Genomic DNA, 57,671 nt, shown 5'->3' with positions numbered 1-57,671 from the left:
ACATAGGCGGTTATCAGGATTATATTGACGCCCAAAAACGTGAACAAAGCTTACTAACACCAGCGCCCACAACAAGCAAAAATACCATTAATCCTGATAAAAACCGGCAAAAAAGCCGACGCAACGATAAACTTTCCTACAACGAACAACGTGAACTCGCCAGCTTACCCGATGAGCTTGCTGCTCTCGAAGCAGAACAACAAGAGCTGAATAATAAACTTTCCGATCCGGAAATATTCAAAAATGACTATAAACTGGCAACTGAATGGCAAACACGTATTGCTGAAATTGAAGAGCTGCTGCTGGAAAAACTTGAACGTTGGGAAATCCTTGAAGCAAAACAAAAAAATCAGGGCTAATCCAATAAAAAAGCCAGTATATTCATATACTGGCTTTTTTGTGTTTGAATTTATCTTTTACGATGGCGTCCGGTCCCGCCACCATGTCGCATACAAGTTTCATAACGACGTGTGACATTGGTAGCATACCAGTTGGTATTATAATCTTTGCTTAACTTTGGTCCGCTAATTACAACCTGCGGCATAATGGCATATGGCGGATTCTTACCGAACTGTTGCTTATATAAAGTAATTACATTCTGATAGGTGGATGTATTTTCAAATTCTGCCTGTTTTTCCTGTAATAAATCTGCACGTATCTGCTCCGGTTTCATTGGCATACCATGATCGGCAAATAACTGATTCAGTGCAGTTTCAGTCTGACTTGGCATTGATTGTGCCTTATCATCTTTATCATACAGTAATAAATCTCCATCCAGAGCCATATTTGTATTAAGCAGTTTATTTATATCTTGCTGAAAAGCCGCATTACGGCTGGAATACATGCCGGAATTATAATCAGCAAAACGATATTGAGCATTATCATAAGCTGCCGGATACTTCATTAGCCGGTGAATACCATAATATAAACCACCTTCACGTGTATACATATAATCACGTAATTCATTTACCGGAGCATTATCACGTTGATGTTCACGTGCGTATTTTACTGATACCTGCATTGAACCAATTGTTGTAATCGGATTATTATCTTCTCCGATATCTTTTCCCATAAATTTAGCTGCGGCATTGGTAATTGAATCTGCATAAAATTGCTTTGAAACATAAGCAAATATCTGCCGGTAAATTAAATCCAGCTGCTGTTCGGTTTTAACCGTCCGCATCTGTATCAGGAAACTGTTTTCTTTGCTGGGTTCATTAACCAGTACTGAAGTAAAATAGCGTGAAACTGCCGGTCCCAGAGCAGGTCCGAACTGTCTGACAAATTTTTGCGGCACTTCTGTCTGAAAAGCTTTAATTGCTTTATTACCAAGATCCGGAACAGTTGGATTAGCAACAAAATTAGACTCCTGATCTACAACGGCAATTACACTACATACATTTTCCTGTGTTTTACTGATTTTCAGCTCATCCATTATCCGGCTGATATCCACAGCCCACGCATCTCGTTCTTTTACACGAGCAGGTATTAGTCTGCTTATCTGAGAAGGCTGATTTAAAATTCTGCTGCTGTCATCCGGTGAATCATCATTACCGCCATACCATCCGCCACTGTCCTTACATGCAGACAGGCTGTATAGCAGAAACCCGGCCAGTGTTATATGACTAATAGTCTTCAGTAAAAATCTAGCATTCATACCATAGCATTCATTCGAACAAATCTGTTTTCAGCAAGAAACACAGCCCGGTTTTAGCCCTTACGGCTTCGCCAAAACCATACCCAGACCCAAATCAATACAGCTGTAAAAAATAAAGCACTCCATATTGGTAAAGGTATCAGTAAAATTTTCTGAACCTCACCACAATTACCTGTACCGCGAATAATTGGTTCATACCAATGAAACAATGGCGCATCACGCAGACGGAAAGTCCACGGTGCACCGCAAGATGGCTGATCCATCAATGGCAGATGCTGAATATATATCTGATATATAGCTACACCCAGTCCGCCTATGGGTGCCAGACTGACCACAATAGCATTTATCACCCGCTCAATACAGTTGCGATTAGGACAGCAGGCACACAAAAATGCCAGAAGCGCTGTGGCAATAACCGCAACACGCTGAACAATACACAGCACACACGGGTTCATACCCAGAACATACTGACCAACAAAAGAACCAGCTGCACAAAGTACAGCCAGAAAAAATACACACCACAATGCTTTACGGAAGCTCATTTTCAATCCTTTTAAGCAGACAGTTACCAAACATTTCTACTTTCTGCCCGTCTATTAATCAAACAAATTCCCATAATCATTTACGTTTCAGGCACCAGCAATAGTCATATTATCTATCAGAATAGATCCAACTTTATGCGTACTGCGCTTTAACGCATCATCTGCTGCACCAACCATCGCCATAAACATTTCCTGTAAACGTGAAGCGATTGTAATACCCTCTACCGGATAGGCAATCACTCCGTTTTCTACCCAGAAACCTGCCGCACCTCGCGAATAGTCACCAGTAATAGCATTTACACCCTGCCCCATCAACTCAGTAACCAATAAACCGGTTCCCATTGTTTTCAATAAATCGTCCTGACTGGCATGGGTATGATTAAGATATAAATTATGAACACCACCTGCATTTCCAGTAGTGCGCATACCTAACTTACGCGCACTGTAGCTACCAAGAAAATAACCCGCAACAGAGCCTTCATTGATAACAGTACGTTCATGTGTGGCTACACCCTCAGCATCAAAATATGTACTGGCAAGCGCTTTTTTCACATGTGGTTTCTCTGTAAGACATACCCAGGGCGCCATAATCTGTTTACCAAGGCTATCTACCAGAAAACTGGTTTGCCGGTATAACGCACTACCACTCAGTGCACCTACCAGATGACCAATTAGACTACCGGCTATAGTAGTATCAAAAATTACCGGATATTTTCCTGTAGCCACAGACCTGCTATCCAAACGCCGTACTGTACGTGTTGCCGCTGTCTGTCCGATAATTTCAGCATCGGCAAGATCTCGTGCATCACGCGCTAAATCGTACCAATAATCACGCTGCATTCCGGAAGCGTCCGCAGCCACCACACTACAGGAAATACTGTGTCTGCTGCCGCGCTGATAAGCACAAAAATCATTACTGTTGGCATATACAAACTGATAATGATCAGTCTGTACTTCTGCTCCTTCGGAGTTTTTGATACGCTCATCCGTATCAAGTGCTGCCTGTTCGGTTTTTTTACCAATCTCAATTGCTTCATCAGCAGACAGCCGCCAAGGGAAAAAAGATTCTGTATCACCGAATTCCATTGCCAGTAATGCCGCATCTGCCAAACCGGCGCAATCATCCTGAGCAGTAAAACGGGCAATATTCAAAGCTGCTCCGATGACTTCGTCAATTGCCTTATTACTAAAATCAGCAGTACTTGCACGCCCTTTAGCCTGTCCCACATAAACAGTTACATCCAGAGATTTATCCTGCTGATACTCAATATGTTCGACATTCTGCTGGCGTACCTGTACATTCTGACCCGCAGATTCACTGATATCAATTTCAACAGAACTGGCTCCCTGCTTTCTGGCTTTATTTATTGCCTGCTGGCACAGCTCCTGTAACTGATCGGCACTATGATGAAACATTAATCTACTCTCATGCGAAGAAGCCTGCATTCTAACATGCTGAATTCAGCACTGGCAGCAGTTAAACATACATGTCAACTGAAATGATATGGATTTTTTGCTAAAATAGATACTTGAAATTTCGATATACACGTAACACATACATATATGAACAGTAATACAGACAGTCAGTCCCGTGCAGACGAAGAATGGGTAAGTAAAACCCAATTGAAAAAGCAAATGAATGATTTGCAGCAATTAGGTATGGAGCTAACTAAACTGTCTGCTGATACACTGAAAAAAATAAATTTGTCAGAGGATTTATTACAGGCAGTATTAAGCTACCAGAAAATTACCTCCAACAGCGCACTGAAACGTCAAGCTCAGTTTATCGGTCGTCTCATGCGCGAAACCGATACCAAACCAATCAGTGATTATCTGGCTCGCCTCAAAGGTGAAAACAGCGCACATAATGCTTACTTACAACGGCTGGAAAATCTGCGTGATCGTTTAATTTCCGATGACAGCAGCCTCACTGAAATTATCAGCCGTTATCCGCATATTGATATCAACAATCTGCGTACATTAATCCGCAATGCCCGTAAGGAACAGGCTGCAGGAAAGCCACCAAAAGCTTTCCGGGCTATTTTTCAGGTATTGAAAACGGAAATTAGTGAAGATACAGTATCCTGAACATTACTTCTCTCTCTTTACACAATTCACCTTTCACTTTTTTCATTAATTCAGCTTCAGCATGTAACTCCGGACAAAAAAACCATGAGTGATATCTTAAATAAAATTATTGCCACAAAAAAAACCGAAATGGTTACAGCCAAAACGGCTGAATCACTGGCTGAAGTACTTGCAAAAGCCTATGACCAGGCCCCTGCGCGCCCTTTTCTTGAAGCAATACATACAAAACATCATCAGGGAAAAGCTGCCATTATTGCCGAAGTTAAAAAAGCCAGCCCGTCTAAAGGACTGATTCGTCCTGATTTTTCTCCAGAAAAAATTGCCAGAGATTATCAGCTTGGTGGCGCAGCCTGCATGTCTGTATTAACAGACAAAAACTATTTTCAGGGTAACCTTGGCTATCTGAATCTCGCACGCAATGCCTGCAATCTGCCGGTACTGCGCAAAGATTTCATCATAGATGTCTATCAGGTATACCAGTCCCGGGCATACAATGCAGATGCAATCTTACTTATTGCAGCGGCATTAAGCCGTACCCAGTTAACCGAATATGAAGCCATTGCTCACGAGCTGGGTATGACTGTATTACTCGAAATTCATAACGAAGACGAGCTTGAAAAATGCATTAATATGCGTACCCCGCTATGGGGAGTAAACAATCGTAATCTGCGTACTTTCGAAGTAGATTTACAACAAACTATCAAACTTCTGCCTGCATTAACCGGAAAAACTATTGTGACAGAAAGTGGTATTTTCACCACAAACGATATTCATATGATGCAACAGCATCAGGTTAACACTTTTCTTATCGGTGAAAGCCTTATGCGTAAACAAAACATTGCTGATGAACTAAGTTTACTGGTCAATGCTTAAATTATTGTACACATTAACTGAATTGTTTTAATTACCCTAAAAGGAAAAATCATGGCCGTGATTATTAAGAACGCAGAAGAAATTGCTGCAATGCGTGTTGCTGGCCGGCTAGCTGCCGAAGCTCTTGACTACATAGGCCAGTTTATCAAACCGGGAATCACCACCAATGAAATTGATCGTCTGATTCACGATTATCATATCAATGTTCAGGGCGGCTATCCTGCCCCGTTAGGCTATGGCAACCCGCCATTTCCCAAGTCATGCTGTACTTCTGTTAACCATGTAATCTGTCACGGCATACCTGATGATAAACCACTAAAAAACGGCGATATATTAAATATTGATGTCACCATTATCAAAGATGGTTTTCATGGCGACTCAAGCCGCATGTATGCAGTCGGAGAAATCAGTCCTCAGGCACGCCGTCTCATTAACATCACTCACCAGAGTATGATGGCTGGTATTTCTGTAGTTAAACCGGGCGCGACACTTGGGGATATAGGTTACGCCTGCCAGCAAGTGGCAGAAAATGCAGGTTACTCCATGGTGCAGGAATTTTGCGGACATGGAGTTGGACGCGGATTCCATGAAGAACCACAAGTGTTGCATTATGGTCGTCGTCATACAGGATTAAAATTGCAACCCGGTATGATATTTACAATTGAACCAATGGTTAATCAAGGTAAACGTCATTTGCGTATATTAGGTGACGGATGGACTGTTGTAACCAAAGACCACAAACTCTCTGCACAATGGGAACACGAGGTATTGGTTACTGATGATGGCTATGAAATACTCACAGTCAGCCCATTAACAGGCAAACCTTAATTCACTTTAAAATATCATAACTTTACATTTAAGCTGCACGAATATCTGATATAAGGCAATAAATCTTAATTTAGATTAATTAAAATAAATTTGTATTATCCTGTTATACCGCATTTTAATAAAACAATAGCAATATTGTATTGAATGTAAAAACAATTGTGATAATATTGATGTCCATAGATAATTATGCATAATGGTAAAACATTTTTCATAACATTTATTGATAAATTTTTATCAAAATAAATAATTATCTGTGAATGACCATATTAATTAATTCAACTAAACATAGACAACTCGCTTTTTAAGGTATAAAAATCATGAAAGCATTCAAGCCTATTAACAATGTGCGCGAAATCCGTAAAAAACTTGGTCTGAATCAGATTGAGTTCTGGAGTCAGGTTGGCGTTACTCAGTCTGGCGGTTCCCGTTATGAAGCAGGTCGTAATATCCCGAAGCCAGTTCGTGAACTGGTTCGTCTGGTACATGTTGAACAATTGGAATTAAGCAAACTTAATCGCGTAAACATGGAAGTGGCTGAACTGCTTAAAACTGAGCACCCTGATATGTATCAGCAGCTTAAAGCCAAAGTAGAAGGAAAATGATCCTCTCTGCTCATTAGCCCCTTATCAAAGCTCCGTACCTTCTCTGGACGGAGCTTTTATTTTGTATATTAAAAATTCCAACCTTATAATAAGCAAAACGATTAATTAGGATTTATACATGACACACACAGCATCTACCCTGATGCCCTTTTTCGGCCTTATTCGGGTTAGCGGTGAAGATCGCACTACATTTTTGCATAATCAACTTTCAAATGACATTAATCATCTTGCAGAAAGACAGGCATGTCTGGCAACTTACAACACAGCTAAAGGCCGTGTCATCACCAATATGCTTCTACTTAACAGAGGAGACGATATTATTCTGATTGCTGCAGCCGATCTGTGTGAAACACTACAGAAAAAATTGCAAATGTACATTTTGCGCAGCAAAGTAAAATTAGAAACCTTACCTGAATGGGGTGTAGCAGTTTGTTTACCAAATGATATTCCTGTATCAAATACACCAGAACAACCTCAATACGTTTTATCAGCAACAATGACAAATCAGATCTGGCATATACAACTGCCAGATCACTCTTTGGTCAGTATCGACAAAATCGATCAACTACCACCACTGAATACAGAAAATGCCCTAGCATGGAAAACTCATGAAATTACCTGCGGCAATCCATGGATTAGTGCAGCCACCACAGAAACATGTGTAGCACAAATGCTCAATCAGCAGCTTATCGGTGCCGTGCATTTTAAAAAAGGATGTTATCCAGGACAGGAAATTATCGCTCGCGCCCAGTACCGCGGTCAGGTAAAACGCGGCTTGGTACTTATTGAAAGTACTACCCCGCTTTCCGACGGAGACAGCATATATGATAGCAACAATGAAGAAGCAGGGCTGATTATCAATCAGGTACAAAAAGACTCAGTTTCACTGGCACTGGCTGTTATTAAACACAATGCTGCCCAGGCGCAGCTAAAATGTAACAACCAAGTTTTAATAATAAAAAAATGCTTTTTTTCTACAGCTAATGACTAACCGGTTTAAATCACAGGTAAACAGCCGATAAACAAAATTTATATTCATAAAAAATTATGATTAACAGCACTAAAATATCCAATTAACAGATTTCATATCAACCTGTGCTACAATACGTATCTCTTTACAAGACGGCCACAGCCGTCTTGTTTTTATTGTTTTCAGAATATAAAAATCATGAGTCAGATTGCCCAGGAAGCGGCACGACGCCGCACATTTGCGATTATTTCCCATCCGGATGCCGGTAAAACCACCCTAACAGAAAAACTGCTATTGTTTTCAGGAGCTATCCTCTCTGCAGGTACAGTAAAAGGAAAAAAATCCGGTAAATTTGCCACATCAGACTGGATGGAAATCGAAAAACAGCGTGGTATTTCCGTAGCCTCATCTGTGATGCAGTTTGATTATCGTCAACATGTTGTTAACCTGCTTGATACACCCGGCCACGAAGATTTTTCTGAAGATACTTATCGCGTACTCACTGCCGTTGACAGTGCCTTGATGGTTATCGATGCTGCCAAAGGCGTAGAAGCACAAACAATCAAACTTTTAAATGTTTGTCGCCTGCGTGACACACCGATTGTTACCTTCATGAACAAATATGACCGCGAAGTTCGCGACTCACTTGAACTGCTCGATGAAGTTGAAAACATACTGCACATCCGCTGCGCTCCGATTACCTGGCCGATTGGTATGGGAAAAAATTTCAAAGGTGTCTATCACATCCTGAATGATGAGATTTACCTCTTTGAAGCCGGTGGCGAGAAGCTGCCACATGAATTTGATGTAATCAAAGGTATCAATAATTCCCGACTGGATGAGCTGTTTCCGATTGAAATTCAGCAACTGCGCGAAGAAATTGAGCTCGTGCAGGCTGCTTCAAATGAATTTGATTTAGACGCATTTTTGCGTGGCGAGCTGACACCTGTCTTCTTTGGTTCAGCTATCAATAATTTCGGTATTCAGGAAATCCTCAATGCATTGATTGACTGGGCACCGTCTCCGCAGCCCAGAGAAACACTTGAGCGTGTGGTCGAACCAACTGAAAACAAATTTTCCGGTTTTGTATTCAAAATACAGGCCAATATGGACGCCAAGCATCGCGACCGTATTGCTTTTTTACGCGTGTGTTCCGGTGAATTTACCCGGGGCATGAAAATCAAACACCTACGTCTTAACCGAGACATTGCTGCATCCAGTGTTGTCACTTTCATGTCACATACCCGTGAACTGGTTGAAGAGGCTTTTGCCGGTGATATTATCGGTATCCCTAATCACGGTAACATCCAGATTGGCGACAGCTTCACCGAAGGAGAACGCCTCACCTTTACCGGCATCCCGTTTTTTGCACCGGAACTGTTTCGTGCTGTGAGAATTAAAAATCCGCTGAAAATGAAACAGCTGCAAAAAGGATTACAACAACTTGGTGAAGAAGGTGCAGTACAGGTATTCAGACCCCACAATGGCGGCGATCTAATACTCGGTGCTGTAGGTGTATTGCAGTTTGAAGTGGTTACTGCCCGTCTCGCCAACGAATATGGCGTTGATGCCGTATTTGAATCTGTCAGCATCTGGTCAGCACGCTGGGTATCCTGCTCTGACCGAAAAAAACTGGCTGAATTTGAAAAAGCCAACATACTTAATCTTGCTACAGATGCAGGTGGTAACCTAACCTATCTGGCTCCCAACCGTGTAAACCTGTCTCTGACAGAAGAACGCTGGCCGGATATTCGTTTTCATGAAACCCGCGAACTAACAGCACAGATTAATCAATAGATTTTCTGTTTAAACAAAAGCAGCTTATTCCTTAGAGGAAAAGCTGCTTACTTTTTAGAAACATCTAATATTAATTTAAATCAATTTATTTCTACTCTGAATACATAATATATCTGCGAATTTTATTAAGAGAAATACCATACCCCAGTATATAACTTTGTAACTCTAAATTACTTAAAAGTAGCAGTAAGTATAAAAATGTTTTATTGTGAGGTGAACAAAGCATATACATTTATACATGCTGTAAATATTGTAAAATCGCTGCTAACTTAATTAAATTACCTACTTACCCACTATAATCTAATAATAAAATTGGCTTTTTTTATCTGCTAACACCTATTTGATTCAAAAAATTTTTATTTGCAGAAGTGTTTTTTATGATTTTTTGATTATAAATTGCTGATTTTGTTTTGCTTAATATTTTGCTACATAATTTTTTTCTTGAATTTTACTTTATTCAATTTTATTTAATTATCTTATCAAATCTCAATTAAACATAGACATTATGTTCTCTTTGATTTAAGTTACTGAATATTAAGTCGGTTATAAATTCATAATTAAAATTTTTTGTATCATTAATCTGAAATACAAGCATTAATAGCAGAGCAGTGAAGCCATTTTTTTATTATCTTATTTTCTTTTGATGTATATTCGATTTTATAAAAATTATTTTTATAACTTAATAATTTTATCTGATCTCCTCTAACCAAATATATTCTTGTTTTATCAGATAAATTGGGGGAATCATACAAATAACCCCTATCCACTGTAAGTTTAAATCCATATTCTTCGGGAATATATTGAGTCAACAGAAATCGGTTTATACATTCTTTAATACCAGTTGAAGGATAAAGTGAACTACAAAACTTTAAAGCATATTTTTCCGTTAATAAATTAAAATAAATATTGTACTGTTTTTGTTCTGGAATATTAGTAAAATTAATTCATTAATCATAGCATTTTGTTCATTCAGTAAACATAATGGATAACTAAATTTATCTTCCTGACCAAATAAATAAATATCAATATTAGAATAGACCCAATTACATTTTTTATTAACTTCTTTTTCCCATTCCTGCTGATAAATATCAATATCTCTTTTTTAAAATAATTTCAGATAATTGATTTATAATAATATAATTAGCTTGTATTTTATTATCTAGATTATTAAGCATCTCATCAATTAAACTGATTTTACTAAAAGCATTGTTACTTATAAATGTTAATATGAATAATAAAATTTTCTTCATTATTTTGATCCCTTTTCAAAAAATTAACTTTTTCATCTTTTCTTTTTAATAGCTCTGTTAAATTTTTATACGATCATAATTTCATCATATTTACATGTCTTCCTTTTCCTGATTTGCATAACCATATCATCATATAAATTACCTGAGAATTATTATAAAACACACAATTTTTTATTATCATAAATTCAATATTTATGTAAATAGCATATTTATATGCTATATTACCTATTATTTTCTTTACTTGATGCTGTACATCTTTGATTAATTTAAGCAGCATTCAACTGTTTATTTACAAAATACCTAGAAATTAAACCTGAAAAGCTCAATTAATAATATATAACGTATATCATGGGGTTGATTATCTTAGAACTAATTGACTAAGAGATATATTTTAATAATTATTTTTTAGAAGATAATTAAATCTGAGAAGCCGAATATATTCATTTGCTACGGTAGCCAGGAAGTGAATTAAATAATATTTCTTATTAAGCAACATCTACTTACAAGCGTTATAATACTAGCCTACTATTTTTATAAAAAAAGTATTATGTCTTTGCCTCTTTCTTCTGATGAGCTTCAGTTAAATATCAAATCGGATCTGGTTTTACGCGTTGGTAAAATTTGTCTGGCAGCAGGTACCGGTAGTTATCGCATTAAGCAGTCAATGCGTCATGTCGCTTATATGCTCGGCGTGGAAAATCAGGCACATATTACGCTTACTGAAATCAACTCTACCTGCCGTAATGGGAAACAATTTAAAACTGAGGTTACCACAATTCAAGGAGTTGGAATTAACACTAATAATATCCAATTGCTTGAAACTCTGCTGATAGAAACACAGGCCCGTTATCAGCAAATGAGTGAAAGCGAGCTGATTCGCTTTCTTGATAAATCTTTGTCAGAAATTGAAAATCACCCAGCTCTATATAGTTTACGACAGTCAGCTTTGTTTGCTGCGGTTGCGTGTTCATCTTTTACTTTTTTAATCGGTGGTGGTTTGATTGAAATGCTGGGTGTATTTTTTGCCTCTGGTTTTGGCCAGGCGCTAAGAAAAACCCTTTTACATAAACATCTGAATCAGTTTGTTGTCACCATGCTGGCAGCAGCTGTCGCTTCTAGTGTGTATTTTCTGATTATTGGCGGTAGCCATCTTTTGCTAAAAGTAAATATTCAGCACACCGCAGGCTATATAGCTTCTATGCTGTTTCTGATACCCGGCTTTCCTTTGATAACCGGAGTGCTGGATTTAGCTAAACTGGATTTTTCATCTGGTATTCAGCGTGTAGGTTATGCCATAACTGTAATTTTTTGCGCCACTTTTGCCGCATGGGTAGTTGCAGCCGGAATTCATATGGCACCGGAAGCTATGCTCTCACCTAATCTTTACCCAGTATGGACAGCTTTTTTTCGTCTGATTGCCAGCTTTTTTGGTGTACTTGGTTTTTCCCTGCTTTTTAACAGTCCGGTAAAAACTGCTTTAATGACTGCTTTTATCGGCATGTATGCCAATACTTTACGGCTGGAAATGATAGACCTGACTAATATACCTATTCAGGCAGCTTCTTTGATAGCAGCTTTTATTGTCGGTATCAGTGCATTTTATTTTAGCCACCATAGTAAATGTCCGCGTATTGCTTTATCGGTACCGGCAGTTTGTATTATGGTACCCGGCATTTATATGTTTCGCGCTATGTATTTTTTACAGCAAAACGATATTATCAATGCTATTAACTGGGGAGCACAGGCGATGCTTATTGTCTTGGCTTTACCATTAGGCTTAGTACTCGCACGGGTATGCACGGATAAAGAATGGGCATTTAATCAGCTCCCTGCTGCGGAACATAAATAGTTTTTTTATTTTGAAAATTATTTATATACTTGATACAAAATAAATTGATATTTGAATTAATAAGTCAAATGCAGATTAAGTATGCAAATTTTATGCTAATCTGCAAATCTCTAAAAAATGATTATTAGTGATTTTAAGTTTTACAAAATAAAAAAAGATATCTAAATATTAGATATCTTTTTTTGGAATTCTGGTGCCCAGGAGAAGACTCGAACTTCCACACCATTGCTGGCACATGGACCTGAACCATGCGCGTCTACCAATTCCGCCACCTGGGCTTATTCACCAACACCGTTGTGCTTGTGAAGTTGTGCATTATATATTTTTGGCTAAGATTGTCAACAGTATTACTAGTACATCAGACTATATCTATTGATTATCAAAGAAAAGTATTTTCCAGCAAAGAAAATTGGACTTAATTGTGTAATCACTTTTTTACTAAATTGCTTTTATTCAAGTTTATTTCTTAGCAAATTTAGCTTATTTAGGTTTCTTAATTAAGTATGAGATTTAAAGGTATTTATTTTTTACACTCTAATAACTAAAATCGATTATGAATACGTTTATTCAAATCAGCATGTTCGAGGAACCCTTCTCTTCTCTTAAGTTGGAATTAATGTAATTATTTATATTTGTATACTTCGTTATAGCTTTAGCCCTCGCTATATAGTCCGTCATAATAATTTTCATTAATTTAAAACAATTGTGCCGATGTGAAAGTATATCTTTAAGATACAGATATTCAAAATTTATAAGGTTTATAAGCTTTTGTGAAAGTCTACAGTGAAAACTATTCTGAATTGCTTATGAAAAGAAATTTTGAAGATTGAAGTTTATTACTAGATAAAGAAAATAACTTGGTGCCCAGGAGAAGACTCGAACTTCCACACCATTGCTGGCACATGGACCTGAACCATGCGCGTCTACCAATTCCGCCACCTGGGCTTTTGCATATATTGCAACTTTCAGTTAAAGTATGTCTTTAACTGAGGAAGTGCATTATATATTCTCTAAAGAGATTGTCAATACTCTATGAAAAAAAAATCAGATTTACGCCATCAAGATCCATATTTAAAACGTGAATTACAACGTTATTCCAATCCTTTACCCAGCCGGGAATGGATTATTGCTGTTTTAGATAAAGTCGGTATTCCGGTCAAAATGACTGAATTATCACAGAAACTTAATATTACTAATGAAGAAATAGCTTTTTTTGAGCGTCGTTTAAATGCTATGGCACGAGACGGACAGATTCTAATTAATCGCCGCGGTGCCGTTTGTGTAGCTAATAAACTGGCACTGGTTAAATGCAGGATTGAAGTACACAAAGATGACTTTGGTTTTGCTGTACCGTTAAATCCTGCTGACGGCAGTGATTTTGTTCTCTACGCTCGCCAGATGTGCGGGTTAATGAACGGAGATATTGTCACTGTAAGACCAGCTGGTTCTGACCGTCGCGGGCGGCGTGAAGGGCAGGTGCTGGATGTCATCGAACGAGCTAATAAAAATGTGGTAGGACGACTCACAATTGAACATGGTGTAGCTATGCTGGTGCCAGAAGATAAACGTCTGGGAGCAAGTATTGTGCTACAGCCTGACTCTTTGGGTAAAGCTAAAGCCGGTCAGGTTCTGGTAGCAAAAATTGAGTCCTATCCGAATGCAACTCAGGCAGCAGTGGCTCGTGTTACAGAAATTCTTGGTGATTATGCTGACAGTGGTATGGAAATTGAAATTGCAGTACGCAAACATCATTTACCCTATCAGTTCAGTCAGGCCTGTATGGCTCAGGCCGCTAAAATACCTGATCATGTTAAAGCTGATGAGCGAAAAAACCGAAAAGATCTGCGCGAGCTACCGCTTATTACTATTGATGGCGAAACAGCACGCGATTTTGATGATGCGGTATATGCAGAAAAAATTGGTCGTAATTACCGCCTGGTCGTTGCTATTGCTGATGTTAGCCATTATGTCCATCCTGATGATGCTATTGATCAGGATGCACAGGAACGTGCTACGAGTGTTTATTTTCCACGGCGGGTTATTCCGATGCTACCGGAGAATTTATCTAATGGCATCTGTTCCCTTAATCCGAATGTAGATCGCCTGTGCATGGTATGCGATATGGTGATTACTTATGCAGGCAATATTAAAAGTTATGAATTTTATCCGGCGATAATGCGCTCACATGCACGGCTTACCTATACACAGGCATGGGACTGGATTAGTAATGACCAGTTTGATGACCCGATGAAAACACATGTACTGAGTTTATACCGGCTATATCAGATTTTACTGAAAAAACGCCTACAACGTGGTGCTGTGGAATTTGATAGTGTAGAAACACAGATGCTATTCAATCAGCAGGGTAAAATTGAACGTATTATACCGGTTGAGCGTAATGAAGCTCATCGTCTGATTGAGGAATGTATGCTGGCTGCGAATGTCTGTGCTGCAGAATTTCTCAAACATCATAAACATCCTGCTCTATACCGTAATCATGCCGGTCCGACCAGTGAGCGTCTGAATACTTTGCGTGAGCAATTATCGCTGCTTGGTTTACATCTAAATGGCGGTAATAACCCTACTCCAAAAGATTATGCGGAACTAAGCGAAAAAATCAAAGAACGGCCTGATCAGAATGTAATCAGTATTATGCTGTTACGCTCAATGCAGCAGGCAGTTTATGAACCACAAAATATTGGCCATTTTGGTCTGGCCTATTCGGCATATACACATTTCACTTCACCAATCAGGCGTTATCCTGATCTGACTGTTCACAGAGCCATTAAGGCCATTTTACAGCACAAACAATATCAGCCAAAGTCGTGGTCTGAACTCGGTGTGCATTGTTCACTGGCAGAACGCAGAGCTGATAATGCCAGCCGCGATGTGCAAAACTGGCTTAAAACTTACTATATGCAGGACAAAATCGGTGAGGTTTTTTCCGGTACGATTTCCGGTATGGCAAATTTTGGTTTGTTTGTTACTTTAGATAATGTTTATATTGACGGTATGGTTCATATCAGCGATCTGGGTGAAGACTATTTTAATTATCATCCTGAAATGCTGGCCATTGTCGGAGAGCGCAGTGGTATCCGCTTTAAGCTGGGTGATAAAGTTGTAGTCAAAGTTGCTCGCGCGGATCTGGATACGAGCCGGATTGATCTGGTGCTGATTAGCACGAATAGTGGTAAGCGTCGCCGGACAAATAATGCGCAAAATATTCAGAAACAGCTTAAAGCCGCTGTTAAACAGCCGCGCAAAGCTCCCGGTAAGAAAACTAAGTCAAACAAAACAAAAACTGTTGCCGTTCAGAAGTCACGTAGTAATGGTCCACGCAAAAAACCAGGCCGTAAAAAGTCCTGATGCTGCGTTATAATTGATTAAATTAATTTCTAAAAAGGCTTTTATCTGTGTTGAATCAGATGAAAGCTTTTTTATATTTTTGACTTTTTTATGTTATTAATATATTTATAAAATAATTAGTATGCATTACTTATTTTATAAAACGTAATTTGAATGAAATAAAATATTTTTATATATTTTTCTTGTGCAGACCGTTTATTTCTGATTTTTCAAATTTAACTTTACGTTTTGCTATATGTGCTAAATTGTAATTATTTAAATTTAGAAATTATTACTCACATTACTTTAAAAAAACTGAAGTCTGTTACTACAGACTTCAGTTTTCAATGGCATTTTACTTTTAGGTAAAATACTAATCAGATGCAGGTATTGATCTGTACTGTTTATTTATTTTTACCTGTAGCAGAAGCAATAGCCAGATTTTCATTGCGATTTAACGCAACGCTGGTCACACCTTCCGGGAGCACTAAATCGGTCAGGTGACGAATTTCACCGGCACTGATGGTAGAAACATCCAGTTCCAATACAGCCGGAATGTTTGTCGGTAAAGCATTTACTTCTACGCTGGTAGCCAGCAGAGACACACGACCACTTTGCAATTTTTCTGCCGGAGAAATAGCAGCATTCAGCAAGTGCAGCGGAACACGAATATTGATGGCTTTATTTGCATCAACGGCCTGGAAATCAATGTGCTGTACCTGTTGTTTAAACGGATGCATCTGGAAATCACGTACAATAACGTCGTAGGTTTTGCCATTAACATCCAGTTTGATGATAGCTGTATGGAAAGATTCTTTTTCCAGTGCGTACCATAAAGTACGATGATCTACTGTAATGGCTACCGGTTCGGTACCTTCGCCGTACAATACAGCTGGTACTTTACCTTCACGACGCAGGCGGCGGCTCGCACCAGTGCCCTGAGCTTCACGGATTTCTGCTTTAATTTCGTAAGACATAACTACTCCAAAGTTGATAATGCCGTCATCGGCCGCGACCAGCTTAAGACGGCTTGGGGGTATTAAGGGAGAAACATTGCTCCCGGTATGGCCACATCTTCATTGAAAAGATATGACACAGATTCTTCATTACTGATACGACGTACAGTTTCTGCAAGCAGGCCTGAAATACTTACCTGACGAATGCGATCACATTTCTGTGCAGCTTCAGATAAAGGAATAGTATCAGTGACTACAACCTGATCGATTTCTGATGAAGCAATACGCTCAATCGCCGCTCCGGAAAATACCGGATGAGTAGCATAAGCCAGCACACGTTCTGCACCGCGTTCTTTTAGTGCTGATGCAGCTTTACATAAGGTATTTGCTGTATCAATCATATCATCAATAATCAGGCAGGTACGATTCTGAATTTCACCGATTACATTCATTACTTCTGCCACGTTGGCTTTTGGCCGGCGTTTATCAATAATGGCCAGATCAGTACCCAGTGTTTTTGCTACGGCACGGGCGCGTACTACACCGCCGATATCAGGGCTGACAACTGTCAGATTATCGATGCGCTGCTTCTCAATATCATGCACCAGAATGGGGGTAGCATAAATATTGTCTACCGGAATATCAAAAAAGCCCTGAATCTGGTCAGCATGCAAGTCAACTGTAAGTACGCGGTCGATACCGGCAGAATACAGCATATTGGCTACCAGTTTGGCAGAAATCGGCACACGTACTGAACGCGGACGGCGATCCTGGCGTGCATAACCGAAATAAGGAATGGCTGCAGTAATCCGTCCGGCTGAAGCACGCTTGAGTGCATCAGCCATTGTCAGGATTTCCATTAAGTTATCGTTAGTCGGTGCGCAGGTAGGCTGTACGATAAATACATCACGACCACGTACATTTTCGAGTAATTCAATTGCAATTTCGCCATCAGAAAATTTTCCAACTGAAGCACGTCCCAGAGAAATATCCAAATGTCTGGCCACGTTATTTGCCAGCTCCGGATTCGCATTGCCGGTAAAAACCATCAAACTGTCGTATGCTGCCATTTCTGTTGTACCTGAGTCCTGTTTTGGTTTGGTTTGATTTGTGTGAGGTAGATTAAACATTAATCCAAAGCTTTCATATCACCACTTGGGTTGTAGTGCATCTGTCATTTAAACAAGTAATGGCTTTCAACGTTATGAATTTTGTTGCTCATTTCGCTGTTAACCCGTTTACGTTACTTTTAAACTCAAAAGCAATGACCACCTCTTTGAAAAATATTCTGTATATACTGATAGCTGCAAGTATCACGGTTAAAACAGATTTAATCAATCAATTTTGCCGATACCTGATAGCAACACAACAAAATAGTAACACTATTCTATTACTATGATTGAAACTGTATTGCATTTTGCAGGCTTAACCACGCTAATTATCACAAAAAAGTGAAAACAGTTATACAAATTTGCCTGTTTCCCGACTGGAAGTTTTCCGTACGGGGATTAATGGCAAATTATATCACTTATGGCAATCTGCACGCGCTATAAAATAACAATTTGTCATTTACACATTAAATAAGCGTGTAAGTAAACTTACACGCTTATCTGAATTGGCTGGGGAGGTAGGATTCGAACCTACGCATACCGGAATCAGAATCCGGGGTCTTAACCACTTGACGACTCCCCAATAGGGTTTACTGCCTGTTTGCTCGAAATGTGGCTGGGGAGGTAGGATTCGAACCTACGCATACTGGGATCAAAACCCAGTGTCTTAACCACTTGACGACTCCCCAATGCTTTTTATCAAGCAACTGGCTGGGGAGGTAGGATTCGAACCTACGCATACTGGGATCAAAACCCAGTGTCTTAACCACTTGACGACTCCCCAACTACACACATCATTGATAAAACGGATGCCTCGTCAGGGAAGCAACACAATATGCCTGATGCGCGCAAGAAACTTTATTGTAAACAGCTTGTGCTGCACTTTCAGAATTAAATGACAAAAATATACATGCACCAGAACCACTCATCATTGGTGAACCGTATTCAGCCAAAACATCAAATGCCGCTTTTACTGCTGGATACTCAGCTAAAACAACGCTCTGCATATCATTGCGCCAGTGCTGTCCTGCTTGGAAGTCTGGCATTATCCGTGGCTTGGAATCACGTGTCAAGTCTTTATGTGCAAATATTTTCGGTGTACTGACATGCACCGGAGGCTTGATAATCACATACCATTGTTTTGGCAAAGATATCGGGCTTAATTGCTCACCAATACCGCGAGCAAATGCACTTTGTCCAAAAATAAAAAACGGTACATCTGCACCTAACCGCACGCCAAGCTGTAATAGTTCTGTCTTACTCAGATTAAGCTGCCACAATCGGTTAAGCACCATTAATACGACTGCCGCATCCGCACTGCCACCACCCAGTCCGCCACCAACAGGAATCTGTTTTTCCAGCCAGATATCCACTCCATATTTAGTGCCGGTATGGTCGGATAATAACCGGGCTGCACGCACACACAAATCCTGTTCTTCAGTAATGCCGTCAGTTGGCGTATGTAACTTTATGCAGCCTGTCTGATTTGCGCTGAACCAGATATGATCATACAACTCAATCAGAGTAAAAATGCTTTCAAGTAAATGGTAGCCGTCGGCGCGCCGTCCGACGATTCTCAAATCAAGATTCAGCTTGGCCGGCGCCAGAAAATGCCGTGCATCAGCTGCTGGAGATTTATTCATATTTTTAAATAATTAATCAGGATAATCTTTGACGCAATTCGCATTGTGCTGATTTTGCACTATCATCAGTATCTGTATATTCATCAAACACCAGTCTGATGTCGAAGCGTGCATTATTTAACAGTACAATACGCGGATTACGGCTTCCGTTTTGTTGCTGACGCTGGATAATCCAGCCAGACTGTTTAAGTTTGCCGTCGGGCAATAACTGATAAGGTTCATCTGCAATCCAGTATCCCTGCACCCATTGATTCAAGTGATCAAACGGAAGCACAAAACCAAGCATACGCTGGCTTAATTCCTCAATACTGGCTGCAGTAATTACCTGCCCTTTGCTGTCTTCTGCAATTACGCCTGAGCTGTCAGTACATAAAACCCCTACACTATTACCCAATGGTGTTTTAACTTCAATCGTTTGTACGCTACCGGTATTCTGCCAGCTAAAATTTGCATAGCTTCCTTTACCCTGATCCTTGATAGCCAGGCGTCCGGAACTGTCAAAACCGGAAACATCATTTTCGTTACCGGCCTGCCAGTCTGATGCTGATGTTATTCTGTCCGGTATGAGGCTGCTACAGGCACTTAAAGCCAGACTGGTAATAGCTGCCGCCAGATAAAGATTTTTTTTACGCAAATATGAATATATCATTATTATTCCGGTATCTATAAATGTCTATTATTGTAATATTATCAGAATTAGTTGTATGAGCTGTGTGAAGTTAATTTTGTGTTTTAGAATTAAACAAATAGCTGCCGTTGACACTTGATGCATACGGCAGCTTTTCCGGTAAATCTCAATAGTTCAGTTAGTAAAGTCGGTAATTGGTATCCGGCTATTTATTGTTTTGTGATTTCGGTGCAGTAGTCAGACTAGACGGATTTACATTAAATTTTTTCAAAATTTGTTGTAACTCTTTCTGGTCAGAGTCTTTATTAGCTAATCCCTGTGCCCAGATTTTTCGTGCCTGTTCCTGCTCTCCTTGCTGCCACAATACTTCACCCAGATGTGCTGCAATGGCACTTTCCTGACGAATTTGATAGGCTGAACGTAAAAGCGGTAACGCTTTTTCAGGCTGGTTATTCAGATAATATGCCCACCCCAGACTATCCTGAATCGCCCAGGACTGATTATCCAGCTGACTGGCATGCTGCAAAATCGATAAAGCCTCTGCCCAATAGCGTTTTGGCATACTTAGCATAGTATAGCCCAGCCCATTATATCCTTCCGCATCATCAGGTTTTAATTCAATAAAAGCGCGAATATCTTTTATTGCCTTTTTGGGCTGATCCAATTTTTCACTATAAGCTGTTGCTCGCGAATACAGAAGGAATGCTTTTATGTCTGTTTTATTATCCTCAGATACTGCGGTTTTTGTGTCTGCATCCTTTAGCATCTGTGTCAGCTTTTGTACATAAACTTTCGGATCGAGAGTTTTATTATCAATAGAAACTGATAATACAATGGTATCGATATCATCGGAAACAGGTGATTCTTTATTCTGATTCATCCGATCTAACCACTGCTTTGCAGCCGGTATATTATTTTGGGTTACTTCAATCATACCCATCAGATAGGCTTTATCTCTGACTAACTCACTATCAGTTACTTTATCCAGCCACTTACGCGCAGAGTCCATATCCTGATTAGCAAAGTAATAAGTTGCAGCAAGAAGCGCTGCCTGACTTTGCTGAAGTCTGTTACCGGTTTGAATGACTTTATTAATATTTTCAATTAAAGCCGGTTCATTGGTTCTGTTGCTAAATAAAATTCCTGCCTGTTGTAAATAGATATCTGCATCGGCCTGAGTTTCTGCCTTCTTTGCTGTAGTTAAGGGCAGACTATTTGGTCTGATTTGGTGTTTACTTAGTATTTGATTCAGAATTTTATGGTCACTGGCTTTATTAAGCCAGCCCTGAGCCCATATCTGACGAGCTTCGTCCTCACGTCCCTGCTGCCAGTAAACTTCTCCCAGATGAGCAGCTACTTCACTTTCCGGCAGCTTCTGATATGCATATTCTAATAAAGGCAGCGCTTTTTCTACATTACCATTAAGAAAATAAGCCCAGCCAAGGCTGTCATTAATTGCCGGTGACTGGTTATTCTGAGCATAGGCTTTCTCCAGCAATTGCTGTGCTTCCTGCCAGTGATCTTTTGACAGACTTAACAAGGTGTAACCCAGTGCATTAAGTCCCTCTATCTGATTAGGTCGCATTTTCACAAACCGGCGCAGATCTGTTACTGCTTTTGCCGGCTCATCAAATTTATCTGCATATAACAGTCCACGAAGGAGTAATAACGGCGCAACATTTTCTACCTGTGTTCTGGCATCACCATGTTCTGCTTCATTAATCACTCTATTCAGATATTGTTCATATTTTTGGTCTGTGAGTGAAGAACTATTTACAAATGTTTGTAAACGAAGCAAATCCGATTCGCTGAAAAAAGTACCTGCCGGTGTTTTATCTGTCTGGGCTTTATTTAACCATTGCTGAGCTGCTTTCCAGTGTTTTTGTTCTGCTTCAATTGAGCACATCATAAGTGCCTGATCGAAGAAAAACTGCGGATCATTGACTTTAGTCGCCCACGTACGGGAAGCCGGCAGATTATGTTCATCATAATAGCGCATGGCCACCATCATGGCCGCTTTACTTCGCTGATTGGAATTCCCCAGTTCTACAATTTTCTCTGCATAACCGGCAAGGGTAGCTGTAGCAGCTTTTTGACTGACAGCCAGATAAACTGCCTGCAAATACAGATCCGCGCTTTTACTTTTCTCAAGCAATGGCTGTAAAGTTTGATATGCCTGTTGTAATTGATTATTTTTAATCAACAATTCTATATAAAGACTTTGCCATTTAGCTGGCATGGTGTCCACACCGGTTAGCTGGTAAAAATCCAGCAGATATTGTGGCTGCTTAAGATTAATCAGGTTCAGTGTCAGCTGGCTGGCTGGAAAAATATCAGTATCCAGATGAACCAGTGATTGTAACGCTTTGATGGTTTGCTCTTTATGCGCACCGGTTGCACCATAAATAGCATCGGCAATTAGTGCTTCTGCCATTTCAGGATGTAAAACTGCTGTTTTGTGAATCGGTGCATTTAACTCATCAGTGGCATCCAGATTATTTAACCGGAATTGCGCCATTTTTAAAAACAACCGGCGCAGCTGATAATCATTGGCATGAGATAAAACTGCATCTGCATTTTTCAATACTTGCGGCACATCATTTTTGGCGATAGCCAGCTCCCACATCAGGCGCTGTCTTGCTGGTGTCTCTGTCGGCTCAATTTCCTGCCAGCGATTAGCAATGGTTTGCGCTTCGGTGATTTTATTTGCGCCAAGAGCCATTTCCATTGCCCGTTCAGCTACCTCTGGTTCCTGTGTATGCTCAAGCATCCTCATATCGGCGGTCAGAGCCTGATCCGTTTTACCCTGAGAATAAATAAGTTCTGTGGCAAACAAAGTAAAAATATCATTGGCACGACCGGCAATAGCCAGACGCCGTTGCAGCGAATCTGCATCATCCGGTGCCATAACCTGATTATTTATCCGCTCAATTTTAGTTTGAATCAATGGTACTGGTTTATGCTGCTCTGACACACTGTTGGCATTGGCCATATGTACAGCCATTAAACTTAAAACAATCGGGGTAATACGATGAATCCAACGAGGCATTAAACTTCTCCATATATGCAAATCAGTTTACGTAGACACTGAATCATAAATAAATAACAATTCTGTACTTGTGCAGGCAATTTTTTTCTAATCGCGGTTTATCATGCAATATGTGTTCAGTTATTAAATACTTTAACCGGCACGATAAAATTTGCAGCCGTTTAAAGAATAAACTATTAGGGTAAAATAATTTGCTACTTTAACACAGACTATTTTAGCTGCGTATGACTTATGGCAATTTTATCTGATTAAAACTGACACAGTATGTGCTTTAAATTTTGTTTTCATGATGCTATTGTAACGATTTTATTCTGAATAATATAAATAAATTATGCCCGAGTTACCGGAAGTAGAAACAACGCTGCGCGGAATCGCTCCTTTTATTGAAAATCAAACTATTTCACAGGTAGAAGTGCGTCAGCCGCGCTTACGCTGGCCGATAATAGACAATCTAGGCGAACAGCTTGGCGGCGAAAAGGTATTATCAGTCAGACGCAGAGCCAAATACCTGCTGATTGAATTAGCTTCAGGCACATTAATTATTCATCTGGGTATGTCAGGCAGTTTACGCGTCTTTACTGACTTTACTGCTCCGCCGGTACAAAAACATGATCATGTAGATATTGCTTTTAGTAATGGTACGCTCTTACGATTTCATGACCCCAGACGTTTCGGAGCTGTTTTATGGTTTATCGGACTCATTGAACAGCATCCTTTATTAGTTAACCTCGGACCGGAACCACTCAGCCAGGATTTTAATACTGATTATTTGCTACAAAAACTTTCAAACCAGAAACGTGCGATTAAAACAGCAATTATGGATAATAAAATTGTTGTCGGTGTAGGCAATATCTATGCTAACGAGGCATTGTTCCGTACTGGTATCCATCCGGCCATTCCGGCTATGAAGCTGAATAAACAGCAGATTAGTGCACTGACTGATGCAATCAAACAGATATTACAGGAAGCCATTACGGCAGGTGGCAGTACTTTAAGGGATTTTGTAAATAGTGCTGGTACCAGTGGTTATTTTCAGCTACAACATCAGGCATACGGACGAGCCGGTGAACCTTGCCCGCAGTGCGGGCATCCGATTGAAAAAATGATTTTGGGACAAAGAAGCAGTTTTTATTGTCCTCAATGCCAGAAAAAACGATAAATAACAATGACAAAATCAGAACATACTTCTTTAATTACCCGTTTTTCGCGTATTTTCAGATTGGCTTTATGGCTGGTTAAGACAATCAGACGGGTAAATCGGTTTAAGAACCTGAATGAAACAGAGCGAAATAAGGAATTAATTTCAATTGCGCACAATTTACTTGATATTCTGCACGTAAAGGTAAACTCTGAACCATTATTACCTGATACAGCAAGTATGCCCTGGCTTACTGTAGCCAATCATATTAGCTGGCTGGATATTTTCGTATTAATGTCTTATATCCCCGGTGGCTTTATTGCTAAACAAAGTGTCAAATCATGGCCGGTAATCGGCAGACTGGCTACAAACGGGGGCACTGTTTATATTAATCGTCAGTCGAGACAGGATATTAATCCGGTCATCAAAGCCATAGTACTGGCATTGCATGAAGGTAAAAACGTCCTGTTTTTTCCCGAAGCGTATACATCTGAGGGAATGACTACCCTGCCGTTTAAAGCAGCCCTGTTTCAGGCAGCAATAGATGCAGATACTCCCGTGATAGCAGTAGCCATGCGCTATTACAACCCTCAGGGATTGCGTACATCTAAAGTAGCATTTGCCGGCAAAACCAGTTTATTGCGTAGTCTGTGGAATATAGTATCTATGCCGGAAATTATAGTAAAAGTAGATTTTTCTGCGTTGCTGAATATCGCTGAAAACAAAACAAATGATCGTTTCAGCCTGAAAACTCAGGCTGAAGATTTTATTCAAAACAAAGTTCTTATGGATAGTCCGGCTACAGCAGCCGCGCCTTCAACTTCTGAATCAATATAGGCCAAAAGATGTTTAAGGCGATAAGCGCTGTTTAATCCAGAGATTATTTTGTCTTGTATACTGAATACGGTCATGTAAACGGCTTGGTCTTCCCTGCCAGAATTCTACCAGCTCGGGTTTAACCAGATATCCGCCCCAATGCGGCGGTCTGGGTACATTGAACAAATATTTTGCCCCCAGTTTTGCTGCACGCGCCATCAGCTCGGTTTTACTATTAATTACGGCGCTTTGTTCACTAGCCCATGCACCAATACGGCTGCTGTAAGGCCGGGACTGAAAATAGGCATCTGATTCTGCTGCAGGTAATTGTTGCACGCTTCCCTCCACCCGTACCTGACGTTCCAGTTCCGGCCAGAAAAATGTGAGTGCCGCATGCGGATTCAGACTTAATGAACGCCCTTTACGGCTATGATAATTAGTAAAAAATACAAACCCTTCTGCTGTCACTTCTTTTAACAGCACAATGCGGGCATTAGGTCGTCCGTGCTGATCAACAGTAGCAACATTCATGGCTGTAGGCTCATTTACTTTGGCATGCATGGCTGCCATTAACCATTTTTGAAACTGCTCCAAAGGGTCTTCACAGCAATCAGCTTCACTAAGTGACTGCTGGCTGTAATCTTCACGAATATCGTGCAAATCCAGATTCTTCATTTTTTTGTTTATGCATGCGAAAAAGTTATTTATACCACTCTCAGGCATGATTTACTGCTTTTTCAGCACTGATAGCGTATAATTGCCCGATTTAATAACTTTATATTTATATAGAATATAAAGTCTGGCTGGCAATTATCCTACCCGCGGTAGCGGGCAAACGCAAATTACTTCAGGTAGTATGTCTTTAACCGTTATCGGACTCAATCACCAAACTGCGCCAGTTTCTGTACGTGAACGTTTGGCTTTCCCTGCCATAGAACTGGCAGAAGCACTAACTGCGCTTGGCAGTCAGGAAGAAATAGCAGAAGCGATGATTCTGTCTACCTGTAACCGTACAGAAATTTACTGTACTGGTAATGCAACCACAGCCATACAATGGCTGGCCGACTACCATCAATTGCCATTATCTGAATTTGCTCCCTATTTATATCAATTCCATGATAAACAGGCTGTGCAGCATGCCTTTCGGGTGGCTTGCGGACTGGATTCAATGGTTTTAGGTGAACCGCAGATTCTCGGACAATTAAAAGAAGCCGTACGCGTTGCCCGCAGCCGGCATACGCTGCATCAGCAGCTGAATGCTCTGTTTGAAAAAACTTTTGCAGCAGCTAAAGAAATTCGCAATGAAAGTGCAGTTGGAGAAAACTCTGTATCCATGGCAGCGGCGGCAGTCAAAATGGCCGCACAGATTTTTCCCGATATTTCGGCATTGAATGTTTTAATGGTGGGTGCCGGTGAAATGATTGAGCTGGTGACCACCTATTTTGCCGCAGAATGTCCGCGGCGCCTGACTGTTCTAAACCGTACACTGGAACGGGCTCAGGAATTATGTCAGAAATTAAGCTGTGAAGCAGATGCACGCATATTAACTGCTTTACCTGAAATTCTGGCTGAATACGACGTAATTGTTTCTTCCACTGCCAGCCCTTTTCCGGTTATTGGTAAAGGTTTGGTAGAACGCGCACTCAGGCAGCGGCGCGGCATGCCGATGTTTTTGCTTGATCTGGCCGTACCGCGTGACATTGAAGCCGAAGCAGGCGAACTGAACGATGCATACTTGTATAGTGTTGATGATATGGTGCATATTGTGCAGCATGGTCAGGCAGCACGGCAACAGGCTGCAGCTGAAGCTGAAAAGATGGTTGCAGGCAAAGTTGCTGAGTTTATTGCATGGCAACAGACACGCAATAGCGTTCCTTTAATTTGTGAATTGCGCGATCAGGGTGAACAGCAGCGCAGCAAAGCAGTCACTAAAGCTCTGCGCCGTCTGCGTAAAGGTACGCCTGTTGAAGAAGTATTGCAGCGTTTAAGCCGTGAATTAACCAATAGCCTTTTGCATGCACCCACCCGAGCTTTAAATAAAGACAGTCAGCAATATCCTGAGCTGGCCGAGGTCATTTGTCAGATTTACCAGCTGCATGGAAAAAATCAGCAGCATTAGCTACTGCCTCCAACTTATTCATAATCCTTAACTCTATATATCTGATACAGTCTCAATGGACTGATAGCTTTTATTTAATACGGAATACCAGATGAAACCTTCATTGATAGACAAGTTACAGCACCTGACTGAGCGTCTGGAAGAAGTAACCGCTTTGCTGGCTTCTCCTGATGTCACGAACAATATTGACGAATATCGTCGCCTTACCCGTGAACATGCCGAGCTTACACCGGTAGTAGAAACCTATCGCCAGTATACACAGGCAGAAACTGATCTGGCTGCCGCAGAAGAAATGCTGGCAGACCCGGAATTAAAAGAATTTGCGGCTGAAGAAATCAATACTGCCCGTAATCAGATTACTCAGCTGGATGGCGAGCTGCAAAAACTTTTGTTACCGAAAGACGAAGATGATGATAAGAATATTTTCATAGAAATTCGTGCCGGAACCGGTGGTGATGAAGCAGCTTTATTTGCCGGCGATTTATTGCGCATGTATACCCGCTTTGCAGAACGTATGGGCTGGCAGGTAGAAATTGTATCCGCCAGTGAAAGCGATCTGGGTGGCTATAAAGAAGTGATTGTACGAATTGCAGGCATGAATGTTTACAGTCAGCTCAAATTTGAATCTGGCGGCCATCGGGTTCAGCGCGTACCAACTACAGAAAGTCAGGGCAGAATCCATACCTCAGCCTGTACTGTGGCCATTATGCCGGAAGCCGATGAAGTTGCTGAAGTACAGCTCAATCCGAACGATTTACGCATTGATACTTTCCGTGCCTCCGGTGCCGGCGGTCAGCATATTAACAAGACGGATTCTGCCGTACGTATTACTCACTTACCAACGGGTATGGTAGTGGAATGTCAGGATGGTCGTTCACAGCATGCCAATAAAGCACAGGCAATGCGAGTACTTGCCTCCCGACTGTATGAACAGCAAAAACATGCTGCTCATGCCAAGGAGGCTGCTGAACGTAAAAGCCTGATTGGCAGCGGCGACCGCAGCGAACGTATTCGAACTTATAATTATCCCCAAGGCAGAGTAACCGATCATCGCATCAATCTTACTCTGCATAAACTGGATTTTATTATGGATGGTGATTTATCTGAGCTGACACAGGCATTAATTGCCGAGCATCAGGCTCAGCAGCTGGCACAATTAAGTAATGCCGGCTAAGCTCATCAAAAAAAGCTGTTCTGATTTTCAGAACAGCTTTTCAATATAAATCGGCTACAACAAAGAATTAAGCCTGCTGCCATAAAACAGAAACCAGATTGCAGCAATCGCCAGTACAATTCCGGCAGCATTCAAACCATTGATTTTTTCTTTAAACACAAAAGCGCCAATAATAGTGGCCAGTGTTATTACACCCAGATTCATACCGGCAAACACCAGCGAAGGGTCTTGCTGAAAATACTGATGTGCACGAATGTAAAATAGAATATTGGCAAAATTCAAACCACCCAGTATCAGACCTGCCAGAATACTGGCCGCATTCCAGACTGTTCTGCGTAAACACAGATAACATATAATCAGAATGGCAGCGAGGATAAATGACACCAGCAAGGTCGGTGCAAAAGCTGTTCCGCTTTTCGCCATCTGTTTAAACAGAATATCTGTAGTTCCGTAACAAAGCCACACACCGAATAAATAGCCGGCAGTACTTAAAAAATCGCCTTTTCCTTTGCTTTTAGCCGGATTCTCACGATACAGCAAGGTAAGCAAGGCCATTAGTGCAAGTGCAATTCCGATAATTTTATTAGTGCTTAAAGTTTCTCCAAAGAGCACAAATGCGGCTACTATAGGCATAAATAGCGACAGGCGCTGGGCGGCATCTGTTTTTACCATTCCCGCCTGTTCGATAGCCCGCCCCAGCACAATAAAGCCGAGCGGCAGACCAATACCCAAAGCCAGAAAAATAATCCAGTGACTACTATAAGTATGCCAGTCAGAAAAATCCGGACGTAAAAAAAACCAGGTGCAGGCAGCAGCTACCGGGTAATTAATCGCTACGGCCTGAGCAATATTAACACCGTTTCTGCGTGCCAGTTTCAGTAATACTGACACAGAGACACTACATAGAATACTAATAATCAGAAAATGCATTTTTCCCCCAAAAATCAAAATTTACGAACTGACTTATCCGCTATTAAAAACTAAAAATCAAAATCTGCCTGCAGCCATATTTGCTCACTCAGATTTTGTTCTGTCTGGTCTGCTGGTTGTGATTGCATTTGTTCCAGCTTGCGCCGGCGCAATGCACACAAACGCAGCACATACTGTTTCTGAGTATCAGACATACGTAACCAGTAAAGACGCTCGTCTCTGCTGCGCAGGCAGCCTTTGCAATATCCCTTTTGATTGCTTTCACAAATACCTTTACAGGGACTGGGAATAACAAAAAATTCTAACTGTTCCATTGCCTAGGTTTTGCATCCCTCTTCAATACCACAATTACAACAGACTGCCTTAAACAACCCAGCCGGAATAACACCGGAAAAACGTTAACTATGACACATACACAGATGTAAGTCAGCCTCTTTAATACTGACAGAACATCTGATTTTGCTAAAAATTCCACGAAAAGCAGAGTAAATGTTATAATTCAAGGTTAATTTTCCTTACAAATAGCTAATAAACTAGGTTACACACTCCTATGAGTAAAAAAATTCGTAATATTGCCATTATCGCACACGTCGACCACGGCAAAACCACACTGGTAGACCAGTTATTACGCCAGTCCGGTACTTTCCGTGCCAATCAGCAGGTAGACGAACGAGTAATGGACAGCAACGATCTTGAAAAAGAACGCGGCATTACCATTCTTGCCAAAAATACCGCCATCGAATACGAAGGCTACCATATTAATATCGTTGATACACCCGGACATGCCGATTTTGGCGGTGAAGTAGAACGTGTACTGGGAATGGTTGATTGTGTGCTACTACTGGTGGATGCCCAGGAAGGCCCGATGCCGCAAACCCGCTTTGTTACCAAAAAAGCACTGGCATTAGGGCTGAAACCGATTGTAGTGATCAATAAAATTGATAAGCCAAGTGCCCGCCCGAGCTGGGTAATTGACCAGACTTTTGAACTGTTCGATAAACTGGGTGCTACCGATGAACAGCTCGACTTCTCTATCGTTTATGCTTCTGGTCTGTCTGGCTTTGCCAAGCTGAATGAAGAAGACGAATCTACCGATATGCGTCCGCTGTTTGAAACCATTCTGAAATATACCCCGGAACCAGCCGGTGATGCAGATAAACCTCTGCAATTACAGATTTCTCAGCTTGATTATGATAACTATACCGGCCGGCTGGGTATCGGTCGTATTCTGAACGGGCGAATTAAACCCGGTCAGGTAGTAGCCATCATGAATGAAGATAAGCAGATTGGTCAGGGACGCATTAATCAGTTGCTTGGCTTCAAAGGATTGGAACGCATTCCGCTACAAGAAGCGGAAGCCGGTGATATTGTTACGGTTTCCGGACTGGAAGATATAGGTATCGGTGTTACCATTGCTGATCGTGAACAACCTCAGGGGCTGCCTATGCTGAGCGTGGACGAACCTACCCTGACGATGGATTTCATGGTCAACACCAGCCCGCTGGCCGGTACAGAAGGTAAATTTGTTACCAGTCGCCAGATTCGCGAACGTTTGCAAAAAGAATTGCTGACCAATGTAGCCCTGCGCGTTGAAGACACAGCAGATGCAGATGTATTCCGTGTTTCAGGCCGTGGTGAGCTTCATCTGACTATCTTGATTGAAAATATGCGCCGTGAAGGTTATGAGCTGGCTGTCGGCAAACCACGTGTGGTTTTCCGTGAAATTGACGGCGTTAAATGCGAACCTTACGAAAACCTGACTGTCGATGTAGAAGACAATACTCAGGGTGCTGTAATGGAAGAACTGGGTCGCCGCCGTGGTGAACTGACCAATATGGAAAGCGACGGCAAAGGCCGTACCCGTCTGGAATACCGTATTCCTGCGCGCGGTCTGATTGGTTTTCAGGGTGAATTCATGACCATGACCCGTGGTCAGGGACTGATGAGCCACGTATTTGATAATTACGCACCAGTAAAAGCAGAAATACCCGGCCGCCGCAATGGTGTACTGGTATCACAAGAACAAGGTGATGCTGTAGCCTATGCTTTATGGAATCTGGAAGACCGCGGTCGTATGTTTATCAATCCGGGCGAAAAAATTTACGAAGGCATGATTATCGGTATTCACAGCCGTGACAATGATCTGGTTGTTAATCCGCTGAAAGGCAAAAAACTGACTAATGTCCGTGCTTCCGGCACAGATGAAGCAGTGCGTCTGACTCCGCCGGTACTGATGTCTCTGGAAGCGGCGGTAGAGTTTATCGATGATGATGAACTGGTAGAAATTACTCCGCAAACCATTCGCCTGCGTAAACGCTACCTGAGCGAACAGGAACGCCGCAAGCACTTTAAAAAATTAGATTAATTAAAGTTTATTTGGCACAGGCAGCTTTTTAAAGGCTGCCTTTTTTCAATATCGACTATTTATCTTTAAGAACAACATTTTTTAATAAATAGCATTGTTATTCAATCTGGTTATTGTATTGCTATTGAATCATCCAGTCTCAACAAATAACGCAGGTTTATTTATCATTTCTATTTTATACAGATTGTCTGTACTGTAACTGCTCACTAATATACAGATACCATGCCAAACTGATAAAATTATCTGTTATTAATCACCGGCTGATTACATATTTTTTATCTGCACTACAAAATTTATCCTTGTATGTGATAACCGCATCCCCCATTTTACTATTCTATATTATGAATTTTATTAAGGACTAATTTGCCATGAATGCAGTATTGGTAATATTGGCTATTGTTTTATTACTCATTGGTTTATTAGGTACATTTATGCCTGCTTTACCTGGTCTGCCTCTCATGTTTGGAGGCGCATGGTTACTGGCATTGAGCAGCAATTATCAGATTATGGGGGCACCCACATTAATAACTTTGGGTATACTGACTTTATTAGGTTGTTTTCTGGATTATATGGCCGGTATGCTGGGTGCTAAACATAGTGGTGCCAGCAGAAGAGCTATCTGGGGTTCTTTTATTGGTGCGATTATTGGCATGTTTTTTGCCTTACCGGGCATGGTATTGGGGCCGCTAATTGGTGCAGCAACCGGTGAATTTATTGCCAGACGCAATCTGGTCGCTGCCGGCAAGGTAGGTTTTGCCACACTGATTGGTCTGGTTGTTGGTGTGGTTGCCAAAATTGGCTGTGCATTTGCCATTCTGATTACCATCGCTGTAATGTATTTGTATTCGCTATATTAATTATTATGTAATAATAGCCATAATTCTGGGACTGTGTCTGAAACTGACTTGTTATTCACCCATTCCAAACAATTCTGTTTCAATTGTCTGCTTATCAGGGCTTGTCTTATCATAGCTTGCCCATAAGTACTGGCAATCAATTTCTATTATCCGTAAAACTAAAATTATGCCCGCTGCTGCTTCATTCGCATTGCCTAAAACCAGACAGACTGTAATCTGGTCTGATTTAAATGCTGGTTGTCTGCCATTATTACTTAGCCAGCATTTACCTGAAAAAAAACTGAAAATTATTTTAACTGCAGATGCCGAACAGGCAATCCGTATTCAGGCAGCATGGCAATTTTTTGATCCTGCTGCACGTATCATGTTTTTCCCGGACTGGGAAACTCTGCCCTACGAACATTTTTCTCCTCATCAGGAGCTAGTATCAGAGCGACTAAGTACACTGTGGCAACTAAAAAACGGACTGGTTGACGTTTTATTGTTACCGCTGGCAACAGCCATGCAAAAAATTGCCCCTCCTTCATTTTTGCTGGGACATACTTTCTGGCTGAAAACCGGGCAGGAACTGAATATTGAAGCATTGAAACACAGCCTGGTTGAAGCCGGCTATAACCATGTTTCTCATGTGGTGGCGACCGGAGAATTCGCCATGCGTGGCGGTATTCTCGATATTTTTCCAATGGGCAGTGACACCCCGTTTCGTCTGGACTTATTTGACAATGAAATTGATACCATCAAAACATTTGATGCAGACAGCCAGCGCACATTAACCACAGTAAATGAAATTCGTCTGTTACCGGCACATGAATTTCCAACCGACAGTGATGCACAGAAAATATTCCGCAGCCGCTTTCGGGAAGAAATCAATAGCGATGCCCGAAAAGCTACTGTTTATAATGCAGTATCTGAAGGACATTTCGGGGCGGGTGTTGAGTATTACCTGCCTTTATTTTTTGAAGAAGAATGTGTCAGTATCTTTGATTACACAGATGATGAAGCCATTCTGGTTTGTCTGGGTGATATTCATCACGAATCTGCCCGCATCTGGCAGGATGTCAAACAACGCTACATTCTGGCACAGGGCGATCCGACCTATCCCCCGCTGGCACCAGATTATCTTTATCTTAGTGAAGACCAGTTCGGGGCACGTATTAAATCTTATGCGCGTCTTGTTCCGCAAATCAGCGAAGACACTACTTATACACTGCCAAGTGTCGCAGTAGACAGACAGGCTGATGATCCGCTGCACACACTGAAAAATTTTCTCCAGCAATGGTCCGGACGGGTACTGATTTGCGCAGAAAGTCTCGGACGCCGGGAAACCATGCTCAATTTTATGCGCCAGTACAGTTTACAGCCAGATATTGTCAATAGCTGGCAGGACTTTCTGAACAGTAATTCCTGCTTGTGCCTGACTATTGCGCCGTTAAGTTACGGTTGCCTGCTGACAGATCAGCAACTGGCTATTATTACTGAGGCTGATTTATACCAGTATGTTATTCGCGGCCGGCGTACAAGACGCAAACATAGTGCTGTTTCAGACGGCATGCTGCGCGATTTGGCTGAAATCAAAATTGGTGATCCGGTGGTACATGAACAACATGGTATCGGACGCTATCAGGGTCTGGTAACCCTGGATTTAGGTGAAGGTGCCTGTGAAATGATGCTACTGGAGTATGCTGAAGGTTCTCAGTTATATGTACCTGTTAGTCAGCTCCAGCTTATTTCCCGCTATGCAGGCAGTGCTCATGATAACATCAGTTTGCATAAACTGGGTCATGGAGCATGGGATAAAGCACGACATAAAGCCGCGGAAAAAGCCAGAGATACTGCTGCCGAATTATTAAATCTATATGCTCAGCGTGAAGCTCAGCAAGGCCACCGCTTTAGTCTGAATGAGATGGATTATCAGGCTTTTGCCAATGGCTTTGGCTATGAAGAAACCGAAGATCAGGCTGCGGCAATCGCTGCGACCATAAAAGATTTATGTGCTGAAAAGCCCATGGACAGACTGATTTGCGGAGATGTAGGCTTTGGTAAAACTGAGGTTGCGCTACGCGCCGCTTTTGTAGCAGCAATGGCTGGTAAACAGGTGGTAGTACTTGCACCAACTACACTGCTTGTTGAGCAACATGCACAAAATTTTGCTGATCGCTTTGCAGACTTTCCGATTAAAGTTGCCCAGCTTTCCCGCTTTAATACCAGTAAACAAACACAGGCCACACTTGCCGGATTGGCTGACGGCACAGTAGATATTGTGATTGGTACCCATAAACTGGTTCAGCCGGATGTCCATTTTAAAAATCTGGGACTGATTATTATAGATGAAGAACATCGCTTTGGCGTGCGTCAGAAAGAACAGCTTAAACGCCTGCGCGCTAATGTGGATGTGCTTACACTGACCGCAACACCAATTCCGCGTACATTAAGTATGGCGCTGGAAGGCCTGCGTGATTTTTCATTGATTACCACAGCGCCAAGCCGCCGGCTTGCTGTAAAAACCTTTGTTCGTCCTTACAGCGATGGTTTAATACGAGAAGCCGTGTTACGTGAACTGAAACGTGGCGGACAGGTGTTTTTTCTGCACAATGAAGTTGATACCATTGCTAACACTTATGAAAAATTAACTACTTTATTACCTGAAGCCCGTATCGGTATCGCTCATGGACAACTGCGTGAACGCGAACTGGAACAAATTATGCGGGATTTTCTTCAGCAGCGTTATAACGTGTTACTGTGTTCAACTATCATTGAAACCGGAATTGATATACCCAATGCCAATACGATTATTATTGAGCGAGCTGATAAGTTTGGTCTTGCCCAGTTGCATCAGCTGCGTGGCCGTGTAGGCCGTTCTCATCATCAGGCATATGCCTATCTACTGATACCGGATGCAATGACCAAAGATGCACAGAAACGTCTGGAAGCCATAGAAATGGCTGATGATCTGGGAGCCGGATTTACATTAGCCATGCAGGATTTAGAAATCCGTGGTGCCGGCGAAATTTTGGGTGAAGGACAGTCTGGTGAAATGATTCAGGTCGGATTTACTTTATATACCGAAATGCTCAAGCAGGCCGTGCGCAATTTGAAGAAAGGCAGAGAGCCGGATCTGGATGCCCCGCTGGGTATTACCAGTGACATTAAATTACATAGCCCTGCTCTGCTGCCGGAAAGTTATTGCCCGGATATTCATGCCAGACTGGTGTTGTACAAACGCCTGGCCAGCTGTGAAACAGAAGCTGAGATAGACCAGATACACGAAGAACTGATCGACCGTTTCGGGCTTCCTGAACCGGCCGTCTCCACGTTGATTGCCAGCCATCATTTACGCATTGAAGCAGCCAGCTTAGGCATAGACACAATTGACGCCAGTAGTGAAGCCATTACTTTTACTTTTGGCAAACATCATCGTATTAACCCCGCAACTATTGTAGCCATTATGCAAAGTGATAAAAACTACCGTCTGACTGGAGCAGATAAACTCAGAGTTAGCATTGGTATTGAAGACGTTATGCAACGTGTCCAGATTATTAAAAACATTATGAAACAACTTGCGGTTGATGCTGGCTAAACTTAAAAATAACAGGTAAGCATTTTTAGCTGACAGCCAAAAATAAAAATCAGCATTTAAAGCTGAATAACAAAAAGCAGTCATACGATGAAAATAGTATGGCTGCTTTTATTTTGTATCAGTATTGAAAACAGCCGGAATTCACCGAATTTTCCAGAGTGAGACTTTAGCTGAATTTATCCAGAGCAAACAGCTCATTAGCATATTTTTTTAGCCACTTACGGGCATTATCAGCATCAGCACAGTATTCTGCAACCATTGCCCAGAAAGCTTTACCATGGTTGGCATGGCGCAAGTGGCACAATTCATGAATACAGACATAATCCACCACGTCAGCAGGTGCGCCAATTAATCTCCAGTTGAGACGGATTCCGCTACGTCGGCGACATACTCCCCAAAAAGTTCGAGCCTGACTTAATGTCATTGCCATTGGCTGCAACTGCATTACATTTGCCCAATATTGCAAGCGTAGCAACAATTCCTTTTTGGCACTTTGTTTTAACCATGCTTTCAAAAGTACATAGGGCGACTGTGAATTTACCAGTGGTACTAAAAAGCCATATTGCTTATGCCACTGCACTTTTGTTAGTACAGATATCTGAGTAAAAGGATATGCCTGCCCACGAAACCAGATAAATTCAGGTAATGCTGTTGCTATTTTTTCTGATTGCTTCCACAGTTTTTTAATAGCAATTTCATTAACGTTTAGCCATTCATACAAAGATTTCATTGATACAAATGGCGGAACGTTAATATCCAGTAAACAACCTGATGCAGGACGTACAATAATATTTTTTTTTGCTGTACGCCGTAATTTCAGCCTGATGGTATCGCCATCTGTAGTTGTGTGAAGAAATTCCGACATGACAACTAATCTGTTAAAAATGTAAATAAATTACTATCTGAGACAAGCAGATATTTCTATTAACCAGCTCATCATATTATTCATATCCCGTTTCAGATTCAGTCTAAAAAAATTAAATAGGCTACCTGTTTATCTGCTCAGGATTCAGCAAAACACTATTTAAAAAATAAAAAGTATCAATATTCAACTGATATCAATTAATGCGGCACGAACGGCGTTGGTACTTGCGGATGCTCTGGCGCAAACGGTCCCACCCCCTGAATTTTTACTTGCTCGGATTCTATCCATTGCTCACAGATTCTGATTAATTCTTCCGGATTATGAGCTGACTCATAATGAATCGGTTCACCAATCACTACTGTTACTTTACCCGGATATTTAAAAAAGGAATCTTTAGGCCAGAATTCGCCACTATTTAATGCGACCGGAACCAGATTCATATGTAGTTCCTGTGCCATTCGGGCAGCACCTTTTTTATAATGGCCACGGAAACCCGGCTTAATTCGTGTACCTTCCGGAAAAATACAAATCCACATCCCCTTTTGTTTGCATATTTTCCCCTGACTGATAATCTGGGCATTTGCCGCTTTAGGGTTTTTACGATCAATACCTATTGTGCCGCGCCATTTCAGTGCCCAGCCAAAAACCGGTATACGAAAAAGTTCACGTTTAGCCACAAAGGCGAGATCAGGGAAAAATACCAGCATGGCCAGCGTTTCCCAGCCGGATTGGTGTTTACAGCACACAATTCCGGGTTCGCGCGGAATATTTTCCCGACCGGTAACTTCGTATTTCAAACCGATAATGTGCTCCAGCATCCAGAAAAGAGATTTTCCCCACACAGTGGTTGTCCATGTAACCCCTTTTGGTACCAGCATGGAAACAATTACTACCACCAGCCAGATTAATGAAAATACACACAAACAAAACCAGTAAATCAAATTACGCAACAACAGCATGTTATATTATTCCTCGGCTGCCTGTTCAGCCAGAGTACGACAATATTTGGCAAAATCCAGCAAATCATCGTACACCTGAGTATCTTCCGGCAATTCTTCCATTTTTAATGTTTCCTTGCCTTTACCGGTTAAAACCAGTACAGGATGACCGCCAATTGCGGCAATTGCCTGCATATCGCGAATACCATCTCCGACAAGCCAGGTATTTTCTGCTTTCATATGCAGACGATCCAGAATATCCAGCAGCAAACCCGGTTCAGGTTTACGACATTTACATTTAGCATTACCGGTATGCGGACAAAACCAAACCCCGCTTAAGCGGCCGCCAGCTTTCTGTATATGAGTATGCATTTTGCTATGTACTTCATTCAGCTGCTGCATACTGACCTGATTACGCCCGATACCAGACATATTTTCCGCCACAACAACGGTATAACCACTTTGAGTCAGAAAGGCAACAGCATCCATACTACCCGGTAAAGGAAGCCACTGATCAGGATCGCTGATGGGCTGCGGCTGCATAACATTCAACACACCATCGCGATCCAGTATGATTAATTTGCCTTTTCCATTCAATGCCATATTTAACCCTATTGCACCGGCTTCAAACTTTGCCGCCACTGAATCAAAGCACTATCAAATACGCCATCAAGTAAAGACTGATTTTCATCATTAATTTCTACATGATAAAAACTTTGCAAGGCCGGCGTATTTAATGTTTGCACATAATCTTCCATAAAACGACCATAACCCTCATCTTCATCTTCATAGTAATAAAGTGAAAACCGTCGTCCTTCATCATTAAAATCACTGTCTTCCAGACAACCGGCCATATTATTCAGAACAAATTCAGCTCCGCTCATAACCTGAGCTTTCAATGCTGCCATATCTTCTTCTGCAGCTTCATCCCATTGCGGATTGTATAAACCCCGGCGTACAGCCCATGACCAGTAATAACCCATATGTGTAGCAGCATTAGCCAGTGACAACGCAGGCGGATAATCTTCTTCTGTATGGAATACTATATTATCAAATATCATAATTTAGCTTTCATCCACTATTTAAGAATGAGCAGAAATGTCTGCTATTATTTACTCACTTAATAAGGCAATATCGGCCACAGCATTCATCTGCTGAGATAAACACAGTAATAAAGCCAGACGGTTATTCTTAATAGCTTCATTTTCATCCATTACCATCACATTAGTAAAGAATGCATCCACTTTTTCTTTAATTCCGGCCAGCTCGGTTAATGCCTGAGCAAAATCCTGCCGTTTCAGCACAGCCTGAATTTTTTCTGCAACCTGCTCAGTTGCCTGATAAAGCTGTTTTTCATCCTGCTGCTGCAAAAGATCCGGATTAACAGCGGATAAAGCAGAAATATCGGCTTTTTTCAGTAAATTATGAACACGTTTATTAGCTGCAATCAGTGCAGTAGCTTCATCCAGCTGTTTAAAGCGGGTTACTGCGGCAAGTCTGGCTTCCAGCTCACCCAGATTTTCTACCTTACCGGCCAGTACTGCAGCCACCACATCCTGCGCAAAGGAATTCTGTAACAGAATTGCCAGTCTGGCCTGCATAAACCCGGCCACTTCACTGACAGTATTTTCAGCCAGTCTGCCTGAAGCAAATGTATCAAATGCTGCCTGTAATAATGGCATCAGTGCCAGATTATGCTGCATCAGCATTCGTAAAATACCCAGTGCACTGCGGCGCAATGCATACGGATCTTTATCGCCTGTCGGAATAAGTCCGATACCCCAGATACCGAGCAAAGTTTCCAGTTTATCTGCCAGAGCAACCACTGTACCAGTTAAACTGTCCGGTAAAGCATCATTAGCAAAACGCGGCCAGTAATGTTGCTCAATTGCTACAGCAACATCAGCATTTTCACCATCATGCAAAGCATAGTATTTACCCATCGTTCCCTGTAGCTCGGGGAACTCCCCTACCATGTCGGTCAGTAAATCAGCTTTAGCCAGCTCAGCAGCACGTACAGCCTTATCTACATCAGCATTAAGTAACGGTGCAATAGCTTTTGCCAGCTGAGTAATACGCTGAACTCTTTCTGCAACACTACCCAGCTTATTGTGATAAACCACATTCTGCAGACGAGGCAGACGACTTTCAAGAGTCGTTTTCTGATCCTGACGGTAGAAAAATTCGGCATCTGCCAGACGGGCTCGTAATACACGCTCATTTCCATGAATAATATGTACCGGATTTTCTGTTTGCAGATTAGATACCAGCAGGAAACGATTAATTAGTTTGCCATCACTGTTTAACAGTGGAAAATACTTCTGATTTTGCTGCATGGTTAAAATCAGACATTCCTGCGGCACTTGTAAAAAGCGCTCATCAAAACCCGCCTGTAGAACTACCGGCCATTCAACCAAAGCTGTAACTTCATCCAGCAAGCCTTCTGCATAGGCTACCTGAGCATGAAGTGCATCAGCCGCTACAGTTAAACCCTGTTCAATACGGGCCCGGCGCTCGGCAAAGCTGGCCACTACTTTACCCTGCTCCAATAATACTTTTTCATAATCTGAAGCATGGTTAAAAATAATTCTGTCTTTACTCAGGAAACGGTGACCTAAAGTCCAGTTCTGGCTGTCTAATCCCAGGACACTGCCAGTAACCGTTTCAGTACCATGCATCATCACCAGTCCATGTACAGGCCGGACAAAAGTAAAGGTACTGCTACCCCAGTGCATCACTTTCGGAATAGGCAGTTTTTTGATGGATTGATTCAATATATCACTTAACAAGGCATTCAGTGGTAAACCGGCCTGAGTATATTCATAGGCAAATACCATTTGTTTGCCATCATTAATCTGGCTAAGCTGACTGATTTCTACCTGATTACTGCGGGCAAATCCCTGCAAAGCCCTGGTAGGCTCACCATCTTTCATACCCGCTGTTACACTGGGTCCTTTTTTCACCATTTGCTGGTCTGCCTGCACCGCTTTAACATTTTGCACCAGAACACCCAGCCGTCTGGGTGCAGCAAATACCTGATAATCAGCCACACCATTAATCAGCTGTGCTTTTTCCAGACCCTCAACAACTCCGGCAGCCAGACTTTCACCCAGATTATTCAGTGCCTTTGGCGGCAATTCTTCAGTACGCAGTTCAATTAATAAAGGAGCATTCATGCAAGTATTACTTTCATTCAGTTTCAGGCAGTCTGATTAGTAGTATTTTTATTCAGTAACGGAAAACCAAGTTTTTCACGGCTTTCAACATATTTTTGTGCAACTGCACGGCTTAAAGCACGAACTCGGCCGATATAAGCAGCCCGCTCGGTTACAGAAATAGCGCCGCGTGCATCAAGCAAATTAAATGTATGTCCTGCCTTAAGTACTAATTCATAGGCTGGTAATGCAAGACTGATATCCTCTACAGCCAGCAGACGTTTAGCTTCGGTTTCATAATAATTAAACTGTGCCAGTAACCATTCTGCATTACTGAATTCAAAATTATAAGTAGACTGCTCGACTTCATTCTGATGATATACATCACCATAGGTGACAATCCGGCCGTCATGAGTTTTAGCCCAAACCAGATCATAGACATTTTCAACACCCTGCAGATACATTGCCAGCCGCTCAATACCATAGGTAATTTCACCCAATACAGGCGAACAGTCCATACCGCCTACCTGCTGGAAATAAGTAAACTGAGTCACTTCCATACCATTGAGCCAGACTTCCCAGCCAAGTCCCCAGGCACCCAGAGTCGGATTTTCCCAGTCATCTTCAACAAAACGGATATCATGCTGACAGGGATCTATACCCAGTTCCTGTAAAGATGCCAGATATAACTCCTGAATATTATCAGGAGCAGGCTTCAGAGCGACCTGAAACTGATAATAATGTTGCAGACGATTTGGATTTTCACCATAACGCCCATCCTTAGGACGACGTGACGGCTGCACATAGGCTGCAAACCATGGTTCCGGCCCCAGTGCACGCAAACAGGTTGCCGGATGGCTGGTACCCGCTCCTACCTCCATATCCAATGGCTGTAACACCACGCAGCCCTGTTTAGCCCAATAGTTTTGTAATGTAAAAATAATTTCCTGAAAAGTCAGCATGACGAGAAATTTCTGATAGTCTGCAAAATTATCTATTTTACTGTGCTTGTAAGCAGTTGAACAGCCATAGACCTGCACGCGGATAAATACCGGCACAATAATAAAAATAAAAAACACTTGCACCTTTAGGGCGCTAGTGAAACGATAGTCATCTCACAAATTACTTTAGCAAGCAAAATATGTATCGCGGTGAACGCTTTAATGCGTACTCTCATTTTATCGGTTTTATTCTTGCCATCACAGGCACCGTATTTTTATTAATTAAATCCGCTATGTACGGAGATGCTTACCGTATTGTCAGCTCAGCCATTTATGGTGCCAGTCTGATATTCTTATATGGTATATCTACACTTTATCATTCAATTTATTCTCATCGGGCCAAAGCGGTGTTACAAAAATTTGATCATTGTGCGATTTATCTGTTAATTGCAGGCAGTTATACACCTTTTACCCTTACCACATTACACGGAGGCTGGGGCTGGTCAATTTTTGGCATATCATGGGGACTGGCAATATTTGGTATTATTCAGGAAGTGACTATCGGACGTAAAAGTGAAACCCGTATCCTGTCATTAGTCCTGTATCTGATTATGGGCTGGCTGATTATTGTTGCTATTTATCCGTTGATTCACCGGATGTCTGCACCAGGGTTATTCTGGCTGACTGCCGGCGGGCTGGCATACAGCATTGGCATATACTGGTTTGTCAATGATGAAAAAATCCGTCATGGACATGGTATCTGGCATTTATTTGTTTTATTGGGCAGCCTGGCCCAGTATATATGTGTTTACGCCTATATCTGACTGTAATAGTAAAGAGAAAACAGTATCAATATAGTCAATATCCGTTTCAATTTTTAAAACATAAAAAAGAAAGAATCATAGTGAAAAGTTATCTGAAATTCCTGTTATTAAGTCTGTGTATCCTCACTCTGGCGTCCTGTAGCGGCGAAAAAAACACTCAATCTGCAGCTTCCACTGAACAAAATAAAAAAGAAATTATTATCGGCACTACTGTAGGCGATTTTGCCGATATGGTCAGAGATCAGGTAAAACCAGAACTGGAAAAGCAGGGATATCGGGTACAATTACTCGAATTTACTGATTATGTGCGCCCTAATCTGGCATTAGCAGATAAATCTATTGACATCAATATTTTCCAGCATAAACCCTATCTGGATGATTTTGCCCAATCACGCCACTTAGATATTATGCCGGCATTTCAGGTTCCTACTGGTCCGCTTGGAATATATGCCGGCCGGATGCATGAACTGAGTGCAGTAAAAGAAGGCTCCAGTGTTTCTGTACCCAATGATCCGTCCAATCTGGCACGTGCTCTCGTTATGCTGGACAAGCTAGGCTGGATTACCCTGAAAACCGATATTAATCCTCTTAAAGCTTCACTTGCCGACATAGCCGGTAATAATAAAAACATCAAACTGGTACCATTGGAAGCTGCTCAATTACCTCGTTCGCGTCATGATGTTGATTTTGCAGTGATCAATGGTAATTTTGCGACCAGTTCTGGCTTAAAATTTACATCTGCCCTGTATCTGGAACCCGGCTATACTTATGTTAACTGGTCAGCAATCCGCACTGCTGATAAAGACAGCCAATGGGTAAAAGACATAACAGCCGCATATAATTCAGCTGCATTTAAACAATATGCATTCAAGCGCTTTGCCGGCTATAAGTACCCTGAATCATGGGGTATTCAAGCTACTCAACCCGCATCCGCACCGGCAAAATAATTAAATTAATTAATCATGAGCAGGCATTCCGTATATGAATTTAAAACGGAATGCTTTTACAAATAATGTTTATCTACCCATGCATTCGAATAATCTTACTTCAAGCCATCCTCTGCCATTAGAACAGAAACTCAATCTGGAAACTGCCCGTATCAACTGGCATGAACTGCAAACTCACTTTGCCCGGGGTGTTTGCATATATGTTGCACCAGAACTGGATTTGGTCAATATAGCCCACATGATAGCTACTGATAACTCCGCTGCCATTGCACTTTTGATTCAAGAAGGTAAAATTGGTAAAGTAAGCGATATAATGGCGCAACAATATTATGATTGTAATCAGCCAATGTGGGCAGTAGTTGTTATGCCATATGTGCTGGTACAGCCTGACAATACTATTGTTGAAAACAATTAATCATAAGCATTTTAAAAGAAAGAGAACGTGATGCGACGCCACACTTATGGTTTTACTATTATTGATTTATTGATTACTATGGCTATTATTGGCATACTCGCTGCAATTGCCTATCCCACATATCAAAATTACGTGATTAAGGCACGAGAAGAAAATGTCAGAGCCGACATGTCAGAAAATATTAGCTTATTAGAACGTTATTACTCCTTGAATAAAACATTCAATACCTATACTGATGCTCAGCTGACCAAAAAAAGAAGCGAAAAATTCTTTACTATTAAGGGAGATTATAAAGAAAGTAGTTATACTTTGACAGCCACACCAACTGCGGCAAATTCAGGAGAAACCAAAAATGTTGTCTATAATTCTGTAGAAGGGTGGTCACTTTGTAAAAAAGATACAAGTGAAGATAAAGATGATACAAGTGAAAGTAAAGATGATAAATATATTTGCGAACCCTTTTAAAATTTCTGTGAAATCGATTATATATTTCCCACTTATTTTCAAAATTAATGAGATATACAAAGATATTAATATTAAATTTTTAAAAATTTAATCAAGGGTGAGTATATGAATATACTGAAATTATTTCTGTTAACTGTAACAATCGGTTTACAGTTTAACCCTGCTCTGGCAGCCAGCCATAAAAACTTCGCTGATAATAATGAATTTGATGATGCAGATAAAATTTTAGCTCAAATGTATCATCAGCAACAGCAAATTGAAAAAGAAATCGACAGATTATCCGCATCAGTTATTCAGGACGATAATCAGGTTAAGCTTTTTAAAAACTGCAAACAGCCAGAGTGCCATCAATATAGCGAAACGACATCTTTCCGCATTGATCCGAATCAGAATTTTACTTATCAGAATCAGATTAACAAAGATGGAAAAAACAAATCAGTTACCCGTAAAGGCAAAATTACTCAGCATAATGGCAGAAAAACATTAATACTGAATAATGCCAACAGTCAACCGGATGTTTATTTACAACAGTAAATTCTCAACTTTTTAGGATATATTGAATACAAAATATCCGTTAAATAAAAAGGCAATGATTTTTTTCATTGCCTTTTTATTTATCTATTATAGAAAACTTTATTTATGTTTATGCTTCGGAGACTTCACTACTGAGCGTTCGATTATCTGATCCAGTTTATAAACATATTGGTTATCTGCAGCAGTACCCGTCACATCAGCCGGTTTAACCTCATATACATTCAGACGTAATACCTGATTTTCCTGCGGATTAAACTGCCAGCCATCAATCTTGCCGGCGAAATTACGCCATACACCAGTTTTAACCTTAACGCCCTGATCATTGTAGCTAATTTCTCTGACTTTCAAACACTGAGCTGCCCCCTGTGCAGTTTGGCAGGTTTGTGTTTGCGGGCTTATTTCCCAAAATACCACAGCAGGCTGACCATATTGAGCAACGGCAGCAGGAACACCGCGCCAGAGCAAATGTTCGCCGCGCCGGTTTTCAATCCATAATTGTGGCTGCGCATTCTGGTCATTCTCAGCATTAAGCAGCCCTGCATGTAATTTCTGACCATTCATAAAAGCCACAACTGCAGAGTCCTGCGCCATAAGATCAGGCGCACAGGCTTTCATAGTGCTTACCGGAGCCTGAATTTGCATATCCTGATCATTTAACTGATAGTTAGAACTGATATTATTACAGCCACCGGTAACATTTAGCCGCTGACCGGAAAAATTCATTGTCATAGATGAGCCGGATGCAAAACCGGGTAACGGCCGACCATGCCGGTCAGTAGCTTCAGCCAGCTGCCAGTCATAGGCGCTTAACTGCGGAACAGTGACGGCACGCATACTTACCTTACGGTCAGATGTATGTGCACAGGCCGCAAGACTGCCGGCAATCAGAGCGGAAACTGCTAATTTTTTGATATTCATAAGTACATCCTTGCTAAAATAACACTACACTTGCACATTAAAATAATTCAGCACATAAAACAACATTCATGTTTTATTCGGCAGACAGGTTATAGCTATCATGCAACAACTGCCGCAAATAAAGGAGTATTCGTATGCAATTCGGTATCATTATAATTGGTGATGAAATTCTGAATGGTTCGCGTCAGGACAGCCATTTTGTTTTTTTCAAACAATTATTACAACAACACGGTTTATATATGGCCTGGGCGCAATATTTACCAGATGATCAGGCAGTTATTACCAGACAGCTTATTGAATCATTTAAAGAAAAAATACCTGTTTTTGTTACCGGCGGTATAGGTGCCACACCAGACGACCATACTCGCCAAGCCTGTGCAAAGGCATTAAACCTGCCGTTAACACCTCATCCGGAAGCACTAAAAGTAATTGAATCCATTTCACTGAAACAGGGAGATTCACTTGACAGCCCTGCACATTTGCAACGGGCAAAAATGGCTGAGTTTCCACAGGGTTCAGCACTGATTCCTAATCCTTTCAATAACATTGCTGGTTTTTCAATCAATGAGCATTATTTTTTCCCGGGCTTTCCCAAAATGGCACACCCTATGGCCCAGTGGGTACTGAGTCAATATTACCAGCAAAATTTTTTCCGGCAAAAACTGGTGACTAAAGCAGCTCTGGTTGATGGTGTACCTGAGTCCAAAATTACGCCATTGATGGAAGCAATTGAACAAAACTGGCCTGGGATTAAAACTTTTAGTTTACCCACCATTCGTGATGATTTACCGGCAGAAGAACAAATACATTATTACCGTCTGGAATTCGGTCTGAAAACACATAGTGAAAATTCTGGTTTTTTACCAGAAGCCTGGGAATATGTATTACAGGAACTACAAAAACTGGGGGCAACCAATATTATCCCACTGGATAAAAGCAGTGAGGGCTGAATATAAAGATAAGACTGATGGCTTATCTCAGAATAAATCCGATTATTTATAGAAAAATTACCTGTTCAAACGTAAAAAAAAAGTGGTTTAAACTAAATCCATTATACTAACAGGCAGAAATAACCATACTTTTGCTACTTTACATGCAAAACGGTTTTGTATTTGCGTTCCCATTATCAAGCAACTAGAATTTCACCAGTTCACTGACAGATTGCAACATTAATCTGTAAACAGACTGCCGGTGTATACACAACCATCAAACGCACTGAAATTAATCAACAACAGTACATTTCTGTAACAGGTTTAAATTTATTCATGACAACACTGAACACATACAATTTTTCTGCCGGTCCTGCAATACTGCCAGAGGCCGTATTAGAAACAGCACAGGCTGAAATGCTGGATTATAACGGTACTGGTTGCTCAGTCATGACCATGAGCCATCGATCAGATGCTTTTATCAGTATTCTGCACCATGCCGAGCAGGATCTGCGCCAGCTTATGCATATTCCGGACAACTATAAAGTTTTGTTCATGCAGGGCGGTGCCAGTGCCCAGTTCAATATGGTCGTGATGAATCTGGCCAATGGTTTTAAGCGGGTTGATTCAGTAGTCTCCGGTAACTGGAGCCGTATCGCACACAGCCAGATGGGTAAACTTTCCGATGCAGAAATACATCTGGCAGCACATGGTGGTGATTTATATAACTACACAGATGTACCGCCAGTTGAAAGCTGGGATGTGGATCCAAATTCTGCTTTTGTTCATTACTGCATTAATGAAACAGTACATGGTCTGCAATATCGCAATATTCCCAAACCAGATGGTTTGCCCCCTGTCATCTGCGATATGTCGAGCGAAATTTTATCACGACCAGTAAATGTGGCAGATTTTGGCGTTATTTATGCCGGTGCACAAAAAAATATCGGACCATCAGGTGCTACTATTGTGATTATTCGGGAAGATTTGCTTGATCGTTGTTCTGAACGAATACCTGATGTGTGGAATTATCAAAGTCATATTAGCCGGCAGGGAATGTACAACACTCCGGCAACTTACCCGATTTATATTTCAGGTCTGGTATTTCGCTGGCTGCAAACTCACGGTGGTGTGGAACAGATGGAAGCCATTAATACCCTTAAAGCTGAAACTTTGTATTCTGCCATCGATAACAGCAATGGATTTTATATCAATAATGTGAAACAGCATGCACGCTCACAGATGAATGTTATTTTCCATACACCTACAAAAGAGCTGGATAAATTATTTGTACTGCAAGCCAATGCTCATGGTTTGAGCGGATTACAAGGCTATAAATCAATGGGCGGAATGCGGGCGAGTATTTATAATGCCATGCCCATACAAGGGGTTCAAGCTTTAATAGAGTTCATGCAAGAGTTTCAGCGCCGCTACGGATAATCAACTTTTTTTCTGATTACTGGTGTGGCGATAATATACCACACCAGTTTTTCATCTCTATTCTGGAAATATTCAATTCGCTCAAAGCTAAGTTCAAACCCTATGTCTAGTGAGCCGTTGCCGGACGGTACCGCTCCAGAAATAGATTACTGAATTTATTCTCCGGATCTAAGCGCTCTTTAAGCTTAAAAAATTCTGCTGCCCGTGGGTATGCACGCTGAAATTGCTCCTCAGTTGCATGCAATTGATAAGGTAAATAATAAGTACCTCCGTTTGCTAATGCCGCATCTATTAACTCCCGTGTCCATATTCCTACCTGCTTTTTACTCTGTTCATCAGTTCCTTGCTGATAATAAATCACAAAAGCAAATACCTCAGTTTGAGCCCATGCCAGCAAAGAACCACTATCAGGAATAGCATGACGAATAGAGATATTGATAATATTTGCCTGATGCTTTTTCAGGATGTCGATCATCTGCGGATAAAAATCATCAAACTTTTTTACCGGTATGAAATATTCTTCCAAAGCAAAACTTTTATCTTGCATGGAAATAGGCTCTAAAAGTGCTACTGCTAAGCTGGCTTCATAATTACGCATCATTACTGGCTGTTTTACAAAATAGGCATCATCATATAATTTGCGCAATTCTTTACCAAAATCCGATGCAGCAACAATTTTTAATTGTCTTTGGCGTTTGCGTGTAGGTGCAGAAAGTGGTCTTAAACGGGCAGAAATAGTTAATGGTTCATCAGTCTGCTTAAAAGTCACAGCCCTAAGCTTTTTGAAATCAGGAGGATAAATAATGGCATTATGAAATATGGCCGTTCTGTCAGCACGAATCTGCTCAGAGAAATAAGAGGAATACTGACTAATCGGCATCACATCATTAATTCGTTTTACTTTTACATTTTCAGTAAGGCGTAATGTCACTTCTGTGATAACACCCAATGCACCATAGCCACCAATAGCACCATAAAAAATATCCGAATTTTCTTGCGGGCTGGCTAAAACTATTGAACCATCTGCCAGTACTATTTTAATTTGCTCAACAGACAGGATAATAGGACCTGCCCCCATATATCGACCATGTACATTAACACTTAAAGAACCACCAATACTAAAATCAGCCAGACTTTGCATGATTTTCACAGATAATCCATATGGATCAATCAGCTCCTGTACCTGACGCCAGTTTGCACCTGCTTCTATCGTTAAAAGTTTTTGTTCAGGATTAAAAGCAATTACATGATTGAGTTTTTGAGTATCTATTTGCACGCCATTCTGAACTGCAGTTTGCCCGCCCATACTGTATTTACCACCAGCTATACTAATGGGACCGGTTGTGTGCTTAACCAGCTCTGCAACCTCTTCGGTTGATTCCGGCTGTATCACAGAGGCCATCTGTACTGGCGTCATACCGGTAACATCATTAACTACCACCGCATACGCAGTTAATGGCAACAACAAACAAAAACAGCTATACCAAATAATTAGTTTTTTCATTATTAAATAATATTTATTCTTATAAAAGATATATTATTGTACTAATTAATGATAATATAATATTTGTTTTAAAACAAAATTTTTGATTATTTTCATTTTTTCAGAATATTCTGATTATCTGCATAATCCAGACCAATATCCAGATAGCGTGCGCTGTGGGTCAGATAGCCCATCGCCAGAAAATCTACGCCTGTTTCTGCAGCAGCTACCACTGTATCAGGCCGCAAATTACCTGAAGCCTCAGTCTGACAATGCCCCTTACACCAGCTCACAGCTGTTCGCATTTCTTCTATTGACATATTATCCAGCAATACCAAACTGACGCCTTCATCCAGAACCTGACGCAATTGTTCCAATGTGTCAACTTCTACTTCCACTGCAATCAAATGGCCAGCATAAGATTTAGCTTGCTTAACAGCAGTAATAATATCTCCCCCGCTAAGCGCTATGTGATTGTCCTTAATCAGTATGGCATCATCCAGACCCATGCGATGATTACGTCCCCCGCCCATTCTTACTGCATATTTCTGGACTATACGCAAATTAGGTATGGTTTTACGTGTACACGTCAGCTGAGCTCCGGTATGGGCTATTGATTTCTGAATTTCATGAGTTGTAGTGGCTATTCCGCTAAGATGCGTCAGAAAATTTAACGCTGTGCGTTCGGCAGCGAGAATAGCACGTGCATTACCGGCAATCCGGGCCAGCACTGTACCGGCGGCTGTAATATCGCCATCATTTTTGTATGCAGTAAATTCCAGATTTTCATTCATCAGAGCGAAGCTCTGCCGGGCCAGCTCTAAACCGCATACCACACCGGGCACTCTGGTTACAATACTGAATGCGGCCATCCTGTCTGCCGGTATCACTGCCTGTGAGGTAACATCTCCGCGTCTGCCTAAGTCTTCTGACAGTGCAGCCTGTACCAGTGACCGGGTAATTATTTTTGGTAAATCGCTAATCATATTGTTAAGCCCTGATATATACTCTTTTAGAGTATATATCAGTAGTCAAAGTCTGAAAATACGTTAACAAATAATAAATAGATAAATTTGAAAAGCGATAGTTTTTAAATTCAGTAAATTAATCAGATTTATTTTTTTAAAACCAAGAATCAAAAATTTTTAATCAGAAAATTTCTATTTTATCAACGGAATTGATGACAATTACGCTATCCGAATTACTGAATATGGTTATTAATTAATGGTAATCTGTAACCGGAGAGCAGACTTTCCTGTAAAACATTTTCATTAAAACGGTACAGCTGTGCCGGACGTCCGCGCTCAGCCACTACTGTGGTTCCGGTTGGCACAACCAGCTGCTGATTGTTGATTAATCTGCGAAAATTCTGTTTATGTAAATCTACGCCATTCAGCGCCTCTATGCTTCTCTGCAACTGATATAGAGTAAATTGAGGTGGCATTAAATCAAAAATTACCGGACGATACTGTAATTTAGCTCGTAAACGAGATACAGCAGTAGCAAGAATACGGCGATGATTAAACTGCATGGAGCGACCGGTCAGCATGGCCGGCAGACGACCGTCGAAATAAGGAGATTCAGTAATCATGCCAACTTCATACATCAATTCATAACGCAACAGAACATTTTCTGCCAGCCATTGCTGCCCGTTTATTCCCCAGCATAAATTCAGGCGTTGCTGACGCTGATTGCGGATTTCCTGATTCGGAGCAGCATCTACCCAGTTTTGCATCGGCAGGATTAATTGATCAAGTATCTGCTTATGCTGAGGCAGTCTGCTGTCTTCCCAAGGAAAAAATTCATACCAGTCATGCCATTTGGCTTCCAGCTTTAAACCACTCTCAGCAGCTTCTTTTACCAGTCCGAGATAGCTGATATTAATTACAGCATGGCCGCAATGATGGCTTCGTTTGACATCAACAAATGTATATAACTGTTCCATATAGCCTAATGGCTGACCTGTCTGCTGATGTACCCAGGTTCTGGCACCAGCCTGTAAAGAATGATGTACAGGTCTCAGCGGACCATATGGCAATAATTTTCCATCGTTTATGGTAAGTACCCGCGCACTGAAATCGGTAACAGCAAACAATACCGCCACGAGTTCAGCTGCACTGTCGCTATAACTTGAAGATGAATATTCAGCTGATGAGTGCATGCGGATAAACTCCTTTATTAAAGCTGGCTAATTGTAAAGAATTTGTCGCAAAAAAACAAAATTCACTAAGTGAGTACATTACCGCAAAAACACCGTTGTATCTAACTGAATTCAACTGATTATCATATTCAGTCGAGTTTATACGAGTTTTTGGTTTTTTTCGTATTGCCTTATATACTCATTATGAGCATAATTAATTATTCCTTTCAGGAGCGATTATGCAAAGTACCAATCAATGGCGTGCATTCGATTACGAAAAACCACAATTGTCATCAGTTGCAGCTTCTGAGAATGCTGCGCAAACTACTAAAGATGGATCTGCTGTGCTGCAATGTGCCTGGGCTAAAATTCCACAGCAATTGGACCGGCAACAAAAGCAAAAATATATTGAACAGGTAAAAGCTCTATTACTGCAACAGCAAGCTGTGATGCTGGCACATTACTATGTTGAACCGGAATTACAGGATCTGGCTCTGGCTACAGGCGGCATGGTTGGTGATTCACTGGAAATGGCACGTTTCGGAGCACAGCATCCGGCAAAGACTTTATTGGTAGCCGGAGTGAAATTTATGGGCGAAACTGCACGAATACTCAGTCCGGAAAAAACTATTCTTATGCCCGATACTGAAGCCACCTGCTCTCTTGATCTGGGTTGTCCGGCAGAAGAATTTACTGCTTTCTGCAACCAGTACCCGGATCGGACAGTTGTGGTTTACGCCAATACCAGTGCCGAAGTTAAGGCCAGGGCTGACTGGGTCGTTACTTCGTCAATTGCTCTGGAAATTGTTTCTTTTTTACATGCCCAGGGAAAAAAAATTATCTGGGGCCCGGACAGACATCTTGGAGAATATATTCAGAATCAGACTGGTGCAGATATGGTGCTCTGGCAGGGTTCCTGTCTGGTACATAATGAATTTAAAGGTCAGGAGCTGGCTTTAATGAAAGCACGCTATCCGCATGCCAAAATACTGGTTCATCCTGAATCACCGGCTGCTGTAGTCGCTTTAGCTGATGTAGTAGGTTCTACCAGCCGTCTGTTGCAGGCAGCAATTCACGATTCGGCAGATACATTTATTGTAGCGACAGATCAGGGCATATTACATGAAATGCATAAACATGCTCCGGAAAAAACCTTTCTGGCCGCACCTACTGCAGGCAATGGTGCCACCTGCAAGTCTTGTGCTTTCTGTCCCTGGATGGCTATGAACGGATTACAAGCCTGTATAGATGCTTTAAGCAAACCAGAACAGCATAAAATCGATCTACCTTCTGCTTTGGGTAAACAGGCTGGTATTTCCATACAGCGTATGCTTGATTTTTCAACTGCATGGCGGGAATTTCATACTGATAAGACCAATCCTTACCATACAGAAAACCATTCCCCCGATATTTTTGCTCACTGGATTAGCCAACATGACCAATATCACACCCTGCTCTGTTAATAATACCGATGTTTTGATTATCGGTGCCGGTTTGGCCGGGCTGACGGTAGCCTTATCTTTACCGGAAAATTTTCACATTACTTTGCTGGCAAAAGAAGATTTATCAACCTGTGCCAGTAATCTGGCACAAGGCGGTGTAGCAGCTGTTATCGATCAGGCAGACAGTGTAGCCGAACATATTAAGGATACGCTTATAGCCGGTGCCGGCTGCTGTAATGAAAAACAGACTGCCGAGATTCTGGTTGAAGGCAACAGTGCTATTGAATGGTTATGCGCCCATGGCGTGGAATTTACCCGTGAGAATGGTCACCTGCACCTGACACGTGAAGGCGGACATGGCCGGCGGCGTATCGTACATGCAGCAGATCATACTGGTCGCAGTATTACTCATACACTCCAGCAACAGCTATCAGCACGACCAAATATTCATATTTTGCCGCATAGCTGTGTTATCGATTTGGTGCATGAAAATTCAGTTTGTACCGGAGCAGTCGTACAGATGGCACAAACTGATGAGACCGTAACCATTCAGGCTAAGCATACAGTACTGGCAACCGGAGGATTGGGACAATTATTCACTCTGACCACTAATCCGGTAACAGCAAATGGACTGGGAGTTGCTTTAGCGGCTATGGCTGGTTGCAGAACTCAGAATCTGGCTTTCGTACAGTTCCATCCCACAGCACTTGCCTTACCTGAAAATCCGTGTTTTCTGATTTCTGAGGCTGTACGCGGTGAAGGAGGTATTTTACGTAATCAGCAAGGCCGGCGCTTTATGCCTGAATACGATAACCGTGCCGAGCTGGCTCCGCGTGATATTGTTGCACGCGCCATTGCCAGCGAAATAGCCAAAACCGGCCATCACTGTGTGTATCTGGATATTACTCATTTACCTGAAAGCTTTATCCGCACACATTTCCCACAAATTCACCAGCATTGTCTGCAACAGGGTCTGGATATCACTCGTGAATTAATTCCGGTAGCACCAGCAGCACACTATGCCTGTGGCGGCATTGTTGCAGACACCGATGGGCGTACCGATATGGTTCAGTTGTATGCTATAGGTGAAACTGCCTGTACCGGGCTACATGGTGCCAATCGTCTGGCCAGTAATTCTTTACTTGAATGTGTCGTAACCGGACGCAATGCCGCGGCATCGATAGTTGCTTCTAAAGAATATCCGCAAACATGGCCAATCAATCAGCAGAAGAATTCATCAGAATTAACCTGGCAGGAAATTATTTTTCCGGAACATCCTCATCCGATTCAGGATATCCCTTCTTTCAGCATGCAAGCACTGCAACACTCCATGAGCCGTTATTTTGGAATTTGCCGGCGAACTGATGAAATGCTTACACTGCTTAAAATATTACAATACTGGTATCGGCAAACTATTAATCAGCAATATAAGCTGTCACTGGTAACTGCGCTATTAATGGTACAGGACGGGCTAAATCAGCAAATGAACCGTGGCACCCACTTTAATCTTGACCTACAGGAAAATCTATAAACGAACGTTGTGCTGTTTACACTGCCGTCTGGCTTCAGTAATCACTTGATTCAGCTTTATTTCACTCAGTGTACCTATCAATGCCTGCTGAAAACCGCATTTAGGTGCCTGAACCTGAGTAAAAGGTACTCCGCCAATATTATTGCCTAATCGTTGCATCCATGCACGGCTATCCGAACCTGTATAACGGTATAACGGATACGGTACGGACACCTGCTGAGTAAAGCGTTGTAAATTTGCATCATTATCTAAAGATACACCAACGACAGCAACGGTTTTCTTCCCTGAAGTTCGTTGTTGCTGATACCAGCGCGAAAGCATAGCTATTTCACTACGACAAGGTTTACACCAAGTTGCCCAGACATTTACTACCATTATCGGGGAATCAGTTGGTAAAGTAGCCGGTGTACGCTGAGGCCAGTTTTGTAATTCTGCAGCATGCACACGAATACAGCTCAGAAACAGTGCGCTAATTAAAAATATTTTTTTCAATACTTGGGCAGGCGGAAACATATCATTACCTTAATATTACCTTTAATAGCAATTATTATAGAATAATTCATATAAAATTTTGCCGCAAAAACATTAGCAGGTAAGGGGTTTATTTTTTTATTTTGTATAAATCAATTGAAATGCATATTCAAAAGCAGATAATTTATTTACATCCGACACATTAATTCAGCTTTAGCTTTAGAATAATTAATAATACTTGTCAAAATTTGAAGTTTCGTCCACACTTCCAATTTAGATTTTTTATTTTTAGAAGTTCAGGGATAATCATGACACACACCGTCATACTGTACCATAATCCAAATTGCTCTAAGTCGCGCGCTGCCCTGTCTTTACTCCGAGTACGCAATATTAATACCAAAGTCATTCCCTACCTGACCGAGCCTTTATCCGAAGCACAAATTCGTTCACTGAAACAAAAACTGGCCATCAATTCAGCACGGGAAATGATGCGCAGTAAAGATGATCTGTTTACACAACTGAATCTGCTTGAAGCAGATGAAGATACTCTGATTGCCGCAATGGCAGCACATCCGATTTTAATTGAACGACCGATAGCTGTATACGGCGAACATGCCGCTATAGGTCGCCCGTTAACGAATATTGAAGCTTTACTTGAACAATAAATGGGCTCCGGCACACGTTTAGGTTTTTGGTATTGTCTGCGCACTGTAATTGCCGGATGTAGCCTATTTGTTGGGGCCAACTATGCTTTTAGTGTTGCTACAGTCTACCAGCTCAGCCATCCGCAGCAAGTACCGACAGAAGCCGATGCCGCTATCGTGCTTGGTGCAGCCGCATGGGATAAGCGCCCTTCACCAGTTTTCCGTGAACGTATCAATCATGCCATTAATCTGTATCGTGCCGGCATAGTAAAAAAAATTCTCTTTACTGGTGGCAGCCCCAGAGCCGGTTTCATGACGGAAGCAGCCGTCGGACGTCGCTATGCTATCCGTAACGGTGTTGATGCCAATGATATTATTTATGAAAATCATTCGCGTGACACCTGGCAGAATCTGGTTAATGCAAAAGCCATAGCTGATGATAATGATCTAAATAGCTTTATTATTGTCAGCGATCCATATCATCTGGCACGTGCTTGCTTTATGGCACGTGATCTGGGTTTAAATGTACAGCTTTCGCCTACTCCGACTACCCGCTACACCGCAACTCAGTCGAAATTACGCTTTATTGCGCAGGAAAGCTACACTTTAATGGTATATCAGTGGGTGCAGCATTTATCAAAATTTCCGCGTTTTATTCGTATGCTTCGTACACTAGTTTAGTAATTTTCTTTTAGTTGCCTCAGAATCTGAGAACTCAGTCTATTATTCTGGCTAAAAAGCATAAACTTCATATAGCTATAAGATTTTAAATCTGAAATCTTAGCTCTGTCTTTATATATGTGACTTACGATTTTACAATCAGCTATAGATTATTCTTAATTTCTTTGAAAATAGATAAGTTTTACTTAATCAAGTATCAATAGTAAGAAATTACATATTAATATTTAATAAATCAATTATTTTTTTACCATTAAAAATACTTACTGCTACCCTGATATTTTATTTTATCTTCCGGATTCCTGTTCGAAAAGCTAAAGACAATTAACCTTTAAGGGTAATCGATAGTATGATTAATCCCTGAATGCAAGTTATCTGATATTCCAATAAAGCAGAGGTCATAATCATGGATAGAAACCAACAGCTCTTTGAAGAGGCAAAAGCCATTATTCCCGGCGGAGTAAATTCTCCTGTACGGGCTTTTGGCAGTGTCGGCGGCATACCCCGCTTTATTAATAAAGCTCAGGGAGCTTATGTATGGGATGAAAATCAAACCAGTTATGTTGATTATGTCGGTTCATGGGGACCAGCCATTGTCGGTCATGCACATCCTGAAGTTGTTCAGGCAGTCTGTCAGGCGGCCGAAAATGGCTTATCTTTTGGCGCACCGACAGAAAATGAAATCCGAATTGCTGAAGAAATACGCCATATCATGCCCAGCATGGAGCAGATTCGACTGGTCAGTTCAG

50 protein-coding genes and 5 tRNA genes (2 of these 55 only partly in view) are annotated in these 57,671 nt (G+C 41.4%); 28 read left to right on the top strand and 27 right to left on the bottom strand.

The features are described 5' to 3' along the window. Positions 1–359, top strand: the 3' end of a protein-coding gene (locus tag GYX91_RS04895) for an ATP-binding cassette domain-containing protein (RefSeq protein ID WP_084565603.1). Its footprint begins 1,546 nt before the window's first position; only the last 359 of its 1,905 coding nucleotides appear in the window; its start codon lies beyond the left edge, outside the window; its stop codon occupies positions 357–359. Between the two features lie 50 nt (positions 360–409). On the opposite strand, the gene GYX91_RS04890 is transcribed toward GYX91_RS04895, so the two are convergent. The 3 genes from GYX91_RS04890 to pmbA all read right to left on the bottom strand — a co-directional run bounded on the left by GYX91_RS04890 (position 410) and on the right by pmbA (position 3,645). Further along, positions 410–1,657, bottom strand: coding sequence for a DUF1615 domain-containing protein (locus GYX91_RS04890; RefSeq protein WP_174830075.1), 1,248 nt, complete (start codon positions 1,655–1,657; stop codon positions 410–412). A gap of 53 nt (positions 1,658–1,710) precedes the next feature. After that, a complete protein-coding gene (locus tag GYX91_RS04885) occupies positions 1,711–2,199 on the bottom strand; it encodes a disulfide bond formation protein B (protein WP_037393462.1) in 489 nt (162 codons plus the stop codon). Positions 2,200–2,286: 87 nt separating this feature from the next. Then, positions 2,287–3,645: a metalloprotease PmbA gene (gene pmbA, locus GYX91_RS04880; protein ID WP_238791319.1), complete on the bottom strand. Its 1,359-nt coding sequence runs from the start codon at positions 3,643–3,645 to the stop codon at positions 2,287–2,289. A 117-nt stretch (positions 3,646–3,762) separates the two neighbouring features. Here pmbA and yjgA point away from each other — a divergent pair, with 117 nt between their 5' ends. The 7 genes from yjgA to GYX91_RS04845 all read left to right on the top strand — a co-directional run bounded on the left by yjgA (position 3,763) and on the right by GYX91_RS04845 (position 12,456). Next, the gene (yjgA, locus tag GYX91_RS04875) at positions 3,763–4,287 is read left to right on the top strand and encodes a ribosome biogenesis factor YjgA (protein WP_174830074.1); all 525 of its coding nucleotides are present in this window, start codon (positions 3,763–3,765) and stop codon (positions 4,285–4,287) included. 84 nt (positions 4,288–4,371) lie between these two features. Continuing rightward, positions 4,372–5,160, top strand: a complete 789-nt coding sequence (gene trpC, locus GYX91_RS04870) for an indole-3-glycerol phosphate synthase TrpC (RefSeq protein WP_174830073.1) — start codon at positions 4,372–4,374, stop codon at positions 5,158–5,160. A 51-nt stretch (positions 5,161–5,211) separates the two neighbouring features. Then, positions 5,212–5,988 carry a type I methionyl aminopeptidase gene (map, locus tag GYX91_RS04865; RefSeq protein ID WP_025330613.1) on the top strand — a complete coding sequence of 259 codons (777 nt, stop codon included), beginning with the start codon at positions 5,212–5,214 and terminating at the stop codon, positions 5,986–5,988. 317 nt (positions 5,989–6,305) lie between these two features. Next, positions 6,306–6,590, top strand: a complete 285-nt coding sequence (locus GYX91_RS04860; protein ID WP_025330612.1) for a DNA-binding transcriptional regulator — start codon at positions 6,306–6,308, stop codon at positions 6,588–6,590. 118 nt (positions 6,591–6,708) lie between these two features. Further along, a complete protein-coding gene (locus tag GYX91_RS04855) occupies positions 6,709–7,581 on the top strand; it encodes a folate-binding protein YgfZ (RefSeq protein ID WP_174830072.1) in 873 nt (290 codons plus the stop codon). A 177-nt stretch (positions 7,582–7,758) separates the two neighbouring features. Then, on the top strand, positions 7,759–9,357 hold the full coding sequence (locus tag GYX91_RS04850) for a peptide chain release factor 3 (RefSeq protein WP_174830071.1): 1,599 nt from the start codon (positions 7,759–7,761) through the stop codon (positions 9,355–9,357). A gap of 1,797 nt (positions 9,358–11,154) precedes the next feature. Then, entirely contained in the window at positions 11,155–12,456 is a 1,302-nt protein-coding gene (locus tag GYX91_RS04845) for a threonine/serine exporter ThrE family protein (RefSeq protein WP_174830070.1), read from the top strand. Between the two features lie 191 nt (positions 12,457–12,647). Here GYX91_RS04845 and GYX91_RS04840 read toward each other — a convergent pair. Together GYX91_RS04840 and GYX91_RS04835 are read right to left on the bottom strand one after the other, a co-directional pair. Then, positions 12,648–12,734: transfer RNA gene (locus GYX91_RS04840), tRNA-Leu, on the bottom strand. Between the two features lie 580 nt (positions 12,735–13,314). Further along, positions 13,315–13,401, bottom strand: a tRNA-Leu gene (locus GYX91_RS04835). An 87-nt stretch (positions 13,402–13,488) separates the two neighbouring features. On the opposite strand from GYX91_RS04835, the gene rnr reads away from it, so the two are divergent. Continuing rightward, on the top strand, positions 13,489–15,822 hold the full coding sequence (gene rnr, locus GYX91_RS04830) for a ribonuclease R (RefSeq protein ID WP_174830069.1): 2,334 nt from the start codon (positions 13,489–13,491) through the stop codon (positions 15,820–15,822). Positions 15,823–16,205: 383 nt separating this feature from the next. Here rnr and GYX91_RS04825 read toward each other — a convergent pair whose 3' ends face one another. From GYX91_RS04825 to GYX91_RS04790, 8 genes are all read right to left on the bottom strand, one after another. After that, the gene (locus tag GYX91_RS04825) at positions 16,206–16,778 is read right to left on the bottom strand and encodes a 50S ribosomal protein L25/general stress protein Ctc (protein ID WP_174830068.1); all 573 of its coding nucleotides are present in this window, start codon (positions 16,776–16,778) and stop codon (positions 16,206–16,208) included. Positions 16,779–16,840: 62 nt separating this feature from the next. Beyond that, the gene (locus GYX91_RS04820) at positions 16,841–17,827 is read right to left on the bottom strand and encodes a ribose-phosphate pyrophosphokinase (protein ID WP_025330604.1); all 987 of its coding nucleotides are present in this window, start codon (positions 17,825–17,827) and stop codon (positions 16,841–16,843) included. Positions 17,828–18,373: 546 nt separating this feature from the next. Next, a tRNA-Gln gene (locus tag GYX91_RS04815) sits at positions 18,374–18,449 on the bottom strand. A gap of 30 nt (positions 18,450–18,479) precedes the next feature. Then, positions 18,480–18,555, bottom strand: a tRNA-Gln gene (locus GYX91_RS04810). Positions 18,556–18,574: 19 nt separating this feature from the next. Then, positions 18,575–18,650 (bottom strand) — tRNA-Gln (locus tag GYX91_RS04805). 10 nt (positions 18,651–18,660) lie between these two features. Next, on the bottom strand, positions 18,661–19,509 hold the full coding sequence (ispE, locus tag GYX91_RS04800; protein WP_174830067.1) for a 4-(cytidine 5'-diphospho)-2-C-methyl-D-erythritol kinase: 849 nt from the start codon (positions 19,507–19,509) through the stop codon (positions 18,661–18,663). 16 nt (positions 19,510–19,525) lie between these two features. Then, positions 19,526–20,158 (bottom strand): lipoprotein insertase outer membrane protein LolB, encoded by a 633-nt coding sequence (gene lolB, locus GYX91_RS04795; protein ID WP_084562390.1) that lies wholly within the window; start codon positions 20,156–20,158, stop codon positions 19,526–19,528. A 184-nt stretch (positions 20,159–20,342) separates the two neighbouring features. Further along, entirely contained in the window at positions 20,343–23,186 is a 2,844-nt protein-coding gene (locus GYX91_RS04790; RefSeq protein ID WP_174830066.1) for a tetratricopeptide repeat protein, read from the bottom strand. A 331-nt stretch (positions 23,187–23,517) separates the two neighbouring features. Between GYX91_RS04790 and mutM the strand changes: the two genes are divergently transcribed. Further along, positions 23,518–24,345, top strand: coding sequence for a bifunctional DNA-formamidopyrimidine glycosylase/DNA-(apurinic or apyrimidinic site) lyase (mutM, locus tag GYX91_RS04785; RefSeq protein ID WP_025330599.1), 828 nt, complete (start codon positions 23,518–23,520; stop codon positions 24,343–24,345). A 6-nt stretch (positions 24,346–24,351) separates the two neighbouring features. Next, positions 24,352–25,161 (top strand): lysophospholipid acyltransferase family protein, encoded by an 810-nt coding sequence (locus GYX91_RS04780; RefSeq protein WP_174830065.1) that lies wholly within the window; start codon positions 24,352–24,354, stop codon positions 25,159–25,161. 12 nt (positions 25,162–25,173) lie between these two features. Here the strand turns inward: GYX91_RS04780 and pdxH are convergent, their stop codons facing one another. Next, the gene (gene pdxH, locus GYX91_RS04775) at positions 25,174–25,806 is read right to left on the bottom strand and encodes a pyridoxamine 5'-phosphate oxidase (RefSeq protein ID WP_025330597.1); all 633 of its coding nucleotides are present in this window, start codon (positions 25,804–25,806) and stop codon (positions 25,174–25,176) included. A 190-nt stretch (positions 25,807–25,996) separates the two neighbouring features. Here pdxH and hemA point away from each other — a divergent pair, with 190 nt between their 5' ends. Then, on the top strand, positions 25,997–27,259 hold the full coding sequence (gene hemA, locus GYX91_RS04770; RefSeq protein ID WP_174830064.1) for a glutamyl-tRNA reductase: 1,263 nt from the start codon (positions 25,997–25,999) through the stop codon (positions 27,257–27,259). Between the two features lie 91 nt (positions 27,260–27,350). Beyond that, the gene (prfA, locus tag GYX91_RS04765; protein ID WP_174830063.1) at positions 27,351–28,433 is read left to right on the top strand and encodes a peptide chain release factor 1; all 1,083 of its coding nucleotides are present in this window, start codon (positions 27,351–27,353) and stop codon (positions 28,431–28,433) included. A gap of 54 nt (positions 28,434–28,487) precedes the next feature. Here the strand turns inward: prfA and GYX91_RS04760 are convergent, their stop codons facing one another. Together GYX91_RS04760 and GYX91_RS04755 are read right to left on the bottom strand one after the other, a co-directional pair. After that, positions 28,488–29,363: a DMT family transporter gene (locus GYX91_RS04760; protein WP_078474919.1), complete on the bottom strand. Its 876-nt coding sequence runs from the start codon at positions 29,361–29,363 to the stop codon at positions 28,488–28,490. Positions 29,364–29,413: 50 nt separating this feature from the next. Continuing rightward, positions 29,414–29,677, bottom strand: coding sequence for a DUF1289 domain-containing protein (locus tag GYX91_RS04755; protein ID WP_037474560.1), 264 nt, complete (start codon positions 29,675–29,677; stop codon positions 29,414–29,416). Positions 29,678–29,913: 236 nt separating this feature from the next. Here GYX91_RS04755 and typA point away from each other — a divergent pair, with 236 nt between their 5' ends. The 3 genes from typA (at position 29,914) to mfd (ending at position 36,162) form a co-directional block, all read left to right on the top strand. Then, complete coding sequence (gene typA / locus GYX91_RS04750) at positions 29,914–31,728, top strand: translational GTPase TypA (protein WP_174830062.1); 1,815 nt, start codon at positions 29,914–29,916, stop codon at positions 31,726–31,728. Between the two features lie 368 nt (positions 31,729–32,096). Then, positions 32,097–32,585, top strand: coding sequence for a DUF456 domain-containing protein (locus GYX91_RS04745; RefSeq protein WP_025330591.1), 489 nt, complete (start codon positions 32,097–32,099; stop codon positions 32,583–32,585). 166 nt (positions 32,586–32,751) lie between these two features. Next, on the top strand, positions 32,752–36,162 hold the full coding sequence (mfd, locus tag GYX91_RS04740) for a transcription-repair coupling factor (protein ID WP_174830061.1): 3,411 nt from the start codon (positions 32,752–32,754) through the stop codon (positions 36,160–36,162). Between the two features lie 166 nt (positions 36,163–36,328). Here mfd and GYX91_RS04735 read toward each other — a convergent pair whose 3' ends face one another. From GYX91_RS04735 to glyQ, 6 genes are all read right to left on the bottom strand, one after another. Next, positions 36,329–37,027 carry a M48 family metallopeptidase gene (locus GYX91_RS04735; RefSeq protein WP_174830060.1) on the bottom strand — a complete coding sequence of 233 codons (699 nt, stop codon included), beginning with the start codon at positions 37,025–37,027 and terminating at the stop codon, positions 36,329–36,331. 197 nt (positions 37,028–37,224) lie between these two features. Beyond that, positions 37,225–37,986, bottom strand: a complete 762-nt coding sequence (locus GYX91_RS04730; RefSeq protein WP_037475573.1) for a 1-acyl-sn-glycerol-3-phosphate acyltransferase — start codon at positions 37,984–37,986, stop codon at positions 37,225–37,227. Between the two features lie 6 nt (positions 37,987–37,992). Continuing rightward, positions 37,993–38,568, bottom strand: a complete 576-nt coding sequence (gmhB, locus tag GYX91_RS04725; RefSeq protein WP_025330587.1) for a D-glycero-beta-D-manno-heptose 1,7-bisphosphate 7-phosphatase — start codon at positions 38,566–38,568, stop codon at positions 37,993–37,995. Between the two features lie 8 nt (positions 38,569–38,576). After that, positions 38,577–39,026 carry a cell surface protein gene (locus GYX91_RS04720; protein WP_180214728.1) on the bottom strand — a complete coding sequence of 150 codons (450 nt, stop codon included), beginning with the start codon at positions 39,024–39,026 and terminating at the stop codon, positions 38,577–38,579. 51 nt (positions 39,027–39,077) lie between these two features. Further along, positions 39,078–41,141 carry a glycine--tRNA ligase subunit beta gene (gene glyS, locus GYX91_RS04715; RefSeq protein WP_174830059.1) on the bottom strand — a complete coding sequence of 688 codons (2,064 nt, stop codon included), beginning with the start codon at positions 41,139–41,141 and terminating at the stop codon, positions 39,078–39,080. A 23-nt stretch (positions 41,142–41,164) separates the two neighbouring features. Further along, positions 41,165–42,082, bottom strand: a complete 918-nt coding sequence (gene glyQ, locus GYX91_RS04710) for a glycine--tRNA ligase subunit alpha (protein WP_025330584.1) — start codon at positions 42,080–42,082, stop codon at positions 41,165–41,167. A 179-nt stretch (positions 42,083–42,261) separates the two neighbouring features. Here glyQ and GYX91_RS04705 point away from each other — a divergent pair, with 179 nt between their 5' ends. The 5 genes from GYX91_RS04705 (at position 42,262) to GYX91_RS04685 (ending at position 45,246) form a co-directional block, all read left to right on the top strand. Beyond that, positions 42,262–42,885 carry a hemolysin III family protein gene (locus tag GYX91_RS04705; protein ID WP_037475569.1) on the top strand — a complete coding sequence of 208 codons (624 nt, stop codon included), beginning with the start codon at positions 42,262–42,264 and terminating at the stop codon, positions 42,883–42,885. Positions 42,886–42,959: 74 nt separating this feature from the next. Continuing rightward, positions 42,960–43,832, top strand: a complete 873-nt coding sequence (locus GYX91_RS04700; protein ID WP_084551599.1) for a MetQ/NlpA family ABC transporter substrate-binding protein — start codon at positions 42,960–42,962, stop codon at positions 43,830–43,832. Positions 43,833–43,866: 34 nt separating this feature from the next. Beyond that, complete coding sequence (locus GYX91_RS04695) at positions 43,867–44,247, top strand: DUF2288 domain-containing protein (RefSeq protein ID WP_025330581.1); 381 nt, start codon at positions 43,867–43,869, stop codon at positions 44,245–44,247. Positions 44,248–44,277: 30 nt separating this feature from the next. Beyond that, positions 44,278–44,712 (top strand): type IV pilin protein, encoded by a 435-nt coding sequence (locus GYX91_RS04690; protein ID WP_084565583.1) that lies wholly within the window; start codon positions 44,278–44,280, stop codon positions 44,710–44,712. A 105-nt stretch (positions 44,713–44,817) separates the two neighbouring features. Next, positions 44,818–45,246 carry a hypothetical protein gene (locus GYX91_RS04685; RefSeq protein ID WP_084565582.1) on the top strand — a complete coding sequence of 143 codons (429 nt, stop codon included), beginning with the start codon at positions 44,818–44,820 and terminating at the stop codon, positions 45,244–45,246. A gap of 99 nt (positions 45,247–45,345) precedes the next feature. Here the strand turns inward: GYX91_RS04685 and GYX91_RS04680 are convergent, their stop codons facing one another. Next, complete coding sequence (locus GYX91_RS04680) at positions 45,346–46,164, bottom strand: META and DUF4377 domain-containing protein (RefSeq protein WP_174830058.1); 819 nt, start codon at positions 46,162–46,164, stop codon at positions 45,346–45,348. Positions 46,165–46,298: 134 nt separating this feature from the next. Between GYX91_RS04680 and GYX91_RS04675 the strand changes: the two genes are divergently transcribed. Next, the gene (locus GYX91_RS04675) at positions 46,299–47,114 is read left to right on the top strand and encodes a molybdopterin-binding protein (protein ID WP_174830057.1); all 816 of its coding nucleotides are present in this window, start codon (positions 46,299–46,301) and stop codon (positions 47,112–47,114) included. A 315-nt stretch (positions 47,115–47,429) separates the two neighbouring features. Then, entirely contained in the window at positions 47,430–48,533 is a 1,104-nt protein-coding gene (gene serC / locus GYX91_RS04670) for a 3-phosphoserine/phosphohydroxythreonine transaminase (RefSeq protein WP_100125614.1), read from the top strand. A gap of 106 nt (positions 48,534–48,639) precedes the next feature. Here the strand turns inward: serC and GYX91_RS04665 are convergent, their stop codons facing one another. The 3 genes from GYX91_RS04665 to GYX91_RS04655 form a co-directional block, all read right to left on the bottom strand. Further along, the gene (locus GYX91_RS04665) at positions 48,640–50,037 is read right to left on the bottom strand and encodes an FAD-binding oxidoreductase (RefSeq protein ID WP_100125615.1); all 1,398 of its coding nucleotides are present in this window, start codon (positions 50,035–50,037) and stop codon (positions 48,640–48,642) included. Positions 50,038–50,129: 92 nt separating this feature from the next. Continuing rightward, positions 50,130–51,002 carry a carboxylating nicotinate-nucleotide diphosphorylase gene (gene nadC, locus GYX91_RS04660; RefSeq protein ID WP_100125616.1) on the bottom strand — a complete coding sequence of 291 codons (873 nt, stop codon included), beginning with the start codon at positions 51,000–51,002 and terminating at the stop codon, positions 50,130–50,132. A gap of 215 nt (positions 51,003–51,217) precedes the next feature. Then, on the bottom strand, positions 51,218–52,177 hold the full coding sequence (locus tag GYX91_RS04655; protein WP_174830056.1) for a hypothetical protein: 960 nt from the start codon (positions 52,175–52,177) through the stop codon (positions 51,218–51,220). A gap of 218 nt (positions 52,178–52,395) precedes the next feature. Here GYX91_RS04655 and nadA point away from each other — a divergent pair, with 218 nt between their 5' ends. Further along, positions 52,396–53,619, top strand: a complete 1,224-nt coding sequence (nadA, locus tag GYX91_RS04650) for a quinolinate synthase NadA (RefSeq protein ID WP_174830055.1) — start codon at positions 52,396–52,398, stop codon at positions 53,617–53,619. Beyond that, positions 53,591–55,129, top strand: a complete 1,539-nt coding sequence (nadB, locus tag GYX91_RS04645; RefSeq protein ID WP_174830054.1) for an L-aspartate oxidase — start codon at positions 53,591–53,593, stop codon at positions 55,127–55,129. The genes nadA and nadB overlap by 29 nt, the downstream gene beginning before the upstream one ends. Here the strand turns inward: nadB and GYX91_RS04640 are convergent. Further along, positions 55,124–55,642 (bottom strand): TlpA disulfide reductase family protein, encoded by a 519-nt coding sequence (locus GYX91_RS04640; RefSeq protein WP_174830053.1) that lies wholly within the window; start codon positions 55,640–55,642, stop codon positions 55,124–55,126. The genes nadB and GYX91_RS04640 overlap by 6 nt on opposite strands. A 266-nt stretch (positions 55,643–55,908) precedes the next feature. Between GYX91_RS04640 and arsC the strand changes: the two genes are divergently transcribed. The 3 genes from arsC to hemL all read left to right on the top strand — a co-directional run. Continuing rightward, positions 55,909–56,265: an arsenate reductase (glutaredoxin) gene (gene arsC / locus GYX91_RS04635; RefSeq protein ID WP_025330570.1), complete on the top strand. Its 357-nt coding sequence runs from the start codon at positions 55,909–55,911 to the stop codon at positions 56,263–56,265. Continuing rightward, positions 56,266–56,925 carry a YdcF family protein gene (locus GYX91_RS04630; protein ID WP_144370485.1) on the top strand — a complete coding sequence of 220 codons (660 nt, stop codon included), beginning with the start codon at positions 56,266–56,268 and terminating at the stop codon, positions 56,923–56,925. 403 nt (positions 56,926–57,328) lie between these two features. Further along, a protein-coding gene (gene hemL, locus GYX91_RS04625) for a glutamate-1-semialdehyde 2,1-aminomutase (protein ID WP_100125622.1) crosses the window boundary here: on the top strand, positions 57,329–57,671 show its 5' portion. It continues 947 nt past the right edge of the window; only the first 343 of its 1,290 coding nucleotides appear in the window; it begins with the start codon at positions 57,329–57,331; the stop codon falls past the right edge of the window.

The sequence above is a fragment of the Snodgrassella sp. ESL0304 genome (assembly GCF_013344995.1).
In the GTDB taxonomy this organism is placed as follows: domain Bacteria; phylum Pseudomonadota; class Gammaproteobacteria; order Burkholderiales; family Neisseriaceae; genus Snodgrassella; species Snodgrassella alvi.
This window is presented reverse-complemented; position numbering and strand designations above follow the sequence as displayed.

Bases quoted from the DNA above. Each gene is read 5' to 3' on its own strand.
- GYX91_RS04890 (WP_174830075.1), bottom strand. From the start codon at position 1,657: ATGAATGCTAGATTTTTACTGAAGACTATTAGTCATATAACACTGGCC.
- GYX91_RS04885 (WP_037393462.1), bottom strand. From the start codon at position 2,199: ATGAGCTTCCGTAAAGCATTGTGGTGTGTATTTTTTCTGGCTGTACTT.
- pmbA (WP_238791319.1), bottom strand. From the start codon at position 3,645: ATGCAGGCTTCTTCGCATGAGAGTAGATTAATGTTTCATCATAGTGCC.
- yjgA (WP_174830074.1), top strand. From the start codon at position 3,763: ATGAACAGTAATACAGACAGTCAGTCCCGTGCAGACGAAGAATGGGTA.
- trpC (WP_174830073.1), top strand. From the start codon at position 4,372: ATGAGTGATATCTTAAATAAAATTATTGCCACAAAAAAAACCGAAATG.
- map (WP_025330613.1), top strand. From the start codon at position 5,212: ATGGCCGTGATTATTAAGAACGCAGAAGAAATTGCTGCAATGCGTGTT.
- GYX91_RS04860 (WP_025330612.1), top strand. From the start codon at position 6,306: ATGAAAGCATTCAAGCCTATTAACAATGTGCGCGAAATCCGTAAAAAA.
- GYX91_RS04855 (WP_174830072.1), top strand. From the start codon at position 6,709: ATGACACACACAGCATCTACCCTGATGCCCTTTTTCGGCCTTATTCGG.
- GYX91_RS04850 (WP_174830071.1), top strand. From the start codon at position 7,759: ATGAGTCAGATTGCCCAGGAAGCGGCACGACGCCGCACATTTGCGATT.
- GYX91_RS04845 (WP_174830070.1), top strand. From the start codon at position 11,155: ATGTCTTTGCCTCTTTCTTCTGATGAGCTTCAGTTAAATATCAAATCG.
- rnr (WP_174830069.1), top strand. From the start codon at position 13,489: ATGAAAAAAAAATCAGATTTACGCCATCAAGATCCATATTTAAAACGT.
- GYX91_RS04825 (WP_174830068.1), bottom strand. From the start codon at position 16,778: ATGTCTTACGAAATTAAAGCAGAAATCCGTGAAGCTCAGGGCACTGGT.
- GYX91_RS04820 (WP_025330604.1), bottom strand. From the start codon at position 17,827: ATGGCAGCATACGACAGTTTGATGGTTTTTACCGGCAATGCGAATCCG.
- ispE (WP_174830067.1), bottom strand. From the start codon at position 19,509: ATGAATAAATCTCCAGCAGCTGATGCACGGCATTTTCTGGCGCCGGCC.
- lolB (WP_084562390.1), bottom strand. From the start codon at position 20,158: ATGATATATTCATATTTGCGTAAAAAAAATCTTTATCTGGCGGCAGCT.
- GYX91_RS04790 (WP_174830066.1), bottom strand. From the start codon at position 23,186: ATGCCTCGTTGGATTCATCGTATTACCCCGATTGTTTTAAGTTTAATG.
- mutM (WP_025330599.1), top strand. From the start codon at position 23,518: ATGCCCGAGTTACCGGAAGTAGAAACAACGCTGCGCGGAATCGCTCCT.
- GYX91_RS04780 (WP_174830065.1), top strand. From the start codon at position 24,352: ATGACAAAATCAGAACATACTTCTTTAATTACCCGTTTTTCGCGTATT.
- hemA (WP_174830064.1), top strand. From the start codon at position 25,997: ATGTCTTTAACCGTTATCGGACTCAATCACCAAACTGCGCCAGTTTCT.
- prfA (WP_174830063.1), top strand. From the start codon at position 27,351: ATGAAACCTTCATTGATAGACAAGTTACAGCACCTGACTGAGCGTCTG.
- GYX91_RS04760 (WP_078474919.1), bottom strand. From the start codon at position 29,363: ATGCATTTTCTGATTATTAGTATTCTATGTAGTGTCTCTGTGTCAGTA.
- GYX91_RS04755 (WP_037474560.1), bottom strand. From the start codon at position 29,677: ATGGAACAGTTAGAATTTTTTGTTATTCCCAGTCCCTGTAAAGGTATT.
- typA (WP_174830062.1), top strand. From the start codon at position 29,914: ATGAGTAAAAAAATTCGTAATATTGCCATTATCGCACACGTCGACCAC.
- GYX91_RS04745 (WP_025330591.1), top strand. From the start codon at position 32,097: ATGAATGCAGTATTGGTAATATTGGCTATTGTTTTATTACTCATTGGT.
- mfd (WP_174830061.1), top strand. From the start codon at position 32,752: ATGCCCGCTGCTGCTTCATTCGCATTGCCTAAAACCAGACAGACTGTA.
- GYX91_RS04735 (WP_174830060.1), bottom strand. From the start codon at position 37,027: ATGTCGGAATTTCTTCACACAACTACAGATGGCGATACCATCAGGCTG.
- GYX91_RS04730 (WP_037475573.1), bottom strand. From the start codon at position 37,986: ATGCTGTTGTTGCGTAATTTGATTTACTGGTTTTGTTTGTGTGTATTT.
- gmhB (WP_025330587.1), bottom strand. From the start codon at position 38,568: ATGGCATTGAATGGAAAAGGCAAATTAATCATACTGGATCGCGATGGT.
- GYX91_RS04720 (WP_180214728.1), bottom strand. From the start codon at position 39,026: ATGATATTTGATAATATAGTATTCCATACAGAAGAAGATTATCCGCCT.
- glyS (WP_174830059.1), bottom strand. From the start codon at position 41,141: ATGAATGCTCCTTTATTAATTGAACTGCGTACTGAAGAATTGCCGCCA.
- glyQ (WP_025330584.1), bottom strand. From the start codon at position 42,082: ATGCTGACTTTTCAGGAAATTATTTTTACATTACAAAACTATTGGGCT.
- GYX91_RS04705 (WP_037475569.1), top strand. From the start codon at position 42,262: ATGTATCGCGGTGAACGCTTTAATGCGTACTCTCATTTTATCGGTTTT.
- GYX91_RS04695 (WP_025330581.1), top strand. From the start codon at position 43,867: ATGAATTTAAAACGGAATGCTTTTACAAATAATGTTTATCTACCCATG.
- GYX91_RS04690 (WP_084565583.1), top strand. From the start codon at position 44,278: ATGCGACGCCACACTTATGGTTTTACTATTATTGATTTATTGATTACT.
- GYX91_RS04685 (WP_084565582.1), top strand. From the start codon at position 44,818: ATGAATATACTGAAATTATTTCTGTTAACTGTAACAATCGGTTTACAG.
- GYX91_RS04680 (WP_174830058.1), bottom strand. From the start codon at position 46,164: ATGAATATCAAAAAATTAGCAGTTTCCGCTCTGATTGCCGGCAGTCTT.
- GYX91_RS04675 (WP_174830057.1), top strand. From the start codon at position 46,299: ATGCAATTCGGTATCATTATAATTGGTGATGAAATTCTGAATGGTTCG.
- serC (WP_100125614.1), top strand. From the start codon at position 47,430: ATGACAACACTGAACACATACAATTTTTCTGCCGGTCCTGCAATACTG.
- GYX91_RS04665 (WP_100125615.1), bottom strand. From the start codon at position 50,037: ATGAAAAAACTAATTATTTGGTATAGCTGTTTTTGTTTGTTGTTGCCA.
- nadC (WP_100125616.1), bottom strand. From the start codon at position 51,002: ATGATTAGCGATTTACCAAAAATAATTACCCGGTCACTGGTACAGGCT.
- GYX91_RS04655 (WP_174830056.1), bottom strand. From the start codon at position 52,177: ATGCACTCATCAGCTGAATATTCATCTTCAAGTTATAGCGACAGTGCA.
- nadA (WP_174830055.1), top strand. From the start codon at position 52,396: ATGCAAAGTACCAATCAATGGCGTGCATTCGATTACGAAAAACCACAA.
- nadB (WP_174830054.1), top strand. From the start codon at position 53,591: ATGACCAATATCACACCCTGCTCTGTTAATAATACCGATGTTTTGATT.
- GYX91_RS04640 (WP_174830053.1), bottom strand. From the start codon at position 55,642: ATGTTTCCGCCTGCCCAAGTATTGAAAAAAATATTTTTAATTAGCGCA.
- arsC (WP_025330570.1), top strand. From the start codon at position 55,909: ATGACACACACCGTCATACTGTACCATAATCCAAATTGCTCTAAGTCG.
- GYX91_RS04630 (WP_144370485.1), top strand. From the start codon at position 56,266: ATGGGCTCCGGCACACGTTTAGGTTTTTGGTATTGTCTGCGCACTGTA.